Raw genomic sequence first — 57,113 nt, forward strand, 5'->3', positions numbered from 1 at the left:
GTGGTCTCTGACAAGATGGACAAGACCGTGGTCGTCCAGGTCGAGGACCGCGTCAAGCACGCCCTGTACGGCAAGGTGCTGCGCAAGTCCAAGCGTGTGAAGGCCCACGACGAGCAGAACACCTGCGGCGTCGGGGACCTCGTGCGCATCGCCGAGACCCGTCCGCTGTCCGCCACCAAGAACTGGCGGATCGTGGAGATCATCGAGAAGGCCAAGTAAGTCCTCCTCGACAGCGTCAAGGGCCCCCGACCGGTTGCGGTCGGGGGCCCTTGCGCGTGCACGACGGCGCTGCCCGGCGCCGTTCCCGCGTCCACCCGCGCCCCGGCCGCCGGCCTGTCCATCGATTGGCGTTCCCCGCCGGGGCGCGGTAGAGTAGGCCGGTACGCGTGTCGACACACGTGTGCCCACTCTGACTTCGACCCTGCTGAGTCAGAATCCACGTCCGCCCCACGTGCGCTGTGCGCACCGTACCGGGACGGCGGCAAGCCCCACGGTGCGTCCGTGGGCGGCTCCGCGCATTGCACGCCGCGGTTGCTGCGACAACTTGCTCGTTGATTCTGCATTCAGCCACGAATCCGAGCAGGGCAGCACGGCGAACCCGTTCGCCATCCATGTGTGAGCGATCATCGCGTACGAACTCCGCGCACGCCCCGGACCCCTCCTACGGTCACGGGGAACACCGTGGCGTGGAGCGTTCACACGACCACCGTTCCGCAAGGCTCGGCATTCAGCACCATCGGATGAGAACCAGCGCGACGACAGGAGTAAATCAGTGATTCAGCAGGAATCGCGGCTGAGGGTCGCCGACAACACGGGTGCGAAGGAAATTCTCACCATCCGTGTGCTCGGTGGATCCGGACGCCGTTACGCAGGCATTGGCGACATCATCGTCGCCACCGTCAAGGACGCCATCCCCGGCGGCAACGTCAAGAAGGGTGACGTCGTCAAGGCGGTTGTGGTCCGTACCAAGAAGCAGAGGCGCCGTCCCGACGGTTCCTACATCCGTTTCGACGAGAACGCCGCAGTGATCTTGAAGAACGACGGGGACCCCCGCGGCACGCGCATCTTCGGCCCCGTGGGCCGCGAGCTGCGCGACAAGAAGTTCATGAAGATCGTCTCGCTGGCCCCGGAGGTGCTCTGACATGGCGAAATTCAAGATCAAGACCGGCGACCTGGTTCAGGTCATCACCGGTAAGAACAAGGGCGAGCAGGGCAAGGTCCTGCGCGTGATCACCGAGACCTCCCGCGTGGTGGTCGAGGGCGTCAACGTCGCGACCAAGCACAAGCGCGCCAACGCCCAGGGCGAAGCCGGCGGCCTCGTCAAGTCCGAGGCTCCGATCCACATCTCCAACGTGATGCTCGTGGACCCGGAGACCGGCAAGCCGACCCGTGTGGGCTACCGCACCGAGACCGTGGAGCGCAACGGCAAGCAGAAGACCGTCCGCGTTCGCGTGTCCAAGAGCACCGGCAAGGATCTGTGATGAGCGAAACCACCGAAACCAAGTTCACCCCCCGGTTCAAGACCAAGTACCAGGAGACCGTCGTCCCGGCCCTGCAGGAGCAGTTCGGCTACGCGAACGTCATGCAGATGCCGCGCGTGGTCAAGGTCGTGGTCAACATGGGTCTGGGCGAGGCGGCCAAGGACTCCAAACTGGTGGACAACGCCATCAAGGACCTCACCGCCATCACCGGTCAGAAGCCCGTGGTCAACCGGGCCAAGAAGTCCATCGCGCAGTTCAAGCTGCGTGAGGGAATGCCCATCGGCGCGCACGTCACCATGCGTGGCGAGCGGATGTGGGAATTCCTGGACCGTCTCGTCACGCTCGCGCTGCCGCGTATCCGTGACTTCCGTGGTCTGTCCGACCGCCACTTCGACGGCAACGGCAACTACACCTTCGGTCTGACGGAACAGTCCATGTTCCACGAGATCGATCAGGACAAGATCGATCGCGTGCGCGGTATGGACATCACCGTGGTCACCTCCGCCACGACCGACGACGAGGGTCGCGCGCTGCTCAAGGCGCTCGGTTTCCCGTTCAAGACCAACTGATTCCATCGACGTCAGAAGGTCCCTGCGGGCTGCAACCGGCAGGGAAACCCTGACGAGGAAGGGCTGAAGCCCACATGACAATGACAGATCCCGTCGCAGACATGCTGACGCGGCTGCGCAACGCGAACTCGGCCTACCACGACACCGTGAGCATGCCGTACTCCAAGCTCAAGGCTCGGATCGCGGACATCCTCAAGGCCGAGGGCTACATCGCCGACTGGTCCGAAGAACCCGCTCGGGTGGGCAAGACCCTGACCCTGTCGCTGAAGTTCGGTTCCAACCGTGAGCGCTCGATCGCGGGTGTCCGCCGCATCTCCAAGCCGGGCCTGCGCGTGTACGCGAAGTCCACCGAGCTGCCCCGCGTGTTCGGCGGCCTCGGCATCGCGATCCTCTCCACGTCCTCCGGACTGCTGACCGACAAGCAGGCCGGCAAGAAGGGCGTGGGCGGGGAAGTCCTCGCGTACGTCTGGTAACCGGTAGCACAGAAGAAGAAAGGAAGAAGACATGTCACGTATTGGACGTCTCCCGATCTCTGTGCCCGCCGGTGTGGAGGTCTCCGTGGACGGTTCCGTGGTGCAGGTCAAGGGCCCCAAGGGCGAACTGACCCACACCGTGCCCGCGCCCATCACCGTGGTCGTCGAGGACGGCACCGTGCAGGTGTCCCGCCCCAACGACGAGCGCGAATCCCGTTCCTTGCACGGCCTCACGCGCACCCTGATCTCCAACATGATCCAGGGTGTCTCGCAGGGCTACGCCAAGCAGCTGGAGATCGTGGGCACGGGTTACCGTGTCCAGGCCAGGGGTGCCAACCTGGAGTTCGCTCTGGGTTACAGCCACCCGGTGCCCTTCAACGCTCCGGACGGCATCACGCTCTCCGTCGAGGGCGCCAACAAGGTCACCGTTTCCGGTATCGACAAGCAGCAGGTTGGCCAGGTCGCGGCGAAGATCCGCTCCCTGCGTCTGCCCGATCCCTACAAGGGCAAGGGCGTGCGCTACGCCGGCGAGCAGATCCGCCGCAAGGCCGGAAAGGCTGGTAAGTAATCATGGCTCTCGTAATCAAGGGAAAGTCGAAGGCTGCTCAGCGGGCACGGCGTCACCGCCGCGTGCGCAAGCACATCGCCGGAACCGCGCTGCGCCCCCGTCTGGTGGTCACGCGTTCCACCCGCCACATGGTCGCCCAGGTGATCGACGACGACAAGGGTTTCACCCTGGTCTCGGCGTCCACCATGGAAAGCGATCTGCGTGCGTCGTCCGACGACAAGACCGCCAAGGCCAAGCGCATCGGTGAGCTGATCGCCGAGCGTGCCAAGGCTGCGGGGATCGAGACCGTCGTGTTCGACCGCGGCGGCAACAAGTACCACGGCCGCGTGGCCGCGGTGGCCGAGGGTGCCCGTGAAGGAGGTCTGGCGCTGTGAGCGAGCAGAAGAACGAGAAGGAAACTCAGGTGAGCGAAGCCACCAACGGTTCCAACACGACGACCGAGGCGAACACCTCGGAGCGCCAGGGGACCGACGAGAACCGCGGTGGCCGCGGCGGTCGTAACGACCGTGGCGGTCGCAACGAGCGCGGTGGCCGCAACGACCGTGGTGGTCGTGGGGGCCGCGGCGGGCGCGACGACGACAAGGACAAGTTCCTCGAGCGCGTCGTGACCATCAACCGTGTGTCCAAGGTCGTCAAGGGTGGTCGTCGCTTCAGCTTCACCGCTCTCGTGGTCGTCGGTGACGGCAACGGCATGGTCGGCGTGGGCTACGGCAAGGCCAAGGAAGTTCCCGCCGCGATCTCCAAGGGCGTGGAGGAGGCCAAGAAGAACTTCTTCCGGGTCCCCCGCGTGGAGAACCGCACCATCCCGCACCGTGTGCAGGGTGAGGCCGCGGCTGGCGTCGTCATGCTGCGCCCGGCGACCCCGGGTACCGGTGTGATCGCCGGTGGTCCGGTGCGTGCGGTGCTCGAGTGCGCCGGTATCCACGACGTGCTGTCCAAGTCCCTGGGCTCGTCCAACCAGATCAACATCGTGCACGCGACCATCCAGGCGCTGCGTGAGCTCGAGGAGCCCGCCTCCGTGGCGGCCCGCCGTGGCCTGCCCATGGACGAGGTCGTTCCCGCGCCGTTGCTGCGTGACATCCAGAAGGCAGGTGCCTGATGAACGGAAAGCGCATTCAGGCCACCGGCGCGTCCCTGCGCGTGAAGCAGGTCCGCTCCGTGGTCGGTCAGAAGCAGAACATGCGCGACACGCTGCGTTCGCTCGGTCTCAAGCGTCCGGGCCAGGTCGTGGAGCGCAAGGCCGATGCCGCCACCGTGGGCATGATCAACACGGTGTCGCATCTCGTAGAGGTTGAGGAGGCCTGAGCATGGCTGAAAACACCGAGAGCAAGCGCCACGCTCTGAAGGTCCACCACCTGCGTCCCGCCCCCGGCTCGCACCAGGCCAAGACGCGTCTTGGCCGTGGCGAGGCCTCGAAGGGTAAGACCGCGGGCCGTGGTACCAAGGGCACCAAGGCGCGTTACCAGGTCAAGGCCGGTTTCGCGGGCGGTCAGCTGCCGCTGCACATGCGCCTGCCCAAGCTGCGCGGGTTCAAGAACCCGTTCCGCGTGGAGTACCAGGTCGTGAACTTGGACCGCCTGGGCGAGCTGTTCCCCGAGGGTGGCACGGTCACCGTCGCGGACCTGGTCGCCAAGGGTGCGGTGCGCAAGAACCAGCCCGTGAAGGTGCTCGGTAGCGGGGAGATCTCCGTGGCACTGAACATCACCGCGGACAAGTTCTCCGCGTCCGCGTCGGAGAAGATCGCCGCGGCTGGTGGGTCCACGCAGAACGCATGAACCGATCCCAGTGTTCGGTTGTAGGGTGAATCCCTGAACTGGAACGGGCCCCGCGCCGGATTGCCGGCGCGGGGCCCGTTGCGTTACCCCCACGACGACGCCCGGACCGCGTCGCCCGAATCGCTTTACCAGGATGTCGCAAGACCGACCGCCGGGGTCGCGGCGGATCCTTCGCTAGACTTGCCCGGGGTCGGAACCCACCGGGCCACCACGTTTTTGGAGGAGGACCTGTGCTCAGTGCTTTCGCACGGGCGTTTACCACGCCGGAGCTGCGCAACAAGCTGCTGTTCACACTGGGGATCATTGTGATCTACCGGTTGGGGACGTTCATCCCCGCACCGGGTGTGGACTACGGCAACGTGCAGCAGTGTCTCGCCCTGGGCAACACCACGGGTGGCGCGTACGACCTGGTCAACCTGTTCAGCGGTGGGGCCCTGTTGCAGCTGTCCATCTTCGCGCTGGGCGTGATGCCCTACATCACCGCGAGCATCATCGTGCAGTTGCTGCGCGTGGTGATCCCGCGGTTCCAGGAACTGCACGAGGAGGGTGCGCAGGGGCAGACCAAGCTCACGCAGTACACCCGCTACCTCACGATCGGGCTGGCCGCGTTGAACGCGACCACCGTGATCTCCCTGGCGCGTTCGGGCAACCTGCTCGGCAACTGCCCCCTGCCCGTCATTCCGGACGACTCCCTCTTGGTGCTCGTGATCATGATCCTCACGATGACCGCGGGCACCACCGTGATCATGTGGCTCGGTGAGCGCATCACGGACCGCGGCGTGGGTAACGGCATGTCCCTGCTGATCTTCACCTCCATTGCGGCCACGTTCCCGTCCGCGCTCGGTGACATCCTGCGCACCCGCGGTTGGGGCCTGTTCCTGGGCGTGTGTGCCGTGGGACTGGTGGTCATCACATGCGTGGTGTTCGTGGAGCAGTCGCAGCGCCGGATCCCGGTGCAGTACGCCAAGCGCATGGTAGGCCGCCGCACGATCGGCGGGACCAGCACCTACATCCCGCTCAAGGTCAACATGGCCGGCGTGATCCCCATCATCTTCGCGTCCTCCATGCTCATGCTGCCCACGATGATCGCGCAGTTCGCGATGCCCGACGACGGCAGCCCCGTTCCGGGGTGGGTCAACTGGGTCAACACATACCTGGCCCGCGGTGACCACCCGATCTACATGACGGTCTACTTCCTGCTGATCGTGGCCTTCACGTACTTCTACGTGTCCATCACGTTCAACCCCGAAGAGGTCTCCGACAACATGAAGCGCTATGGCGGCTTCATCCCGGGGATCCGCGCGGGCCGTCCCACCGAGAACTACCTGCGCTACGTGCTCTCCCGGATTACGCTGCCCGGTGCGCTGTACCTGGGCATCGTGTCCATGATCCCGCTCGTGGCGCTCGTGCTCTTCGACGCGAACCAGAACTTCCCCTTCGGCGGCCCGTCGCTGCTGATCATGGTGGGCGTGGGTCTGGACACCGTCAAGCAGATCGACGCCCAGTTGCAACAGCGCCACTACGAGGGTCTCCTGCGCACCTGAGCCCGTGCACGGCCACGGCAGGCGGGTCCACCGCCCGGTAGAGTGGGGGAGAACCTGACGTTGACGCAAGGAGAGAACATGACCCGCATGTTGATCATTGGACCGCCGGGCGCGGGCAAGGGCACCCAGGCCGCGCGGATCTGCGAGCGACTAGGCGTTCCCGCGATCTCGACCGGTGACATCTTTCGCGCCAACATCAAGGAACAGACCGAACTCGGCAAGGAAGCCCAGCGCTACACGGACGCCGGGAACCTGGTCCCGGATTCCGTAACCAACAACATGGTGCGTGACCGGTTGTCGCACGACGACGTCCGCGACGGCTTCCTGCTGGACGGGTACCCGCGCACCGTGGCCCAGGTCCGTGAACTGGACCGGATCCTCGAGGCCAACGGGGTCTCCCTGGACGTGGTGCTGCTGCTTACAGCGGACAACGAGGAACTCGTCTCCCGGTTGTTGGGCCGCGCCCAGGACCAGGGCCGCACGGACGACACCGAGGACGTCATCCGGCACCGTCTGGACGTCTACGACGAGCAGACCGCACCGGTCGTGGAGCTGTACGAGGACCGGGGCATCGTCACGCGCGTGGACGGACTCGGCGGCATCGACGAGGTCACCGAGCGCATCCTGGCGGCATTGCCCGCCTGAGCCGCAATCCGCACGAACGGCGCCGCTCGGCCGCGGCCGGGGGCGCGCCGTCGAACACCAGAACGATCACGAGCCCCCAGACCGGCGCGACGCGTCGGTCCGGGGGCTCGCCCGTCAGACGAACATCAACCATCAGGGAGGTCCCGAGCACAGTGTTCGGACGCCGCAAGATCCAATTGAAGTCGGACGCCGAGTTGGCGGCCATGTCCCGGGCGGGCGTGGTCACGTCACTCGCGCTCGACGCCGCGGTCGCGGCCGCCGTCCCCGGGGCCACCACCGCGGACCTCGACCGTGCATTCCGCGAGGTCCTGGACGAGTACGACGCGCAGTCCAACTTCCTGGGCTACTACGGCTACCCGGCCACGGTGTGCACCTCCGTCAACGACGAGGTCGTGCACGGAATCCCCGGGCAGCGCGTCTTGGCGGACGGTGACATCGTATCGATCGACGGCGGTGCGATCGTGGCCGGTTGGCACGGGGACTCCGCGCGCACCGTGCTCGTGGGGACGACCCACGACCCCGCCGACCAGGAACTGTCGGACGTCACGCGTGCGGCCATGTGGCGCGGCATCGCCGCGATGGCCACCGGTACCCACGTGGGGGACATCGGCCGCGCGGTCGAGGACCACGTGCGGGACACCGTGGGCGGGCGTCTCGGGATCCTCGAGGACTACGTGGGCCACGGCATCGGCACCGAGATGCACATGGCCCCGGACGTCCCCAACTACGCGGTCAGCAATCGCGGGCCCAAACTCGTCACGGGCATGGCGCTGGCCATCGAACCGATGCTCGTGCGCGGCGGGATCGAGACCCGCGTGCTCGAGGACGAATGGACGGTCGTGACCACCGACGGCTCGCGCGCGAGCCAGTGGGAGCACACCGTGTGCCGCCACAGCCAGGGCGTGTGGGTGCTCACCGCGGAGGACGGTGGCCGCTCCGAACTCGAACCCTTGGGGGTCCGCCCGGTCCCGATCCCCGCCGCCTGACGGCCTGCCGCCGCAGGTCCGATCGTCACAGCTCGTCCCGCAACGTCCACCCGACCCCTGACACCACAGAACCACCCCGAGAACAGGGAGAGGATTCCCATGACGGCACAACCCGTTGAGATCACCCCGAAACCCAAGACCGGCCAGCTCGTGTTCAAGCCCGCGCGGCGCGGCAAGCCCCCGCTGCACCTCGCGGACTTCGACATGGCCGGCCGCAAGCAGTTCCTGCAGGACGCGGGCTACCCCGCGTTCCGGGCGTCGCAGCTGTCCAAGCACTACTTCGAGCGCTTCGAGGCGGACCCCGTGGCCATGACGGATCTGCCCGCCGCCCAGCGGGACGAGCTCGCGGCCAAGGCCCTGCCGCCGCTGTTGACCACCGTGCGGCAATTGCGCGCGGACCAGGGGATGACCGTCAAGTCCGTCCACCGGTTGTTCGACGGCGCTATGGTCGAGTCGGTACTCATGCGCTACGACAAGCGCGTGACCATGTGCATTTCGTCCCAGGCGGGGTGCGGGATGAACTGCCCGTTCTGTGCGACCGGCCAGTCCGGCCTCACACGCAACCTCTCCGCCGCCGAGATCGCCGATCAAGTGGTCCAGGGTGTGCGGGCGCTGCGCGACGGCGTGGTGGGGGACCCGGAGGACGTGCCCCAGCGGGTGTCCAACATCGTGTTCATGGGCATGGGGGAGGCCCTGGCCAACTACAAGGCCACCATGGGCGCCGTACATCGGATCATCGACCCCTCCCCGGAAGGACTCGGGATCTCCGCGCGCGGGCTCACCATGTCCACCGTGGGTCTGGTTCCCGGGATCCGCAAGTTCACCCTCGAGAAGCTGCCCATCACGCTGGCGCTGTCCCTGCACGCCCCGGACGACGAACTGCGCGACGAACTGATCCCCATCAACACCCGCTGGAAGGTGGACGAGGCGCTCGACGCCGCGCGCGACTACTACGACGCCACCGGCCGGCGCGTGTCGATCGAGTACGCGCTGATCCGTGACATCAACGACCAGGGCTGGCGGGCGGACCTGCTGGGGGAGAAGCTCAACAAGCGTGGTGCCGGGTGGGTACACGTGAACCCCATCCCGCTCAACCCCACCCCCGGCTCCAAGTGGACGGCTTCGCGCCGTGGCGTGGAGCAGAACTTCGTGGAGCGCCTGCGCGCCCACGGCATCCCCACCACGGTGCGGGACACTCGCGGCTCCGACATCGACGGCGCGTGCGGCCAGTTGGCCACGGACGTCTGAGCCGGCGCGCGCTCACCCGCGTCGTGAGGGTGGGCCCAGCGAACGGGCGGCCCGGTGTCGGCCGACGGGACCAGGCTCACGGACTAGCGGGACCACACTCACGGAAGAGCACCACCGCGGTGCGGGGGGGGGGCTGACGGCGGGGCAGCGCGGCGGCGTCGTGGCGCTGCCCTCCGGTTTGCGAAGACGGGCGAAACAGCGTAGTGTCGTGCGTTGGTTGTTTGTGCTCGCAGACCGAGCCGCGCCCACCCATCCCATGACCCCCACTGCGAATCGTAGTGCGGGGTTGTTCGTCTGGGGGGACTACCGGTCCGGGCACCGCCGTCCGGTAGGACAACCGGACCCCTCGAGAAGTTAGCGGAGGATATGGCCAAGAAAGACGGAGTCATCGAGATCGAAGGCACTGTGGTCGAGGCACTGCCCAATGCGTCGTTCCGTGTTGAGCTGACCAACGGTCACAAGGTGCTCGCCCACATCTCTGGCAAGATGCGCCAGCACTACATCCGGATCCTCCCTGAGGACCGCGTCGTGGTGGAGCTCAGCCCCTATGACCTTTCCCGAGGCCGGATCGTCTACCGCTACAAGTAAGACCCAGAACCACCGCGCACGGCCGGTACCCCCGGCCCGGGCGCGGTGTCTCCGGTGCACACGCCATTACTAGTACGCGAAGGAATGCGATGAAGGTCCAACCGAGCGTCAAGCAGATCTGCGACAAGTGCAAGGTGATTCGCCGTAACGGGCGGGTCATGGTGATCTGCGAGAACCCCCGGCACAAGCAGCGCCAGGGCTGACGGGGACGCCCCCACGCAAGTGGATTGACAGAACGGGCACTGCAGCCGGCACCCACGGGTGCGGCAACCCCCGGCACGGAGGCCGGAGACCGGATGTGACGAAACATCCGGGACGCAGTGTTCAAGACCTCCGGACAGTACAAGGAGAACCGCCGATATGGCTCGTCTCGCAGGCGTCGACCTCCCCCGCGAAAAGCGGCTGGAAATCGCGCTGACCTACATCTACGGCGTGGGACGCACGCGCGCTCTCGCAACCCTGGATGCCACCGGCATCTCGGGCGACGTGCGCGTCAAGGATCTCACCGACGCCCAGCTCGTGGAGCTGCGCGACTACATCGAAGGCAACTACAAGGTCGAAGGTGATCTGCGCCGCGAGGTTGCCGCCGACATCCGCCGCAAGGTCGAGATCGGCAGCTACCAGGGACTGCGTCACCGCCGTGGCCTCCCGGTCCACGGCCAGCGCACGAAGACCAACGCTCGCACCCGCAAGGGTCCCAAGCGCACGGTCGCCGGCAAGAAGAAGTAATCGTGGTCGCCACCGCCGCCGGTGGCTGATCTACGTCGAAGATCTTTGTAGGAGAATTCATGGCTCAGAAGACTCGCGCGACGGCTGCTCGCAAGCCGCGTCGCAAGGTTAACAAGAACGTGACGCAGGGTCAGGCCCACATCAAGTCCACGTTCAACAACACCATCGTTTCCATCACCGACCCCTCGGGTGCGGTCCTGTCGTGGGCCTCGGCCGGCGGCATGGGCTTCAAGGGTTCGCGGAAGTCCACCCCGTTCGCCGCGCAGCAGGCCGCCGAGGCCGCTGCCAAGGGCGCGCAGGAGCACGGCATGCGCAAGGTGGACGTGTTCGTCAAGGGCCCCGGTTCGGGCCGCGAGACCGCGATCCGCGCACTGCAGGCCACCGGGTTGGAGGTCGGCTCCATCCAGGACGTCACCCCGTCCGCGCACAACGGCTGCCGGCCCCCCAAGCGCCGCCGCGTCTGACACGTCCCGCGTGGTCGCCCGTGCCCCCTGGGTGCGGGTGACCACGCTTCGACGCGGTGTTTCACGCCTGCTCACCGCGGCACCCACCCATTTTGTTTTCCACCACCTGCGTGCGTCATATGGCGGAGGCACGCTGAAAGGAAACATCAGTGCTCATCGCACAGCGCCCCACCCTCACGGAAGAGGCTGTGGCCGAGAACCGTTCCCGGTTCGTGATCGAACCGCTGGAACCGGGTTTCGGTTACACCCTCGGTAACTCCCTGCGCCGTACGCTCCTGTCCTCCATCCCCGGGGCCTCCGTGACCAGCATCCGCATCGACGGCGTGCTGCACGAGTTCTCCACCGTGGAGGGTGTCAAGGAGGACGTCACCGAGCTCATCCTCAACATCAAGAAGCTCTCCCTGTCCTCCGAGGAGGACGAGCCCGTCACCGCGTGGCTGCGCAAGCAGGGCCCGGGCGAGGTCACCGCGGCGGACATCTCCGCCCCGGCCGGTGTCGAGGTCCACAACCCCGATCTGCACATCGCGACCCTGAATTCCAAGGGCCAGCTCGAGATCGAGCTGACCATTGAGCGCGGGCGCGGTTACGTCTCGGCGTCACAGAACAAGTCGGGTGACGCGGAAGTCGGTCGGATCCCCGTGGATTCCATCTACTCCCCCGTCCTGAAGGTGACCTTCCGCGTGGAGGCCACCCGCGTGGAGCAGCGCACCGACTTCGACAAGCTCATCCTGGACGTCGAGACCAAGGAAGCCATCTCCCCGCGTGACGCGGTGGCTTCGGCGGGCACCACGCTGGTCGAGCTGTTCGGCCTGGCGCGCGAGCTGAACTCGGCCGCCGAGGGCATCGAGATCGGGCCTTCGCCCACGGACGCGGCGGCTGCCGCGGACATGGCGCTGCCCATCGAGGACCTCGAGCTGTCCGTGCGTTCGTACAACTGCCTCAAGCGCGAGGGCATCCACAGCGTGGGTGAACTCGTGGGCCGCTCCGAAGCGGACCTCATGGACATCCGCAACTTCGGTGCCAAGTCCATCGACGAGGTCAAGGAGAAGCTCGGTGAGCTCGGTCTGGCCCTGAAGGATTCCCCTCCGGGTTACGACCTCGCCGCCCACGCGGCGTCGCTCGAGGACGAGGACGAGAACAACAACCCGTTCGACGTCGATCTCGACTGACGCCCACACCACTTTCCGTGCCCCGCGGCCGCTGAGCGGACCGCACGGGCCCGATCATCAGGAGACCTACTATGCCTACCCCTACCAAGGGACCCCGTCTCGGCGCCGGGCCGACCCACCAGCGCATGATCCTCTCGAACCTGTCGCAGCAGCTCTTCGAGCACAAGCGCATCACCACCACCGTGACCAAGGCCAAGCGCCTGCGTCCCGTGGCCGAGCGCCTGATCACGTTCGCCAAGCGCGGTGACCTCGCGGCCCGCCGTCGCGTCATGCGTCAGCTGACCGACAAGTCCGTGGTGCACGAGCTGTTCACCAGCATCGCGCCCGCCATGGAAGGCCGCGACGGCGGGTACACCCGCATCACCAAGATCGGCAACCGCAAGGGCGACAACGCCCCCATGGCCGTGATCGAGCTCGTCATGGAGCCCGTGGCCAAGCGGGAGACCGTGGCCGAGGCCGAGCGCGCCACGACCAAGGCCGCCGCCGAGCCCGCCGCTCCCGTGGACACCCCCGCCGGTTCCACCGCCGAGGACGTCAAGGAGAACGAGATCCCCGCCGAGGAGCAGGCTCCGGCCATCGGCTCCGAGGAGGCCGCCGAGGTCGCCGAGGAGAACCAGGACGCCGAGTTCGCCGGTTCCCACGCGCCGCTCGAGTCCGGTGAGGCCCCCCAGGGCTTCACCGTCAAGGGCAACCGCAACTCCATGAAGTACCACGTGCCCGGTTCGCGCTGGTACTCCGGCACGACCGCCGAGATCTGGTTCGACTCCCCGGCCAATGCCGAGGCAGCCGGCTTCCAGCCCGCCGGCGGTGCCGCCGCCCAGAAGATCTCCGAGTGATCGGGACTTCTGAGTAGCACGACCGTCACGACGCCGCCGCAGGTTCCTGCGGCGGCGTCGTCGTCCTCGGGAGGAACGCACAGATGACGGGGGAGACCCTCAGACTGCGGGTGGAACTGGGCTACGACGGCGCCCCGTTCAAGGGCTGGGCCCGGCAACCCGGGCTGCCGAGCGTGCAGGGCGCGCTCGAGGACGCGCTCGAGCTGATCTTCCGCGCGCCGTGCGCCACGGTCGTGGCCGGGCGCACGGACACGGGTGTGCATGCGCGTCGGCAGACCGTCCACGTGGACGTTCCCGCGCCGTTGTGGGCCCGGTTCGCGTGCTCGCGTCCCCGCGGGCCCCTGGCAAGTGATGCCGACACCGGCGATCTCAGCGCAGGCGGTCCCGCCGACGTGCAGGACGTCGCGGCCCGCAATGCCGCCGCCGCGGGGCTCACGCGCAAGCTCAACGGCGCCCTCAACCGGGTCCTGGGTAAGGACCGTGCGGCCCACGGCTGGGACCCCGCCGTGGGTGCGATCGTGGTGCGCGACGTCGCCGTGGCCCCCGAGGGCTTCGACGCCCGGTTCTCCGCGCTCTCCCGCGGCTACACGTACCGCGTGGCGGACGCCGTGACCGGTCACGACCCCCTGACGCGCACGTTCTCGTGGTGGGTCCCCTGGCACCTCGACGTGCCCGCGATGGACCGGGCCGTGCGCGAACTGCTGGGGCTGCACGACTTCCTGAGCTTCTGCAAACCCCGCGAGGGCGCCACCACGATCCGCGACCTGCAGCGCGCGGGCGTGCACCGCGACGAGAGCGGCATGATCACGATCGTCCTGCAGGCGGATGCCTTCTGCCACCACATGGTGCGCTGCATCGTGGGCGCGGTGGTCCGCGTGGGGGAGGGGCGGTACGACGCCGGGTGGCCGGGTCAGCGGCTGCGCGCCCGGGTCCGGGACGCGAACGTCCTCATGGCACCCGCGTACGGTCTCGTCCTTGATGCCGTGCGCTATCCCGACCAGTCCCAGCTCGCCGAACGCGCCCGGCTCACGCGCGCTCGGCGCCCCGCCCAACACGACGAATAGCGCCCCACGACTGGCGGGGCGGGCGGTGATCCGGTAATATGGAATGCTGTTGTGCGTGTTCTGCTCCGGTTCACGTGTACCCGCATCGGTCGCTCATGTTGCAGAGCGCAGGGCCGTGCGGTGCACCGGGTTGTGGACGCACGGATGCCGCCCGGATCTCACCCGGGCCCCGAAGCACAGCGGAACCATCGGACACGAGCATTCGTGTCATCAGCAGACAAACGAAGGCAGATCAACGTGCGTACGTACACTCCGAAGCCCGGTGACGTCCAGCGTCAGTGGCACGTCATCGACGCCACCGACGTCGTCCTGGGTCGTCTTGCCAGCCAGACCGCAACACTGCTGCGCGGGAAGCACAAGCCGACCTTCGCTCCCCACGTGGACACCGGCGATTTCGTCATCATCATCAACGCGGAAAAGGTCGCCCTCACGGGTGCCAAGCTCGAGAAGAAGCGCGCCTACCGTCACTCCGGCTACCCGGGTGGGCTCAAGTCCACCAGCTACGCCGAGTTGCTCGAGAAGAACCCCACGCGCGCCGTGGAGAAGGCCGTCAAGGGCATGCTGCCCAAGAACAAGCTGGCCGCTCAGCAACTGTCCAAGCTGAAGGTCTACGCCGGTGCGGAGCACCCGCACCAGGCTCAGCAGCCCAAGCCCTACGAATTCACCCAGGTCGCCCAGTAATTCGGGCCAACGAATAACACATAAGGAGAATCGTGGCTCAGAACACTGAAGAGCAGATCACCGAGGACGTGGAGCTGACCAGCTACACCTCCGAGTCCACCGAGCCCGTCGCCGGTGCCGCCCTGTCCGACCGCCCCGCCCTGACCGTTTCCGGCCAGGCCGTGGGCCGCCGCAAGCAGGCCATCGCCCGCGTGCGCGTGGTCCCCGGTTCCGGGCAGTGGAGCGTCAACGGTCGCAGCCTCGAGGAGTACTTCCCCAACAAGCTGCACCAGCAGGAGGTCAACGACCCCTTCCGCCTGCTCGAACTGCAGGGCGCGTACGACGTCATCGCCCGCATCAGCGGCGGTGGCCCCTCCGGCCAGGCCGGTGCGCTGCGCCTCGGCGTGGCCCGCGCGCTCAACGAGATCGACGCCGAGCACAACCGCCCCGCCCTCAAGAAGGCCGGCTTCCTGACCCGTGACGCCCGCGTCATCGAGCGCAAGAAGGCAGGCCTCAAGAAGGCCCGCAAGGCTCCGCAGTACTCCAAGCGCTAAAACGAAGCAGCCCAAGCCTCGGCCGGGCGTTTTCGTGCAGGGTCCCGTTCCTCGGTTTCGGCCGGGGAACGGGACCCTGTTTCGTTGCCCGGGCGTTGCCATGCGGCCACCTGCCGCGGTGACGGACGTAACATGAAGGTGTGGAGCGACGTCGCTCCCGCCGTACCGTCGAGAGAGGGCCCGTATGAGCAAGCAGTCGGAGCAGAAGTCGGGGAACGCCGTCGTCGAGGAGCAGCAGGCCGAGACGGAACAGCGCACAGAGCAGCGGGTGGCGGTGGACGAGGCCCTCAAGAAGGAACAGCACCGGGTCTCCGTGGTGGAGGACTACGCGGCCGAACTCGACGAGATCGCGGAGCTCGGGAAGAGACTCAACGACGCGAGCGGGGCGGAACCGTCCACCGCGTGGAAACTGGGCTACCCGTACGACGAGAAGCTGCCCCGCAAGGACTACGAGCGCACCAAGCGGGCCCTGCAGATCGAACTGCTCAAGCTGCAGTTGTGGATCAAGGAGACCGGCCAGAAGCTGCTCATCATCTTCGAGGGCCGGGACGCCGCGGGCAAGGGCGGGGCGATCAAGCGGTTCACGGAGCACCTGAACCCCCGTGGTGCGCGGGTCGTGGCGCTCGAGAAGCCCACGGACATCGAGCAGACGCAATGGTACTTCCAGCGCTACGTCAAGCACCTGCCGTCCGGTGGGGAGATCGTGCTGATGGACCGCTCGTGGTACAACCGGGCGGGTGTGGAACGGGTCATGGGCTACTGCACGTCCCAGCAGTATTACGAGTTCATGCGTCAGGCGCCGGAGTTCGAACGGATGCTCGTGAACTCGGACACGCACCTGATCAAGTTCTGGTTCTCCGTGACGCGCGCGGAGCAGCTCGCGCGGTTCCAGTCCCGCCGGACGGACCCGGTGCGGCAGTGGAAGCTCTCGCCCACGGACGTGGCATCCCTGGACAAGTGGGACGACTACACGGAGGCCAAGGAGGCCATGTTCTTCTACACGGACACGGGGGACGCCCCGTGGACCGTGATCAAGTCCAATGACAAGAAACGCGCGCGGCTCGAGGCCATGCGCTACGTCCTCACGCAGTTCGACTACCCCAACAAGGACCACTCCGTGGTGGGCACGCCGGACACCAAGATCGTGGGTGGGGCGGCGGATCTCACGGAGGACAGCAACGAGAACCCGGACGGTTTCCCGGTGGTCCGGCCTGGGAAGGGCTGAGTCGAATGCGCAGGGTTTGCGCGGGCGTCGGTCGTAAGATGACTCTCGATGTCTAGAATCTTTGGAACGGACGGCGTTCGCGGTCTCGCGAACGGCCTCCTCACAGCAGAACTTGCCATGGAGCTGTCCCAGGCGGCGGCGATCGTCCTGGGCCACGGCCACGCGGAGGCCGGGAAGCGACCCACCGCCGTCGTGGCACGGGACGGGCGCGCGAGCGGGGAGTTCCTCGGCGCGGCCGTGATCGCGGGTCTCGCGAGCTCCGGCGTGGACGTCTACGACGCCGGGATGCTGCCCACGCCGGCAGCCGCCTACCTGGTGGGGGACATCGACGCCGATTTCGGCGTGATGATCTCCGCGTCCCACAACCCCGCGCCGGACAACGGCATTAAGTTCCTGGCGCACGGGGGCAAGAAACTGCCGGACGCGATCGAGGACACTATCCAGGAGGTCTACGAGGCCAAGGATTTCCGCCGCCCCACGGGTGCGGAAGTGGGCCGCGTGACCCGCTTGTCTGACGCCGAGGACCGCTACATCCTGCACCTGGTCGGTGCCATCCCGCACCGTCTGGACGGGCTGTCGATCGTGCTCGACTGCGCGAACGGCGCGGCGTCCGGCGCCTCACCGGACGCGTTCCGCGACGCCGGTGCCAAGGTGCACGTGATCGGTGCGGAACCGGACGGGCTGAACATCAACGACGGCGTGGGCTCCACCCACCTGGGTCCGCTCAAGCAGGCCGTGCGTGAGCTGGGCGCGGATCTGGGCATCGCACACGACGGCGACGCAGATCGCTGCCTGGCCGTGGACCACACCGGCACGGAGGTGGACGGCGACCAGATCATGTGCATCCTTGCCATGGCCATGAAGGACGCGGGCAGGCTCAACCAGAACACGCTCGTGGCCACGGTCATGAGCAACCTGGGTCTGCAACTGGCCCTGGACGAGGCCGGGATCCAGCTCGTGCGCGCCTCCGTGGGGGACCGCTACGTCCTGGAATCCATGGTGGCCAACGGCTACAACCTGGGTGGCGAACAGTCCGGGCACGTGATCATGGCGGATTACGCGACCACCGGTGACGGCCTGCTCACGGGTCTGATGCTCGCCTCACGGGTGGCTCAGACGGGCATGCCGTTGCAGGAGCTCGCCAAGTCCATGACGCGCATGCCCCAGGTGATGATCAACGTCAAGGGCGTGGACAAGGCGGCGGCCAAAACGAGCGAACCGGTGCTCGACGCCGTCGCCCGCACGGAGGAGCGGCTCGGCAGCGAGGGGCGGGTGCTATTGCGCCCCTCCGGCACCGAACCCGTGGTGCGGGTCATGGTGGAGGCGGCTTCGCAGGACATCGCCCAGCGCGAGGCGGAAGAGCTCGTGTCCGTGGTGGAACAGCACCTCAGCCTGTAGCGTCACCGTACGGACCAACGGCGAGGCCCCGCACCGGAAGTGGTGCGGGGCCTCGCCGTTTCCTGACGTCGAAGGGGTGGTGGGGTCAGCGGATCGTTCCTCCGGTGGTACCGGGCTGCCCCGAGAGGCCGGTCTGCGTGCCGTCCGTGCGCAGCGCGTCGGCGTTGTGCCCGGTGAGCGCGTCGCGGATCTCGGTGAGCAGCACGGTGTTGGGGTCGGCCGGCTCATCGGTGGGCTCGATGCCCAGTCGGCGGTTGCGGCGTTCGATCATCTTGTTCATGGGCAGCACGATGCAGAAGTACACGGCGGCGGCGATGAGCAGGAAGTTCACGATCGCGGTCAGCAACACACCGAACTTGACCTGGTTGCCGTTGAACGTGACGGCGGCGAAATTGTCGAAGTTGGGCGAACCGACGAGTCCCGAGATGGCGGGCATGAGGACGTTCTCGACGAGAGCATTGACGATCTTGGAGAAGGCGGCGCCGATGATCACGGCAACGGCCAGATCCATCACGTTGCCCTTCATGATGAATTCTTTGAAACCACTGAGCATGGCGCTCATCGCACAGTGAGAACGGGCCTGAAAATATCAGTTCTTTCGCAGCAGCACCCTGCGGATCTTGTGATCGTGGTCTTTGGAGAGGATCAGCCGTGCGCGGCCGCGTGTGGGGCGCACGTTCTGCTCCAGGTTAGGTTCGTTGATCCGCCGCCAGATGTCCGTGGCCACGTCCTGTGCCTGCTCGTCCGTGAGGTCCGCGTAGCGGTGGAAGTAGGACTCGGGGTCCGAGAACGCGGAGGAGCGCAGGGCCTGGAAGCGCTCCACGTACCAGCGTTCGATGTCCTGGGTGCGGGCGTCCACGTAGATGCTGAAGTCGAAGAAATCGCTCAGCGCGAGCGCGGTGCGTTTGCCGCTCTCCAGCTTCGCGGGCGCGAGCACGTTCAGGCCTTCCACGATCACGACGTCGGGGCGGGTCACTACCACTTCCTCGTCCGGGAGGATGTCGTAGGTGACGTGGGAGTACTTGGGGGCACGCACCTCGGGGGCGCCGGACTTGATCTCGGAGACGAAGCGCAGCAGCCCGCGCCGGTCGTAGGACTCGGGGAAGCCCTTGCGGTCCATGAGTCCACGCCGTCGTAGTTCGGCGTTGGGGTAGAGGAAACCGTCTGTGGTCACGAGCTGCACGTTCGGGGTGGACGGCCAGCGGGCCAGCATCTCGCGCAGCAAGCGGGCCGTGGTGGACTTACCCGCCGCCACGGACCCGGCGATCCCGATCACGAACGGGGTGCGCGCGTGATGCTCGCCCAGGAACGAGTTGGTGGCGGCATTGAGCTGTGTGGAGGACATGTCGTACAGCGTGAGCAACCGCGAAAGGGGCAGATAGACCTCGCGGACCTCGTCCACGTCCAACCGGTCACCGAGACCGCGCAGGTTCTCGATCTCCTGCGCGGTGAGCGGGACGTCGATCTCGTGCGAAAGCCTGGACCAGGTCTGACGATCCAACTCCACGAAAGGGGAGACGCGGTGGGTTATGGGCTGTGTGCTCATGCTCGGACCAGTGTAGGCCCGGGCCCCCTCCCGCAAGGCATTAGGGCGCGTAGCGTTTCCGGTACAGTATTTTTCATGTGTGGAATTGTGGGATATGTGGGCTCGAACCGTGCTGACGGGCGACAGCACGGTGCGCTCGAGGTGATCCTCGAGGGGCTTCGTCGACTGGAATACCGCGGGTACGACTCCGCGGGCGTCGCAGTGATCGCCGACGGTGCGGTGGAGTACCGCAAGAAGGCCGGGAAGCTGAGCAACCTGATCGGTGAGCTCGAAGCGCACCCCCTGCCGGAATCGAACATCGGGATCGGCCACACCCGCTGGGCCACCCACGGAGGCCCCTCCGACGTCAACGCGCACCCCCACGTGGTCGACGGCGGCAAGCTGGCCATGATCCACAACGGGATCATCGAGAACTTCAGCGAGATCAAGCGCGAACTCAGCGCCCAGGGCGAGAGTTTCACGTCCGAGACGGACACCGAGGTCGCCGCGGTGCTGCTGGCCCGCACGTACAACGCGCAGGGCGCGGACGAGAAGGACCTCACCGTGGCCATGCAGGACACGTGCCGCCGCCTCGAGGGCGCGTTCACGCTGCTGGCCGTGCACGCGGACCACCCGGACCGCGTGGTCGCTGCGCGCCGCAACTCGCCGCTCGTGATCGGGCTGGGCGACGGCGAGAACTTCCTGGGCTCGGACGTCTCCGGTTTCATCGACTGTACCAAGCGGGCCGTGGAGATGGGCCAGGACCAGATCGTGACCATCACCGCGGACGACTACACGATCGTGGACTTCCACGGCAACGCCGCCGAGGGCAAGCCCTTCGACATCGAGTGGGACGCCGCCGCCGCGGAGAAGGACGGCTACCCGTCCTTCATGGAGAAGGAGATCCACGACCAGCCCGCCGCCGTGGGCGACACCCTGCTGGGCCGCCTGGACGAGAACGGCCGGCTCACGCTGGACGAGATCAAGATCGACGAGACCGTGCTGCGCTCGATCGACAAGATCGTGGTGATCGCATGCGGTACCGCAGCATACGCCGGGCAAGTCGCGCGCTACGCGATCGAGCACTGGTGCCGGATCCCCACCGAGGTGGAGCTCGCGCACGAGTTCCGCTACCGCGATCCGATCGTGAACGAGAAGACCCTGGTGGTCGCGGTCTCCCAGTCCGGGGAGACCATGGACACCCTCATGGCCGTGCGTCACGCGCAGGAACAGGGCGCCAAGGTCGTGGCGATCTGCAACACGAACGGTTCTACAATCCCGCGCGAGGCGGACGCCGTGCTCTACACGCACGCGGGTCCCGAGATCGCGGTGGCCTCCACCAAGGCGTTCCTCGCCCAGATCACCGCGGCGTACCTGCTGGGCCTGTACCTGGCCCAGTTGCGCGGCAACAAGTTCAAGGACGAGATCTCCACCATGCTGGCCGAGCTTGAGGCCATGCCCGCCAAGATCCAGCGCGTGCTGGACGAGGTGGAGCCGCAGGTCAAGGAACTCGCGACCGGGATGAAGGACGCCGGATCCGTGCTGTTCCTGGGTCGTCACGTGGGCTTCCCCGTGGCCATGGAGGGCGCCCTGAAGCTCAAGGAGATCGCGTACATCCACGCGGAGGGCTTCGCCGCCGGTGAGCTAAAGCACGGGCCGATCGCGCTGATCGACCAGGGCCAGCCCGTGTTCGTGATCGTCCCCTCGCCCAACGGCCGGGACTCGCTGCACGCCAAGGTGGTCTCCAACATCCAGGAGATCCGCGCTCGCGGTGCCGAGACCATCGTGATCGCTGAGGAGGGCGACGACGCTGTGCGCGAGTTCGCCAACCACGTCTTCTACGTCCCCGAGGCGCCTACGCTACTGCAGCCGTTGCTGGCCACGGTGCCGCTGCAGATCTTCGCGTGCGAACTCGCCGGGGCCAAGGGCTACGACGTGGACCAGCCGCGCAACCTGGCCAAGTCCGTGACCGTGGAGTAATCATCCGGTTCGTCCGTCCGACGGCGGGTGACGCTTCCCACGGGAGCGTCACCCGCCGTCGTCGTACCGGGGCATGCCGCGACGCCCATGGGGGCCGTGCCGCGGCGCCCGTGAGGGGTCGGGCGGCGCCGGTAGGCTGGCGACATGATTGTGGGCACCGGCGTGGACATCGTGGACATCGCCCGTTTCGAACGACAGCTGGAGCGCACGCCGCGATTGCGGGAACGCCTGTTCGTCCCGCACGAACGGGAGCTGCACCCGCGCTCGCTGGCCGCGCGCTTCGCGGTCAAGGAGGCCGCGGCCAAGGCGCTGCTGGCCCCGCCGGGGATGATCTGGCAGGACTGCTGGATCAGCAACGACGCCCACGGCGCTCCCCGTCTGCACACCGCGGGCACCGTGGCCGAGCAGGCGCGGCGCAGGGGCGTGGAAACATGGCACGTAACGATCTCCCACGACGGCGGCATGGCCGTGGCGTTCGTCGTGGCCGAGGGACAGGGAGGACACCGCGATGATTGAGGCGTACTCGGGCGAGAGTATCCGGGCCGCGGAACAGCCGCTGCTGGACGAGGGCTACGGGGACGTGCTGATGCGTCGTGCGGCCCTGGGACTGGCCCGCGGCTGCGAAGCGCAGTTGCGCTTGGCCAACCGGAGAGGGTTGTTGGGTGGCACCACGGCGGTGCTGCTCGTGGGCTCGGGCAACAACGGCGGGGACGGACTGTGGGCGGGCGCGTTCCTGCGCCGCAGCGGCGTGAAGGTCGTGGCCATCCTGACCGGCACGCGCGTGTACGAACAGGGCCTGCGGGCGCTGCTCGCTCGCGGCGGCACCGCGCTGCGGCTCACCGACCAGGACGGCGAGGAGCGCGAACTCTCGGACGCCGTGGCCGCCGCGCACCCGGTGGAGGTGTCCCGCGCGGTCTCCCTCATGGCCGACGCCCACCTGATCGTGGACGCCGTGCTCGGCACCGGTGCGCAGGGCGGGCTGCGGGGTACGGCCGCCGAGCTCGTGCGGGCGTTCACCGAACGGCAGCGGGATCCCGCCGCCGCGCGTGAACGGCGCTTCCCACGGATCGTGGCGTGCGACCTCGTCTCCGGCGTCAGCACGGATACCGGCGAGGCTCCCGAGCCGGTCCTGCATGCCCACGCGACCATCACGTTCGGCGGGGCCAAGACGGGCCACGTGGTGTCCCCGGGGGAGCAGGCCACGGGGGCGCTCACGGTGGTGCCCATCGGGATCGAGGACCGGCTGAGCGACCCCGCCGTGCACCGGCTCGAACCGCGTGACGTGCTCGCCGCGTGGCCGCGTCCCGGTGCGACCGACACTAAGTACACCCGAGGTGTGCTGGGCGTCGTGGCCGGCGCGTCGAGCTATCCGGGCGCGGCGATCATGTGCACCCAGGCGGCGGTCAACGCTGGCGCGGGGATGGTCCGCTTCCTGGGGGATTCGACCACGCGCGGCATGGTGCTCGCGCGCAGTCCGGAGGTCGTGTGCTCGGACGACCAGCCGTGGGACGTCCACGTCCAGGCGTGGCTCGCGGGCCCCGGCGTGGTGGGGGACGAGTCCCAGGCCGCGCGCGTGCAGGCAATCATCGAGGCCCAGGAGCCGGCTGTGCTGGACGCAGGTGCGCTCGACGCCGCCGCGCGATCCGTGGTCGACGCCGCTCTGGGCCCCCATAAGATACTCACGCCCCACGCGGGGGAGCTGTCCCAGGTCTTCGAGTGGCTCCACGGTTTCGGGGTGTGCGATTCCACGGTGGAGCGCTCCGAGATCGAGGCCAACCCCGTGCACTGGGCCGGTGAAGCCGCGCGCCTCACGGGCGCCACGGTGCTGCTCAAGGGCGCGTCCACCGTGATCGCGTCCCCTGTGGGACGGAACGGGGACGCATGCGAGGACGGGAACGCTTCCGGGTGCGACGAATGCCTGTGCCTGAGCATCGGCCACGCGAGCCCCTGGCTGGCCACGGCGGGTTCGGGGGACACCCTCGCCGGGATCCTGGGCACGGTCGTGGCCCACGTGGCCGAGCACCCGGACGCGCTCGCGGTCCTGGGCGACTGGGCCCGCGGGGACGGTCGCTGGGCGGCCGCCGCGGCCCTCGGGGCCGGTCTGCACGCGGTGGCCTCACGGGCGGATGGGGAGGGCCCCGTCCCGCCGTCGGTGCTCGCGGAGAACGTGCGCGCGGTGCTGACCCGTCCGTGAGCCGCGACCCGAACGACTATTGTTAGTGGCTGGCTGTGAGCGGGGATCCGCTCACAGCCCCACGACACGCTGAGGAGAAGTACATGGAAGTTTGGCCAGGACAACCGTACCCGTTGGGCGCCACGTTCGACGGCACGGGGACCAATTTCGCGCTCTTCTCCGAGGTCGCGGACCGTGTGGAACTGTGCCTGTTCGAGGAGGATGGCACCGAGACGCGCGTGGAGGTCACCGCCGTGGACAGCTACGTGTGGCACTGCTACCTCCCCCAGGTGCAGCCCGGTCAGCGCTACGGGTACCGGGTGCACGGGCCGTGGGATCCGTCCCACGGGTTGCGGTGCAACCCGGACAAGTTACTCCTGGACCCCTACGCCAAGGCCGTGGAGGGCGGGATCGACTGGGACGAGTCCCTGTTCTCCTACAACTTCGGCGACGAGGACTCCGAGAACCACCAGGACTCCGCGGAACACATGATGAAGGGCGTGGTGATCAACCCGTTCTTCGACTGGGAGGGTGACCGCACCCCGCGCACCCCGTACCACAAGTCCGTGATCTACGAGGCCCACGTCAAGGGCCTCACCATGCAGCACCCGGAGGTCCCGGAGGAACAGCGCGGCACATACGCCGGTGTGTCCCACCCCGCGGTCATCGAACACCTGCAGAAGCTGGGTGTCACCGCGATCGAACTGATGCCCGTGCACCAGTTCGTCCAGGACTCCACGCTGCTCGAGAAGGGGCTGCGCAACTACTGGGGGTACAACACCATCGCGTTCTTCGCGCCCCACAACGAGTACAGCGCGGCCTCCCACCTGGGCAGCCAGGTCCAGGAGTTCAAGGCCATGGTGCGCGCATTGCACCAAGCGGACATCGAGGTCATCCTGGACGTGGTGTACAACCACACGGCCGAGGGCAACCACCTGGGCCCCACGCTCTCCATGAAGGGCATCGACAACACCGCGTACTACCGCACCGTGGACGACGACCAGAAGTTCTACATGGACTACACGGGTACCGGTAACTCCCTCAACGTGCGCCACCCGCATTCGCTGCAGCTGATCATGGACTCGCTGCGCTACTGGGTCACAGAGATGCACGTGGACGGTTTCCGCTTCGACCTCGCGGCCACGCTGGCCCGTGAGTTCTATGACGTGGACAAGCTCTCCACGTTCTTCGAACTCGTCCAGCAGGACCCGATCGTCTCGCAGGTCAAACTGATCGCCGAGCCCTGGGACATCGGTCCCGGTGGCTACCAGGTGGGCAACTTCCCGCCGCAGTGGACCGAGTGGAACGGCAAGTACCGGGACACCGTGCGTGATTTCTGGCGCGGTGAGCCCTCGACCCTGGGGGAGTTCGCGTCCCGTGTCACCGGCTCCGCTGACCTCTACGAGAACAGCGGCCGGCGCCCCTTCGCCTCGGTGAACTTCGTGACCGCCCACGACGGCTTCACACTGCGGGACCTCGTGTCCTACAACGAGAAGCACAACGAGGAGAACGGCGAGGATAACAACGACGGCGAGTCCCACAACCGCTCGTGGAACTGCGGTGAGGAGGGGCCCACGGACGATCCCGAGGTACTCGCGATGCGTGCGCGTCAGCAGCGCAACTTCATCGCCACGCTCATGCTGTCCCAGGGCACGCCCATGCTGTTGCACGGTGACGAGGCGGGGCGCACCCAGAAGGGCAACAACAACACGTACTGCCAGGACAACGAGCTCACGTGGATCAACTGGGAGAAGGTGGACACCCCGCTCGTGGAGTTCACCTCGGTGATGACCCACCTTCGCCACGAACACCCCACGTTCCGCCGCTCGCAGTTCTTCGACGGGCGTCCCGTGGACATGGGCGAGCGCGCCGAGGGCGATCCCATGCCGGATATCGCGTGGCTCAACACGGACGGCACGCCCATGGTGCCCGCCGACTGGGACGAGCCCCTGGCTCGTGCCGTGGGCATGTGGCTCAACGGTCAGGGCATCGCGGGGGTGGACATGCGCGGTCGCCGGATCACGGACGTGAACTTCATCGTGTACTTCAACTCCAACCCCGAGCCCGTGGACATCACACTGCCGCCGGCCAGCTACGGCATGAAGTGGGAGGAGATCGTGGACACCGCCGGCGAGCACGCGGACGGTGCCGTGCGTGAGCACTCCTCCACGTTGCGGATGGCGGGCAAGTCCACGGTGCTGTTGCGCGCGTGGGAGGCCCCCGAGGAAGAGCCGGACGCCTCCGTGGCGGCGTCCGTCGCGGCAGCGGTGTACGCGGCGTCGTCCGACGACGCCTGAGCGCCCCGCGGTGCGTGACCGGGCAGATCGCCCGCAGCCCGCGCCGCGCTGAACACGACTGCGGACGCGTCACCCCACACGGGTGGCGCGTCCGCCGTTTACGTCACGGTGCTCGTTGAGCGCGGAGTGACTGGCCCGAGCGCGCGCATTCGGCAAGACTGTAAGGGTGCTGACACCCACTTCAACGTACCGGTTGCAAATCACTACCCAGCAGGACCTGCATCGCGCGGCGGAACTGGTCCCCTACATCAAGCGTCTGGGGGCGGGGTGGGTATACCTCTCGCCCATCCTGCGGGCCACGAGCGGCTCGGACCACGGGTACGACGTCGTGGATCCCACCGAGGTGGATCCCGAACGCGGGGGATCGGAGGGGCTGAAGGCACTGTCCGATGCCGCGCACGAGGCCGGACTGGGCGTCGTCGTGGACATCGTGCCCAACCACCAGGGCGTGGCCGCCCCGCAGGAGAACCCGTGGTGGTGGTCGCTGCTCGAGAAGGGGCAGGACAGCCCCTACGCGGACGCGTTCGACGTGGACTGGCAGGCCGGCGGCGGCAAGATCTTGATCCCGGTGCTCGGCGACGGTGACGAGGACCTCTCCGCGCTCACCGTCCAGGATGGGACGCTGCGCTACTACGACAACGTCTACCCCCTGGCCGAGGGCACGTACCGCGAGGGCGACGATCCCGCCGAGGTGCACGGGCGGCAGCACTACGAACTGATCAACTGGCGCCGCGGTGACTCCGAGCTGAACTACCGCCGGTTCTTCACCGTGGCCACGCTCGCCGGGGTGCGGGTCGAGGACGCCCGTGTCTTCGAGGAGTCCCACGCGGAGGTCGCGCGCTGGTTCCGCGAGGGACTCGTGGACGGGCTGCGCATCGATCACCCGGATGGGGTGCGGGACCCGCAGGACTACCTCGGGAAGCTGGCCGGGCTCACGGACGGCGCGTGGACCGTCGTCGAGAAGATCTTGGAACCGGGGGAGTACCTGCCCGAACAGTGGCGCACGGCCGGGACCACGGGCTACGACTCGTTGGGCTGGATCGACCGGGTGCTCACGGACGCGCGCGGGCACTACGAGCTCGCCTCATTGGACACCAAGCTGCGCGGTGGTCAGCCCGTGCGCTGGGACCCGCTGATCCACGAGACCAAGCGCCGGATGGCGGACGCTGGCCTGGCCGCGGAGGTGCACCGCCTGGTGCGCGAACTGCCGGCCGACTTCCCGCACGGGGCCGCGGCGTCGTACGACGGTCTCGCCGAGATCCTCGCCAACTTCCCGGTGTACCGCACGTACCTGCCCGAGGGTGCGCAGTACCTGCGCGACGCGGTCGCCGCCGCGCGGCGGTGGCGCCCCGAGCTCGCGGACGTGCTCGACGACCTCGCGCGTGAACTCGGCGGGGACGTGAACGGCACCCTGAGCGGAGTGGCGCAGCGTTTCCAGCAGACCTCGGGCATGGTCATGGCCAAGGGCGTGGAAGACACCGCGTTCTACCGATACCCCAAGCTCTCATCCCTCACCGAGGTGGGCGGTGACCCCTCGGTCTTCTCGCTCACGCCCGAGCAGTTCCACGCGGAGGCGGCGCGGCGGCAGCGTGAATCGCCCTCGACCATGAACGCACTGACCACCCACGACACCAAGCGCTCGGCATCGGTGCGTGCGCGGATCACGGTGCTCTCGGAGCAGCCCAGGGCCTGGTCCGAGACCGTGGCCACGCTCGTCAATCGCGCCAAGGACGCGCAGATCGAGCTGGCGGACGGACCCGCCGTGAACCTCGTCCTGCAGGCCGTGGTGGGTGCGTGGCCGCTCGAGCGCAATCGTGCCGTGGACTACGCGATGAAGGCCGTGCGCGAGGCGTCCGTGTCCACCGCGTGGGTGGACGGGGACGAGCACTTCGAGGCGGAGCTGACCCGGTTCATCGACTTCCTCTTCAGCAACCCGCGCGCCCGCGGCATCGTGGAGGGATGCGTGGAGCGCGTGAGCGCACCGGGGTTCAGCAACGCCCTGGCGGCCACCGCGCTGCAGCTGACCCTGCCGGGCGTCCCGGACGTCTACCAGGGGCAGGAGTTGTGGGAACCGTCGCTCGTGGACCCCGACAACCGTCGGCCCGTGGACTTCGCGGCGCGCGAGCAGATGTTGGCACGGCTCGACGCCGCTCGGCCGGGTTCCGCGGACGCCACCCCGCCCGTGGACGGCACGGGGGCGGCGCGCATGCTGTTGACCTCGCGCGCCCTGCGGCTGCGCGGCGAGCACCCCGAGCTGTTCACGGAGTACATACCGCTGGAGTTCCGGGGCGCGCTCGCCGAGCACGCCCTGGGCTTCGACCGCGGCGGCGTGGCCACCGTGGTCACCCGCTTCCCCGCGACCCTCGCCCCCGAGGGCGGCTTCACGGACGAGACCGTGGTCCTCGCGCCGGGGACGTGGCAGGACGTCCTCACGCACCGCGAGTACACCACGGACCAGGACGGCGCCGTGCGCCTGGCCGACCTCCTCTTCACCTACCCCGTGGCGATCCTGCGCCGGAAGGACGGCTGAGACATGACCCAGGACCATCGTTTCGACGTGTGGGCACCCCACGCCCGCAAGGTCACCGTCCGCATCGACGGTGTGGACCACCCCATGCAGGGCCTGGCCGATCGCCCCGGCTGGTGGACGCTGCCCGACGACGCCGACGTCCCCCGGGGCACCGTGCGCTACGGCTACCTGCTGACCAAGGTCTTCGACGAGGGCACGGACAAGGAACGCACTTCGGTGTCCGAGGTGCTTCCAGACCCGCGCTCACGCCGCCAGCCGCAAGGTGTGCACGATTTGTCCTGCACGTTCGACCCGGACGCCTTCGAATGGCACGACGCCGCGTGGCGGCCGCGTCCGCTGCGGGACTCGGTGCTCTATGAACTGCACCCCGGGACGTTCACCCCGGAGGGCACGCTCGATGCGGCGATCGGCAAGTTGGACCACCTCGTGGACCTCGGCGTGGACGCCGTGGAACTGTTGCCCGTCAATGGGTTCAACGGGGACCACAACTGGGGCTACGACGGCGTCGCCTGGTACACCGTGGATGAGTCCTACGGTGGGCCCGAGGCCTATCAGCGGTTCGTGGACGCGTGCCACACCAAGGGCATCGCCGTGATCCAGGACGTGGTCTACAACCACCTGGGACCCAGCGGGAACTACCTGCCGCTCTTCGCGGAGTACTTCAAGCCCGGGGCCTCCAGCTGGGGGGACCTGATCAACCTGGACGGGTGGGGTTCGGACGGGGTGCGCGAGTACATCCTGGACAACATCACCATGTGGCTGCGCGAGTACCACGTGGACGGGTTCCGCCTGGATGCCGTGCATGCGCTCGCCGATTCCCGCGCCACGCACATCCTGGAGCAGATCGCCCAGCGCATCGCGGCGGAGTCCGAGCGCACGGGCAAGGAGCTCGTGGCCATCGCGGAATCCGACCTCAACGATCCCCGCATGATCGCGGGTACGGAGGGGCACGGTCTGGGCATGGACGCGCAGTGGCTCGACGACGTCCACCACGCCGCGCACGTGGCGTTCACCGGGGAGACCCACGGGTACTACGGGGACTTCGCATCCCTGCACGCCCTGGAGAAGACCATGCACACGGCGTACTTCCACAACGGGACGTACTCCACGTTCCGTGGCCGCTCGCACGGCCGCGAGATCGATCCTGCCGAGCAGCGGCCGTGGCAGTTCGTGACGTTCCTGCAGAACCACGACCAGGTGGGCAACCGCGCGGCCGGGGACCGGATGAACCACGGCATGAGTGTGGACCGGGCGATCGCGGCCGCCACGTGGCTGCTCACCCAGCCCTACACGCCCATGCTGTTCATGGGCGAGGAGTTCGGGGCCAGCACGCCGTGGCAGTTCTTCACGGCCCACCCCGAACCCGAACTGGGGGAGGCCGTGGCCACGGGCCGCAAGGCGGAATTCGCCGCGATGGCCTGGGATCACGCGACCGTCCCGGATCCCCAGGACCCGCAGACGTTCGAACGTTCCAAGCTCGACTGGGGCGAGGTGCACGAGGGTGAGCACCAGCGCATCCTGGACGCCTACCGAGAGCTGATCGCGCTGCGCCACGACACCCCGGAGCTCACCGATCAGAACTGGGCCACCGTGGCCACCCAGGCGAGCGACTCCGAGCAGTGGTTCGTGCTCAAGCGGATGAGCGAGCCGGAGTCCGAACACGGCGTGGTCGTGGCCGTGAACCTCTCGGACTCCGAACGCGAGCTGCCGCTCATGGGCGGTGACGCCCCGCGGGTGCTCTTCGCGAGTGGCACGGACCCTGACATGACGACGACGCCGGGCGCGGTGCGGCTCGCGCCGGAGACGGCGGTGGTGCTGCGCGTGTAGCTATGCGTGTGGCGTCGTTCTGCGCGGCGTCGGTGTGTGCGGCGGGATTCCATGGGGGCCCGCGCGGGCCCCGCCGCGGCGCCGTCGTGCGGGCTGCTGCACCGGGCCCGAGACGTGACCGTTACCTGCTTCGAGTCAGCCCCACCCGCAAGGTGGCACACTGGACCCCATGCTGACTTTTGGTGAGAACACCGTGTGGACCGCGGCCGAGGACCGCTACGAGACCATGCCGTACCGGCGGGTGGGCAACTCCGGGCTGAAGCTGCCCGCGCTGTCCCTGGGGTTGTGGCATAACTTCGGCGATGACACCCCGCTCGCGACCATGCGGGCCACGCTGCGCCGGGCGTTCGACCTGGGGATCACGCACTTCGACCTGGCCAACAACTACGGCCCGCCCGCGGGCTCCGCGGAGCTGAACTTCGGACGCATCCTGCGGGAGGACTTCGCACGGTACCGCCAGGAACTCGTGATCTCCACGAAGGCGGGGTGGCAGATGTGGCCCGGCCCGTACGGCGGTGTGGGCGGTTCGCGCAAGTACCTGCTCGATTCCATCGACCAGTCGCTCGAACGCATGGGTCTGGACCGCGTGGACATCTTCTACCACCACCGCCCGGACCCGGAGACGCCCCTCGAGGAGACGATGGGCGCGCTGGACCACATCGTGCGCTCGGGCCGCGCGAGCTACGTGGGGATCTCGTCCTACAGCGCGGACCTCACGCTTGCCGCGCAGGGGATCATGCGGGAGCTGGGCACGCCGCTGCTCATCCATCAGCCCTCGTACTCGATGCTCAACCGCTGGATCGAACAGCCGGACGAGCGCGCGGACGGGAAGAACCTGCTGGGCGCCCTCACGGAAGCGGGCATGGGCTCCATCAGCTTCTCCCCGTTGGCCCAGGGCATGCTCACCGACAAGTACCTGAACGGCGTCCCCGAGGACTCCCGTGCGGCTGCCGGGAAGTCACTCAACCCGGACTGGTTGAGCGAGAACACCCTGGAGCAGATCCGGGAACTGAACGCGATGGCCCGGGAGCGCGGGCAGACGCTGGCCCAGATGGCGATCGCGTGGGTGCTGCGTCCGCAGGCCGAAGGTCAGGTCACGACGGCGCTCGTGGGCGCGTCTTCGCCCGAGCAGATCGCCGATTCCGCCCGCGCCGTGCAGAACTTGGACTTCTCCGACGATGAACTGCAGCGGATCGACGAGCTGGTCTCGGACGCGGACATCAACATCTGGGGGGCGGCCACCGAGTCCAAGCACGTATGACCGCGGCGCAGTACGCCGCGCTGCTGGGACTGTGGATCGCGGGGATCATCTCCCCGGGTCCGGACGTCCTGGTGATTCTGCGCAATGCGTTCCTCACCACACGTGGCAAGGCCATGCTCACGGCGGCGGGGGTGATGGTCGGCAACCTCATGTGGATCACGCTCTCGCTCACGGGCGTGACGCTGGTGATCAACAGCAATCATGTGCTCAAACTTGTGATCCAGATCGCCGGTGCCCTGTTCCTGGCGCGCATGGGCTACGGATCCCTGCGCGCCGGGCTGGCCACGCGCGCGCTGAATCGCGGTGGAACGGGTCACGCGGAGACCTCGGATCCCGAGGCACGAGCGGGCCTCGCCGCGCGGGTCTGCACCGACGGGCAGGACGGCCCCGGCGGTTCGGCCGGATTCAGCGGACCAGTGGACCCCGACGTCGCCGCGAGCCCCGCCGCATCCGCGGGCACAATCGGGGGTCCCGCGTTCTCGAAGGCCGGAGGTCTGCTCGGGACCCGCAACCTCACATCGGGCAAGGCCCTGCTCCAGGGGACGATCACCAACCTGGCCAATGCCAAGGCGATCGTCTTCTTCATCGCCCTGTTCGCGACCGTGGTTCCCGCGGACATCCTGTGGTGGGAGGGACTGATCGCCCTGGCGCTGCTCATGGCCGTGGGCTTGGCGTGGTTCCTGGCCGTCGCGTGGTTCGGTTCCGTCCCCGCCTTGGCGCGGCGGTTCCAAACACGCTCAGCCGAGGTCGAGATTGTGGCCGGGGTCGTGTTCTTGCTGGTCGCGGTGTTGTTGCTCGTGGAGGTCGTCCTGGCCGGGTGACCGTGCAGCGCGAGGGCGGCAGCGGCGCCGTCGTCATCGCGGTGCCCGGGTGAGGCACGTCCGAGCGCGTGGCTAGACTGTGGAGTCGGTTGCGTGCGGCGTGGCACGGCGGGATGCGGTGCCCACGCACGAACGCGCGAGGTGCGCGTGGCCGTCATCACCCGAGCTGAGGAGAACCGTGTCCGAAAATCCCATCCGAGTGGCCATTGCCGGTGTGGGCAACTGCGCCACATCGCTCATCCAGGGCGTCCACTTCTACCGGGACGCAGACCCCTCCGAGACCGTGCCCGGGCTCATGCACGTGCGCTTCGGTGACTACCACGTGGGGGACGTGCAGTTCGTGGCCGCGTTCGACGTGGACGCGGCCAAGGTGGGCTTGGACCTCTCCCAGGCGATCCTGGCCTCCGAGAACAACACCATGGAGATCGCAAAGGTCCCCAACCTGGACGTGAACGTGCAGCGCGGACCCACCCTGGACGGGCTGGGCCAGTACTACCGCGAGACCATCACGGAATCGGACGCCGAGCCCGTGGACGTCGCGCAGGTGCTGCGCGAGCGCGAGGTGGACGTGCTCGTCTCCTACCTGCCGGTGGGTTCCGAGGAGGCCGACCGCTACTACGCGCAGGCCGCGATCGACGCCGGTGTGGCGTTCGTCAATGCCCTGCCCGTGTTCATTGCCGGGACCGACGAGTGGGCGCAGAAGTTCACGGACGCCGGCGTGCCGATCGTGGGCGATGACATCAAGTCCCAAGTGGGCGCGACCATCACCCACCGCGTGCTGGCCAAGCTGCTCGAGGACCGCGGCTACGTCCTGGACCGCACGTACCAGCTCAACGTGGGCGGGAACATGGACTTCAAGAACATGCTCGAGCGCTCGCGGCTCGAGTCCAAGAAGATCTCCAAGACCCAGGCCGTGACGTCCAACGTGCCGCACGAGATGCGGGCCAAGGACGTGCACATCGGACCCTCGGACTACGTGGGGTGGCTTGACGACCGCAAGTTCGCCTTCGTCCGCCTCGAGGGCCACGGCTTCGGCAACGCCCCGATCTCGCTCGAGTACAAGCTCGAGGTGTGGGACTCGCCCAACTCCGCCGGTGTGATCATCGACGCGATCCGCGCTGCGAAGATTGGCCTGGACCGCGGCATCGGGGGACCGCTGACCTCGGCGTCCTCCTACTTCATGAAGTCCCCGCCCGAGCAGTTCGACGACGACACCGCCCGCGAGAACGTGGAGAAGTTCATCCGCGGCGAGGTCGAGCGCTGATCGTCCCGTAGCACCGCACGACGACGCCGCGAGGGCCGCCCGGCACGTACCGGGCGGCCCTCGGTCGCGTCCGGGGGCGCGCGTCCTGCCGCTGGCCCGGGCCCGCGGGTGCGGCGGCCCGGGTCCCTGGGGGCGGGCGTACGGCCCGGCCCTCGCGCGGTTCAGCGGAAGACCGCCGAGCCCTCGGCGGACGCGCGCGCCAGGTCCGCGACCGCCCGGACCCGCCGGGGCATGGTCACATCCCGCGGCCAGGCCAGCACCACCGATTCCCGTTCGCTCCCCGGGGACACCGGGCGGCACACCACGGGTAGTCCCTCCCGACTCAGCTCCGCCCCCACGCCCAGGAACGTACCCCGCCGCTCTGGACACCTCCCACCCGCACGTCGTGGTGTGTTCCACGTACGGGGACGGCGAACTGCCCACGTCCGCGCGGGCCTTCGCGACGGCAGTGGCCGAAGGAGCCGCGGATCTGAGCGGCGTGCGCTACGCGGCGTTCGGCCTTGGGGACCGCACGTACGGGGAGACGTTCGCGCGCGGCGTCGTCGTGCTGGACGAGACCCTCGCGGCAGCGGGCGCGTCCCGGTTCGGGGACGCGGGTCGGCACGACGCCGCCGAGGGCCGACCGCCCGCGCGGCAGGCGTGCGAGTGGCTGGACGGGATCGCCGACCTCAGCCGCGTTCCTGCCCCGCGAGCCCCGCACGGGAAATGATGTAGTCCACCACGGGGTCGTAGAGGTGCGGGGGGACGTTGTCGTCCAGCGGGACCACGACCTCCACCTGCCCCTGGGCCTCAGCGACGAAGATCCCGGGGTCGTTGCAGTCACCCATCGCGATGGTGGACAGCCCCGCCCGCGAGCCCGCGTACCCGGCCATCCCGTGATCGGCGATCACGAGGTCCGGCGCCTCGCGGCCCTGGTCCCGCAGGTGATCGAGGACCAGCTGCATGGGCTCGGGGAAGTGGGTGTGGCGCAGGCCGCCGTACTGCTCGACCATCACGACGTCCTCGATCTGGCGGACGTCCCCGTCCTCGAACGGCAGGGCCTCGTCGAAGCGCAGCACGCGCGCCCCGGACTTGCGTGCCACCCGCGCGAGCCGGGCGTACACGGGCGCGAGACCGGAGGGATGGCCGGTCGCGAACAACAACCGCTTGCGGCCCTGCACCGCACGGCTGAACAGCTCGGCGTAGCGGTCGAGTCCGGCCACGCACAGCTGCGCGGAAATGGAGTCCTGGCCCTCGGCGTACTCGGGGTCGTCGTTGATCCCCACGCGGTCGCGCATGAGCTCGAAGACGGAGTCGAAATCCCAGTCCCTGATGCGCTCGACACCCATGTGCTGGTGCTGGTCTCCGTCCAGGAAACCCTGGATGTTGCGGAGGTTGGCTTCACGGGGGGTCGCGACGGCCCCGGTGATCCGGGAGCGGTCCAGGTATCGGGCAAGGGAATCACGGCTCAGGTACGCGGTGGTCACACGGGAAAGTTTAGGCGTCGTGCTCGCGCGCCGCACAGGCGAGGTAGGCCGCAGCGTGCTGCGCGGCGACGTCGTCCCACGTCAGTTCGCGCGCTCGCAGCCGAGCGGCGTGTGACATTGCTCGCCACGCGCCCGGGTCCCGGGCCGCGCGGTACAGTGCGTCCGCCCAGCTCGCGGGCTCGCGGTCCGGGACGAGCCGGCCGGTCTCACCGTCGCGCACGGCGTAGCGCAATCCGTCCACGTCCGTGGCCAGGATGGGCGTCCCGCACGCCTGGGCCTCGACCGCCACGAGCCCGAACGTCTCCGACGACGACGCCACGGCCACCGCGTCCACCCGGCCCATGAGTCGGGCGAGGTCCTCGCGGGGCAGGGAGCCGCGGAATTCGACGGCGCTCGCCACGCCCCCCGCGTCCGCCAGCTCGCGTAGGTGGGCCAGGAAGCCGGGGGAGCCCACACCGGCCAGGATCAAGCGAACGGGAACGTCAGGGTGACTGCGGTGCAACTCTCCGAGCGCGCGGACCAGGATCTGCTGTCCCTTGAGGGGCTGCATGCGTCCCGCGGACAGGACGGTGAAGGGCCCGTTCCGTAACTCGTCCCGTTCGTCCGGGACCGGCGGGTGGAAGACCTCGGGGTCCACCCCGGGCGGGATGACGACCACGCTCGCCGGATCCGCGCCGTACAGCTCCACGACCTGCCGCTGTTCCGCGGGGGTGTTCACCACGGTGCGGCAGGCGTGGGCGATCAGTTCTCGTTCGGCGGCCTCCCGCTCGGCCGGTTCGGGGGACTCGTCCGATCCGGCGCGCAGGTTCTTGGCGGCGGCGGAGGTGTGCAGGGTCAGGACGAGGGGAGCCCGGAGGAAGCTGGCCACGTGGAGCCCGGCCACGCCGGAGAGCCAGTAGTGGGCGTGCACGACGGGCGCGGCGTCGTCGGCGTAATGCTGTGCGAGGGCCTCGCCGAAGGCACGAGCGAACCGGGGCAGGCCCTCCTTGGGGACCTCTGCGGCGCCCGCGAGCGCCACGGTGAGCAGCCGCACGGCCGGGGCGAGGTCCGTCGTGCGAATGCCGGGGGAATGGGACGGATCGCGATCGAGGGTGGCCATGTCCACGGCCCACCCCGCGTGGGCGAGCGCGTGGGCTAGGTGCCACACGTACACGTTCATGCCACCGGCGTCCCCGGTCCCGGGCTGGTCCACGGGGGACGTGTGCATGCTCAGCAGCAGGACACGGGGCCGATCGGGAGAGGACACGCGACCAGCCTACTGGGGCGGCGTACCGGGACCGCCCGCCCGGGAACGAGTGCGCGTGACTCGGGCGGGGCCGGGCGTGCCGGCGGCGCAGGGCACAATGGAATGGTGAGTGCGATGACAGACCGACAGCCCCGGCAACCCATCGAACGCAGCGCGGTGGTGGACCTCTCCGCCGTGCAACACAACGTGCGGCGCCTCGCGGAACTCGCCCGGGGGCGCACGCTGATCGCCGTGGTCAAGGCAGATGCGTACGGCCACGGGGCGGTTCCGGTGGCGCGCGCGGTGCTCGCCGCCGGCGCCCATATGCTCGGCACGGCGCACGCCTCCGAGGCGGTGGCCCTGCGCGACGCGGGCATCACCGCCCCCGTGCTCGCGTGGCTGCACACCCCTGCCACGGACTTCGAACAGGCGCTGCGACGCGACGTCCGCCTGGGTCTCAACGGGTGGGAGCTCGACGCCGTTCTGGCCGCCGCCCGCGACACGGGCACCCCGGCCACGGTGCACCTGAAGCTCGATTCCGGGCTCGGCCGCAACGGTGCCACGGTGGAGGAGTGGCCCGGGTTCGTCGAGCGCGTGGTGGCCGCTCAGAACGCCGGTCTGCTGAGCGTGGAAGGGATCTTCACGCATCTCGCCGTCGCGGACGAACCGCAGCGCGAGGCCGAGACCGTTGCGCAATTGCACGCACTCAGCGATGCGGTGCGGATCGGGCGCGACGCGGGCCTGGACCCCACCCTGATCCACGCGGCCAACACCCCCGGATTATTCGGGGCACAGGACATGGCGGACCCCGATCTCATGCTCCGCGACGCCGTGCGGGTGGGGCTGGGCCTGTACGGGCTGAGCCCGTTCGCGGATCGCACCCCCGAGGACTTCGGCCTGCGCCCGGCCATGACCCTGCGGACCCGTGTGGCCAACGTCAAAGCCGTGCCCGCGGGCCACGGGGTCTCGTACGGTTTCGCGTACCGCACCACCGGGCCCACGCACCTTGCGCTGATCCCGCTGGGCTACGCCGACGGCGTTCCCCGGGTAGCCACGGGCGCCCCCGTGCGGATCGGGGACCGGGTGTACCCCGTGGTGGGGCGGATCGCGATGGACCAGTGCGTCGTGGACCTGTCGCGGGGCGGGGAGCCCGCGGCGTCGTCGTCCGGATCGGAACCGCCCGGAGTGGACTCGTCCGCGGCGGAACCGCCCGTGCGCGTGGGGGACGAGGCCGTGCTGTTCGGGGCGGGGGAGGACCCGTCCGCCACGCGGTGGGCGGATGCCGCGGGGACGATCAACTACGAGATCGTCACGAGGATCTCGCCGCGCGTACCCCGGGAGTACGTGAACGCTCCCGATGCCGACGGCGTCGGAACAGCCGGGAGCGCGGCGGACAGTGCCGCCTGGACCGTGACTCGGCATCCCGACACCGCTCATGACACCCGGGTGCTCGCCGAGCGGGTGGCCGAGCACCTGCGGGCCGGGGACCTGGTCATGCTCAACGGTGACCTCGGCGCCGGAAAGACCACGTTCACCCAGGGGCTCGGCCGGGGCCTCGGGGTGCGCGACGGGATCATTTCCCCCACGTTCGTGTTGAGCCGCGTGCACCCCAACGATCCGGACGGGCCCCACCCGGGCGGACCCGATCTCGTGCACGTGGACGCCTATCGCTTGGACTCCGCGGCGGACGTGGACGACATCGACCTCGAGGACACCGTGGACACGTGCGTGACCGTCGTGGAGTGGGGGACCGGCAAGGTGGAACACCTCAGCGATTCCCGGTTGGTGATCGACATCGTCCGGGCACGGGGTACGCAGGACGGGCCCGGCTCGGCGGATCCGGTGTCGGACGCGACGGGTGCGGAGTCCACCGTGGGGACCACGGACGGTGAGGACCCCGCGGATCTCAGTGGGGCGGTGCTCTCCGGCGGATCAGGTTCCGACGGAGAGGGCGATTCCCCCTCCGCGGCGGACGTGATCCGCGCCCTCAACGACGAGTGGAAATCCGCGGAGCAACTCAGCGATGAACCGCGCGCGGTGATCGTGCGCGGCTACGGACCCCGTTGGGCGGACCCCCTCCAGTTGTGACCTCGCCACGCAGTGCCGGGGCGAGGGGCGGCCGGAGCCCGGAGTGATGGCGGCGGGCGGTCGCCGGGGCCCGGAGCGGTCGCGGGGCCGGGCTTAGACTGTTCGGGTGCTTGTGCTGAGTCTGGATTCCTCGTCGATTGCGTCCGTGGCACTGTCCCGGGACGGTGAGGTCTTGAGCAGGTTCGACACCGTCGACACCCGATCCCACGCCGAGGCCCTGGCTCCCGCCGTGCACGACCTCATGGCGGAGGCGGGCCTTACCGGCACCGACCTGGACGCCGTTCTCGTGGGCACCGGTCCCGGACCGTTCACGGGTCTGCGCGCGGGACTTGTGACCGGTCGCACTTTGGGCTTTGCCTGGGCCTTGCCTGTCCATGGGGTGTGTTCCCTGGACGCGGCGGCGTTCCACGTGGCCCCGGAGGCGCTCGCCGCGGGTCATGCGGAGTTCGTGGTGGTCACCGATGCGCGCCGCAAGGAGCTCTACCGCCGCGACTACCGGGTGCACGAGGACGAGCTCGGACCCGTGATCACCCCGCTGGGCGATCCCCGGGTTGGCCCCCCGGAGGACGTTCCCGCGCTGCCGTGCTACGGCTCCGGTGCGGGGCTCTACCCCGATCGGTTGTCGCACGCGGTCCCGGGATTCTCGGACCTGCACCCCTCCGCCGCGGATCTCGCCCGGGCGGCGTGGGCGATCACGAGCCGCGGTCAGGAACTGAGCACCGACACGTCCCCCCTGTACCTGCGCGATTCCGACGCCAAGGTGCCCGCATCCCCCAAGCGGGCCACCCGGTGACGGGCCACCCCATGACGGGAGGGCACGCGGCTGCGGTGGGAGCGGCGTCGTCGTTACCGGCGGGCTACGCGCTGCGCCCCATGCAACCTGGGGACCTCGAGGACGTGTACGCGCTGGAGGCTGTCCTGTTCCCCGAGGACGCCTGGCCCCGGCACATGTTCCACGAGGAACTGACCCACCCCACACGGCAGTACTGGGTGCTCACCCGGGACCGGGAGATCGTGGGCTACGCGGGGATGATGAGCATCCCGCCGGTCGCGGATGTGCAGACCATCGCGGTCGCGAAGGACCACGAGGGCAAGGGCCTGGGCAGTGCCCTGCTGCGCGTGCTGCACGAGGCCGCGATTCGCAGCGGCGCCACCGAGATGATGCTCGAGGTGCGGGCGGACAATCCGCGGGCACAAGAGCTGTACCGCCACTTCGGCTATCACCACATCCACACCCGGGCGCACTACTACGGGCCCGGCCACGACGCGCTGATCATGCGCTGCGAACTGGTTCCCGCGAAGGAGCCCACCCGCAGCGCGGACGGAAGGACCATTCATGAACACCGCTGAACCGCTCGTCATGGGCATCGAGTCCTCGTGCGACGAGACGGGTATCGGGATCGTGCGGGGCACCGAGCTGCTCACCAACACGGTGTCCTCGTCCATGGCCGAACACGTGCGCTTCGGCGGGGTGATCCCCGAGATCGCCTCGCGCGCGCACCTCGAGGCGTTCGTCCCCGCGGTGCGTGCTGCGCTCGACGACGCCGGTGTGACCCTGGACCAGCTCGACGCGATCGCCGTGACCTCCGGGCCCGGGCTCGCCGGGGCGCTCATGGTAGGGGTCGCGGCGGCCAAGGCACTCGCGGTGGCCACGGGCAAACCCCTGTACGCGATCAACCACCTCGTGGCCCACGTGGGGGTGGGTCTGCTCGACGACCGCGGTGAGCTGCCCGACGGCCTGGGCGCGCTGCTCGTCTCCGGGGGCCACACCGAGATCCTGGCCGTCCCCGACATCACGAGCGACGTGCGGCTACTGGGCGCCACGATCGACGACGCCGCCGGCGAGGCCTACGACAAGGTCGCCCGCCTGCTCGGCCTCTCCTACCCCGGTGGGCCAGCGATCGACAAGGCCGCGAAGGACGGCGACCCGACGGCTTTCGCGTTCCCCCGGGGGCTGACGGCGGGCAAGTACATGGGGTCGGCCGAGAATCCCGGTCCGCACCGTTACGACATGTCCTTCTCCGGCTTGAAGACGGCCGTGGCTCGCGTGGTCGAAGCGTTCGACGCCGCCGATCAACCCGTCCCCGTGGCGGACGTGGCCGCAAGCTTCCAGGAGTCGGTCGTGGACGTGATCGCGCGCAAGACCGTGCTGGCGTGCACCGAACACGGGATCACCACGCTTCTCATGGGCGGGGGCGTGGCCGCCAATTCCCGGTTGCGGGAGGTCGTGACCGCGCGGTGCGGTGAGCACGGGATTCCCGTGGTGATCCCGCCGCTGTCCCTGTGCACCGACAACGGGGCGATGGTCGCGGCCCTGGGCTCCCGACTGGTGGCGCAGGGCCGTCAGCCCACCGGGATCTCGTTCACCGCGGACCCCGGCCTGCCGGTGTCCACGGTGTCGATGCCGGCGGCGTAGTCCTGCCGGGCCGTATCCGGATCAGCGTTCCGAGCGGTTGCGCTCCACGATGTCCATGACCACGGCGCGCAGGTCCCCGCCGTTCTCCCGGGCCACGCGCCGTTGGCGCTGATAGCCCAGGGCCCCGCTCATCATGGTCTCCACGTGCGCGAGCTCGCGGGCGCAGCCGAGCTCGTCCGCGAGGGGTTCCAGATCGGTGAGCAGATCCGCAAGGTCCTCCGTGACCAGGCGCTCGCGGTTGCGGGTGTCCCGGATCACGACGGCCTCGAGACCGTAGCGCGCGGCGCGCCACTTGTTCTCCTGGTGGTGCCACGGGGGCATCACGGGGATCGTCCCGCCGTCGTTGAGGGAACGGGAGAAGGACTCCACCAGGCACTGCGTCAGTGCGGCGATCGCCCCCACCTCCCGCAGGGTCGAGGGACCGTCGCACACGCGCATCTCCACGGTCCCGAAGCGGGGGACGGGGCGGATGTCCCAGCGGTTCTCGGAGATCTCCTCGATCACGCCGGTCTCGATGAGGTCGTTGACGTAGGACTCGTACTCGCCCCACGTGTCGAAGTGGAAGGGCAGCCCCGCCGTGGACAGCTGCTGGAAGATCAGTGCCCGGTGGGACGCGTACCCCGTGTCCTGGCCGCACCAGTACGGCGAGTTCGCGGACAGCGCGAGCAGGTGGGGGTAGTAGTTGAGCAGGCCCTCCAGGACGGGCAGGGCCTTGTCCCGGTGGTCGATGCCCACGTGCACGTGGGCCCCGAAGATCACCATCTGCCGCCCCCAGTACTGCGCGCGGTCCAGGACCTTGAAGTAGCGTTCCTTGTCCACCACGGGCTGGTCCGCCCACTGGGAGAACGGGTGGGTCCCCGCGCCGAAGATCTCGAGGGACCGAGGATCCGTGATTTCCCGGATCCGGTCCTGGGTGTCCGCGAGCTGGTCCACGGCCTCGCCCACGGTGTCGCACACACCGGTCACCATCTCCACGGTGTTCTGCAGGAACTCGCCCGTGACATGGGGGTGGTCCCCCTCCTCACCGAACTGCGGGTGCTGCGCCACGAGGGCATCGAGGACCTCCTGGCCGCGCGGGGCGAGCTCGCCGCTCTCGCGCTCGACCAGGGCGACCTCCCACTCCACACCCAGGGTGGAACGTTCGGAGCTGTGGAAATCAATCTGCACGGCGTGGTCCTCTCATGGGTGCACCGGGATCGGCGGTCGTGACCTGAACCGGGACGTCGTTGCCGACCACCGGGGTGTCGCGCGCGGTCCGAACACAGGGGTATCAGTGTACGAGGTTTACGGCGAGCACCACGCGCCGTTCCTTCCCCGCCTGCTCGAGTCGCGTCATGACCAGGGTCGCTCGCTGCGAACCCCGGGGTGCAAGTTGCTTACGCAGTTGCTCGGGGGTCACGTCCGTGCCGCGTTTCTTGATCTCCAGGGTCCCCACGTCCTGCTCCCGCACCCACTTCTTGAGGGTCTTCACGGTGTGGGGCAGCACCTCGCGCACCTCGTACGCGGTGGCGAGCGGGGTGTGCACGAGCGTGTCCGAGCTCAGGTACGCGATCGCGGGATGGATCAGCCGCGCTCCGATGCGCTGCGCGAGATCGGTCACGAGCCCCGCGCGGATCACTGCGCCGTCGGGCTCGTAGAAGTACTGCCCCACCGCGCCCAGCAGATCCCCTTCCGCCGCGGGCGACTCCCACGTCGCGGAGGTCAGTTCGGCCGCCGACGACGCCGCGGCACCGTCCCGGGATGCGTCACCGCTCCGGCCGTCCCCGGCACCCGGCGCGTCGTCACCCGGCACGAGCGTGTCGTCGGCGGCGCTGGGAAGGCGGGGTGCGCCGTCGTGTCCGAGGACCAGGGCGGCGCGCGCGACGTCCGGGCGGCGCACGGCGTTAAACCACAATGCGACCTCCACGACGTCACCGTGCTGTGAGATCCATTGGGCCTCCGCGGCGCGCGGGACGTACTCGTGGGGGATGCCGGGACCGAGCTTGGCGCCCACGGCGAGCCCCCGATCCGCGAGGTCCGTGACGAAGGACAGGGGAGGGGAGAAGGCCTCCGGGTCGAACAACCGCCGCGTGCGGCCGTGACCCGAGACCCGGCGCGCGGGGTCCAGCCACACGCCCTGCGCGGGACAGGACTCAAGGGCGTCCAGGTCCAAGGACTGCGCGTCCGCGCACACGACGCGAGCGCGCGGCCATCCCGTGAGGTTGACGGTCGCCACGGCCGCGGTGACCGGGTCCCGCTCGACCGCGGTGACCGTGCGCTCGAGCGCGGCCAGGGCCAGCGAGTCCGCGCCGATCCCACATCCCAGGTCCACCACGTGCTCGATCCCCGCTTGCGCGAACCGCTGGGCGTGCAGGGCGGCCACCGACCACCGGGTGGCCTGCTCCACACCGTCTCGCGTGAAGACCATATGACGGGCGAAGTCCCCGAACTTGGCGTGGGCCTTGGCGCGCAACCGGGACTGGGTGAGGACCGCGGCCACGAGCTCCGGGTCATGGCCCTGTGCTCGCAGGGACTGGGAGAGCGAGAGCGTGGCGTCCGGGTCGTAGGGGCCCAGCGAATCCAGCAGCCGCATCCCCCGCGGGGTCAGCAGCTGGGCGAGGCTGCGGGTCTCGGCGTCGTCGGGGGCGGTGGAGGCGTTCACGCGTCCATCACATCACGGCGCGGGGAAGCCGCGGCGAACGCGCGGGCCGCGACGCCCGTCACAGAACCATTTACATTACGATCCGCATCCCTAATTAGGTTAGGCTCACCTAGTGGCTGGCCGCCCGTAACAGACGACCCCGCGAGATTGCGAGAAGATCCATGTCCATGAACCGATTGATCCCCGGTGTGGCGCTGAGTGCCGTGGCGGCACTGGCCCTCGTGGGATGCGGTGCCAACGCCCAGAACGCCTCCGACACCCAGGCGTCCTCGGCAACCGTGACCGTCACGGACAACAAGGGCGAGCAGACCGTTCCCGCACCGCCGCAGTCCGTGGTGGCCACCGACAACCGGGTGTTCGAGACGCTCGCGGACTGGGGCGTACAGCTCAAGGCCGCCCCCAAGCAGCTGATCCCGAACGGCATCTCCTATGCGAACGACGATGCCGTGGTGGACCTGGGTTCGCACCGCGAACCGAATCTCGAGGCGATCGCCGGGGTGGACCCGGACCTCGTGATCAACGGGCAGCGCTTCACGCAGTACTACGACGACATCAAAAAGCTCGTCCCGGACGCCGCCATGCTGGAACTGGATCCGCGCGACGATCAGCCGCTGGACGAGGAACTCAAGCGCCAGACCACGGCCCTGGGCGAGGTCTTCGGCAAGCAGGAGGAAGCCCGCCGACTCACCGACGGGCTCGACCAGGCCGCCCAGCGCGCCAAGGACGCCTACGACGGCCAGTCCACGATGGGCGTGATCGTCTCCGGTGGTGACATCGGGTACGTGGCACCGAGCAAGGGACGTACGATCGGCCCGCTGTTCGACATGGTGGGGCTGCAGCCCGCGCTGAAGGTCGAGGGCTCCGACAACCACCAGGGGGACGACATCTCCGTGGAGGCCATCGCCCAGTCCCGCCCGGAACTGCTCATCGTGCTGGACCGTGACGCGGGCGTGAAGACCTCCGAGGGTGCAAGCCCGGCGTCCGAGGTGATCGAGAAGTCCGAGGCCCTCAAGGACGTTCCCGCGGTGAAGAACGGCAACGTGGTCTACCTGCCCGCGGACACCTACACGAACGAGGGGATCCAGACCTACACCGAGATCCTCGACGACATTGCGGAGAAACTGGGAGGCCGGAGCAACTGATCCCTCCCACCCCGCACGACCACCGACGCCCCGCGGGAGCCTCCCGCGGGGCTTCGGCATGATCCAGGAAGCACACGTGATGGTCTCCACTGCACAACGTCCGACCCGCACGGGGGTGGCCCGGGACTGGAAGTTCTGGCTCGCCCTGCTGGTGGTCCTGGGACTGCTCTGGCTGTCCCTGGTCACGGGGGTCGCGGACCTTTCGGACGCCCAGGGTGAGCAGTTCCTGGGTCTGACCCGGATTCCCCGCACGGTGGCACTGGTCCTGGCCGGTGCCGCGATGGCCATGTCCGGGCTGGTCATGCAGTTGCTCACCCAGAACCGGTTCGTGGAACCCACGACCACGGGCACCACCGAGTGGGCCGGGCTGGGGTTGTTGCTCATGATGATCCTGGCCCCGGACGCCGGGTTGAGCGCGCGGATGATCGGCGCGATCGTGGCCGCGTTCGTGGGGACCATGGTGTTCTTCGCGTTCCTGCGCCGGGTTACGCTGCGTTCCTCCCTGATCGTGCCGATCGTGGGGATCATGCTCGGGGCCGTGGTGGGGTCGATCTCCACCTACCTGGCGCTCGTCACGGACCGGTTGCAGAACCTGGGCGTGTGGTTCGCCGGCAGTTTCACGTCCGTGCTGCGCGGCCAGTACGAGACCCTCTGGGTCGTGGCACTCGTGGCGGTGCTCGTGGTCATCACCGCGGACCGGCTCACCGTGGCGGGACTCGGCGAGGACATCGCGACCAACGTGGGATTGAACTACAACCGGATCATCCTGATCGGCACCGGACTCGTGGCCGCGGCCACCGGCGTGGTCACGGTGGTCGTGGGCAACCTGCCGTTCCTGGGGTTGATCGTGCCCAACGTGGTGTCCCTGTTCCGGGGCGACGACCTGCGCTCCAACCTGCCCTGGGTGTGCCTGCTCGGGATCGGCCTGGTCACGGTGTGCGACCTGATCGGGCGCACGATCATCGCGCCGTTCGAGGTCCCCGTGTCCCTGATCCTGGGCATCGTGGGCGCTGCGGTGTTCATCGCCCTGTTGCTGCGAAGCCGGCGCCATGTCTGAGGTGACCGCGCTGCGCCACGACCGGGCGCGCACTGGATCGGGGGCCTTCGTCTCCCCGGCCCACCGCCGCCGCTACTGGATCACCGCGCTGTCCCTGCTCGCGGCGGGACTCGTGTTCTGCGCGGGCATCCTCACGTGGGACAACCCCCTGCCGTTCGGCACCCCGGGGTTCTGGCGGATCGCCGAGTCCCGGGCCACGAGCGTGGTGGTGATCCTGATCGTGGCGGTGAGCCAAGCCATGGCCACGGTCGCGTTCCAGACCGCTGCGAACAACCGGATCATCACGCCGTCGATCATGGGTTTCGAGTCCCTGTACGTGCTCATCCAGACCTCGGCGGTGTACTTCCTGGGTGCGGTGGGGGTCAGTGCGGTGCAGGGGCTGCCGCAGTACGCCCTGCAGGTGAGCCTCATGATCGTGTTCGCGCTGGGGCTCTACGGTTGGTTGCTCTCGGGCAAGTACGCCAACGTGCAGGTGATGCTGCTGATCGGCATCGTCCTGGGCGGCGGGCTCGGCGCGGTGTCCACCTTCATGCAGCGCTTGCTCTCACCGAGCGAGTTCGACGTGCTCAGCGCCCGCTTATTCGGCTCGGTGGCCAACGCGGATCCCGGGTACTTCCCGCTGGCCGTGCCGCTGTGCGTGGTGGCCACGGTGGCCCTGTACGCGCACTCCCGCACGCTCAACGTCATGGCCATGGGGCGGGACGTGGCCACGAACCTGGGCATGGACCACCGCCGGGGGCTGCTGCTCACCCTGTTCTGGGTGTCCATCCTGATGGCGGTCTCCACGTCCCTGATCGGGCCCATGACGTTCCTGGGGTTCCTCGTGGCGATCCTGGCGTACCAGCTCGCGGACACCCACGACCACCGCTATGTGTTCCCCATGGCCGCGCTGATCGGTTTCGCGGTGCTGTCCGGGGCCTATTTCGTCCTGAAGAACGTCTTCTACGCGGAGGGCGCTGTGTCCATCATCATCGAGCTGGTGGGTGGCAGTGTCTTCCTCTTCGTGATCCTGAGGAGGGGCAGACTGTGATCCAGTTGACCGGACTGGTCAAGGAGTACGGCACGGACATGGCGATCGGGCCGGTGGATCTGCAGATCCCCGCCGGTGGCGTGACCGCGCTCGTGGGGCCCAACGGCGCGGGGAAGTCCACGCTGTTGACCATGATGGGTCACCTGTTGGGTCCCGAGGCCGGCACCGTGGAGATCGGCGGTCACGACGTGAGCAGGACGCCGCCGCGCGAACTCGCCAAGGTGGTCTCCACGCTGCGCCAGGAGAACCACTTCACCGCGCGGCTCACCGTGCGCCAGCTCGTGGCGCTGGGTCGCTTCCCCTACACGCGTGGGCGGATCACCCGGGACGACGAGCGGATCATCTCCGAGTCGATAGACTTCTTCGACCTGGGACCCCTGCAGAACCGCTACCTGGACCAGCTCTCGGGCGGTCAGCGCCAGCGCGCCTACGTGGCCATGGTGCTGTGCCAGGACACCGAGTACCTCCTGCTGGACGAGCCCCTGAACAACCTGGACATGCGCCACTCTGTGCACATGATGCATCACTTGCGCCGCGTCGCGGACGAGCTCGGACGCACCGTGCTGATCGTGCTGCACGACATCAACTTCGCGAGCCACTACTCGGACTGGATCTGCGCCGTGAAGGACGGTCGCGTGGTGGAGTTCGGCCCACCCGAGCAGATCATGACGGACGAGACCCTCACGCGCGTGTTCGACACCCCGGTCACGTGCCACGACGGTCCCCACGGACGGCTCGCGGTCTACTACTGACGCGGCACGCAGGGCTCTCCGGCCACTCCTGACGCGGCTCGGACGGCTCGCCGGCCACTACTGACGCGGCCGCGGGGAGGCTGGGGACAGCGGCGTCGTACCCGCGGATTGCGCCCAGAGGCGAGCGTGGCGGGCGCGCCTTGACCGCGTGCGGCCCGTCTCCCTACAGTGATGATTAGCACTCTCATGGTGAGGGTGCTAAAGGCCAGGCGCTCAATCGGCACCGCGACGACGGTTGGCACGCCAACTGGCCTGTGGCGGACGCGGTCATGGGACCCCATGACACGGCGCGTTCGCACACCGTCTCACACGCCTAGAAGAAAGGGAGAGATCGTGTCGGTCTCCATCAAGCCTCTCGAGGATCGCATCGTGGTTCAGCCGCTGGCCGCTGAACAGACCACCGCTTCCGGTCTGGTCATCCCGGACACCGCCAAGGAGAAGCCGCAGGAAGGCACCGTCCTGGCCGTGGGCCCGGGCCGCGTGGACGACAAGGGCAACCGCATCCCCGTGGACGTCAAGGAGGGTGACGTGGTCATCTTCTCCAAGTACGGCGGGACCGAGGTCAAGTACAACGGCGAGGAGTACCTGGTGCTCCCCGCGCGCGACGTGCTGGCCGTCATCGAGAAGTAATCCCCGCAACGACTTTTGTGCGCGGTGCCCGGACGTTCGCCCGAGAACGGGCCACGCGGGCACCGCGCCGTCATTTCCACACCCTTCTCGTTTCGTAAGGAGCACACATGCCCAAGCAGTTGGTGTTCAACGACGCCGCTCGCAAAGCGCTCGAATCCGGTGTCAACCGACTGGCCGACACCGTCAAGGTCACGCTGGGCCCCCGCGGGCGCAACGTGGTCCTGGACAAGAAGTGGGGCGCACCCACCATCACCAACGACGGCGTGACCATCGCCCGTGAGGTGGAGCTCGAGGATCCGTACGAGAACCTCGGCGCCCAGCTGGCCAAGGAAGTGGCCACCAAGACCAACGACGTCGCCGGTGACGGCACCACCACGGCGACCGTCCTCGCGCAGGCCATCGTCAAGGAGGGTCTGCGCAACGTGGCCGCCGGAGCGGCCCCGGGCGACATCAAGCGCGGCGTGGAAGCGGCCGTGGCCACCGTGGCCCAGCGTCTGCTCGACAACGCCCGCCCCGTGGAGGGCAAGGACGTGGCCCACGTGGCCGCGATCTCCGCGCAGTCCATGGAGATCGGCGAACTGATCGCCCGCGCCTTCGAGACCGTGGGCACGGACGGTGTGATCACCATCGAGGACGGTTCCTCCACCGAGGTGGAGCTGGACGTCACCGAGGGCATGCAGTTCGACAAGGGCTACCTGTCCCCGTCCTTCGTCACGGACCCGGAGCGCCAGGAAGCCGTCCTGGACGACACCTTCGTGCTGCTGTTCCAGGGCAAGATCTCCTCGGTCCAGGACCTCATGCCCGTGCTCGAGAAGGTGCTGCAGGCCAAGAAGCCGCTGACCATCATCGCCGAGGACGTCGAGGGCGAGGCCCTGTCCACCCTGGTGGTCAACAAGCTGCGCGGCACGCTCGACGTCGTGGCCCTGAAGGCCCCCGGTTTCGGTGACCGCCGCAAGGCGATCATGCAGGACCTGGCCGTGCTCACGGATGCGACCGTGATCACCCCCGAGCTCGGCATCTCGCTCGAGGGCGTGGACGTGTCCCAGCTGGGCAACGCCCGCCGGATCACCGTGACCAAGAACCAGACCACGCTCGTGGACGGTGCGGGCTCCTCGGAGGCCGTGGCCGAGCGTGTGGCGGAGATCAAGGCGGAGATCGCCCGCACGGACTCCGAGTGGGACCGTGAGAAACTCCAGGAGCGCCTCGCGCGCCTGGCCGGTGGCATCTCGGTGATCAAGGTCGGTGCCGCGACCGAGGTCGAGCAGAAGGAACGCAAGCACCGCATCGAGGACGCCGTGTCCTCGACCCGCGCGGCCCTCGAGGAGGGCATCGTGGCCGGCGGCGGTTCCGCGCTGGTCCACGCCTCCAAGGCGCTCGACGGCACGGACCTCGGTCTGACCGGGGACGCGGCTACGGCCGTGACCATCGTGCGGCGCGCCCTGACCCAGCCCCTGCGCTGGATCGCGGAGAACGCGGGCCAGGACGGCAACGTCGTCGCGGCGCGTGTGGCGGACCTCGAGCCCGGCAACGGCTACAACGCCCTGACGGACGAGTACGAGGACCTGCTCGCCGCGGGCATCATCGACCCCGTCAAGGTCACCCGTTCCGCTCTGCAGAACGCGGCGTCCATCGCGGCGCTCGTGCTCACCACGGAGACGCTCGTGGCCGAGCACAAGGGCGAGGACGCCTGACGCGTCCCACCCCGCCCACCTCGGTGGGTGGCCGGGAATCGGCGGTCCACTCCTCCCGGGAGTGGGCCGCCTTTTCTCACGTCGTGTCGCGTAAAGACCCGCACCGCGAACGGTTCGCATCCTGCCGCGGCGCCCCCTTGGCTGAATCAATGCGGCGCCCCCTTGGCTGAATCAATGCCGTCCGCCCCGAAGCGCTCCTCGCACGATCCCGGGTCGAGCGCTGCCGGTTCCGTGACCGGCGCCGCGGTCGCCTCCGCGGACGACGGCGCCCACCCCCGTATCGGACCGGCGACACCGCAGGACGCGCGCCCCGCCGATGCCGCCGCCCGGGTGGCCCGGTACTGGCTGCACACGTTCAAACGCTTGTTACCCCTGGCTACGCTCACAATCTTGCTGACCCTCGCCGCGCTGTGGGCGTTCTTCCCGACCATGCAGATCGCCCAGTTCCGTTCGCAGGGTGTGGCATCCGTGATGTACGTGGAGAACTGGGCGCTCGCTGCCGAACAAGTGGATTACTACGCGGCGGACCACTCGACCGAGTCCCCGTTCCAGCACTTCTGGTCCCTGTCGGTGCAGGGGCAGGTCTTCCTCGTGTGGCCGCTGATCTTCGCCCTCGCGTGGTGGTGGCGACGCCGCACCGCCCGCAGCTGCGTACCCGTCCTCGCGGGCTGCTTCGGTCTCGTCTTCGCCACGCCCCTGGCATTCTCCGTGGTCACGACGGTGTCCCGACAGGGGTTCGCGTACTTCGATACCTGTGCTCGACTGTGGGAGTTCGCGCTGGGTTCCCTGCTGGCCCTGGCTGTCCCGTACCTGCGCGTGGGTCGGGGCCTGGGACTGCTGCTGGGTTGGGTCGGGTTCGTGAGCATGGTCCTGGTGGGCATCCTCGTGGACGTGCAGGGCGCGTTCCCGGGTTGGATCGCGTTGTGGTCGTTGCTGTCGGCGGCGGCGATCATCGTGGCCGGACAGTCCGGTTCCAGCATCGGTTTCGACCGGTTCCTCTCGTGGGGCCCCATAGTACGACTCGGGGATGCGGCGTACGCGCTCTACCTGGTCCACTGGCCGCTGCTGATTACCTACCTGGTGCTCCGTGACCGCCCGGACGCCGGAGCCCTCGCGGGAACCGCCCTCGTGCTGGCCTCGATTGCGCTCGCCCTCCTTCTCACGCGCTGGTTCGAAGAACCCCTGAAGCGGTGGTCGTGACCGGAGGCCCGGTCGTGGCGAGCCGGACTCGTGATCGCGGTGTGCATGGGGCTCGTGACGGTGACCGCCGGCGCGTGGGAACGGGCGGAGCTGCAACGCAACCATCGACTGGGGGAGAACGCGTCCGCGAACAACCCTGGCGCCGTCGCCCTGCTGCCGGGCTACGAGTTCCACGGCGACCCGACCGCGCCCGCGCTGCCGCGCCCCGAGGAACTGCCCCACAGCGCCGCAAACCTGGGCGGGGGCTGTCCCGAGGACGTCGAGCTGCCCAAGCAGTTCCGGCAGTTCTGCCGCGAGCCCGTGGCCATGGAGGACCCCGCCCGCACCGTGCTGATGATCGGCAACAGCCACATGCAGCACTGGGTCCCCGTGCTCGAACCGCTGGCCCCGCGAACGGGTGGCGCGTGCTCGCCTTCATCCAGCATGGGTGCTCCTACACGGCGGCCGCGGAACTCGAGGACGCCGAGGCGTGCGCGACCTGGTTCGAGGGCAGCGACGAGATGCTCGCCGCCGCGGACCCGGACCTCGTGTTCCTGCAGGGCACCTTCAGCGAGCCGGACGGGGAGACGTGGAAAGACCCGCGTGCGCGCCCCCGTGGCGGACGGCACCCAGGTGGTGGGCATCCGGGACACCCCACGGTTCCACGACGCCTCGGCCGAGTGCGCCGCGCTGCGCAGCCTCGAGTCCTCGGAGTGCGAGATCGTGGCCCCCATGCTCGACACCCCCGATCCCTAGCGGGACCTGGGCTCCAAACTGGAGGGTTTCGCGCCCGTGGACATGACCGACGTCGTGTGTCCCGACGGCGCGTGCCGGCCCGCCGTGGGCAACATGATCGTGTACTTCGACGACGACCACCTCACCGGGATGTATGCAGCCTCAGCCTCCCACAGCTTCGCCCAGCGGGTGTCGGACGCCCTGCAGCAGGACGGGATCACGGGGATCGCGTTACCCGAGTAACCCTTTGTCAGACGGGGGAGGTCTACTATGGCCTGCGTGCTTCCCCCCGATCGAACCCCCACTCTCTCGCCCGCCCCCTGTTCACCCACCACGGCCCCCGCCCCGTGGTCGGACGTCTCCTCCGCCGGGGCGCCGACCGACTCCGCGTCCCCGGGATCCTCCGATTCCGCGGCCCGGGTGGCCCGGTTCTCGGGGTTCCGCCCGGAGGTGCAGGGGTTGCGGGCGATCGCGGTGCTGCTCGTGGTCGTCTATCACGTATTCATGGGCCGGGTGTCCGGTGGTGTGGACGTCTTCCTGTTCATCTCCGCGTTCTTCATGACCCTCTCGTTCGTCCGCAAGCTCGAGGGCGGGCGTCCCCTGGCGCTGGGCCGCTACTGGCTCCACACCTTCAAGCGGCTGCTGCCGCTGGCGACCGTGGTCATTCTGGCCACGCTGTTCCTCGTGTGGTGGCTGTACCCCGCACAGGACGTGGCGGACTTCCGTTTTCAGGGCGTGGCCTCGATCCTGTACTTCGAGAACTGGACGCTCGCTTTCAACGCGGTGGACTACTACGCGGCGGACCACTCCTCGGCCTCGCCGTTCCAGCACTTCTGGTCCCTCTCGGTCCAGGGGCAGGTCTTCCTGCTGTGGCCGCTGATCTTCGGCCTGGCGTGGCTGGACAAGCGCCGGACGGGCCACAGCAGCGTCCCCGTTCTGGCCGCATGCTTCGGGCTGGTGTTCGCGGCCTCGCTGGCCTTCTCGGTGCTCTCCACGGCCACGCACCAGGAGTTCGCGTACTTCGACACCAGGGCCCGGCTGTGGGAGTTCGCCCTGGGGTCCCTGGTGGCGCTCGCCATTCCCTATGTGAAGCTTCCCCGTGCGGTGCGGCTGGTCCTGGGGTGGGGCGGACTCGTGAGCATGGTGTCGGTGGGGATCCTCGTGGACGTGCAGGGCGCGTTCCCGGGCTGGATTGCTTTGTGGCCACTGCTCTCCGCCGCGGCGATCATCGTTGCGGGACAGTCCGGTTCGGCCCTCGGGCTCGACCGTTTCCTGTCCTGGGCCCCGGTAATGAAGCTGGGCGACGCCGCCTACGCCCTGTACCTCGTGCACTGGCCCCTGCTGGTCACCTATCTGGTGGTCCGGGACCGGCCGGTGGCCGGGCCACGCTCCGGCGTGGTGATCGTGGTCGTGTCCGTTCTGCTGGCACTGCTCCTGACGAAGATCGTGGAGAACCCGCTCAAACGTTGGAAGTGGCCGGAGTCGAAGAACTGGCGGCTCGCGCTGGTCATCGCTGTCTGCTTGGGGCTGGTGGTTGTTCCTGCGCGGACATGGAGCGGGGTCGAAGCCAAAAAACAGGCACAGATCGAGAGCCAGGCCTTCCGCAACAATCCGGGTGCCACAGTGCTCACGCTCGATGATCTGGAGGAAGGGGATCCGAATGCTCCCTTGCTGCCAGTGATCGAGGGGGCCTATCCCAGGCCGTCCCTGGGGGGATCGTGCCCGGAGGAGATGGGTCTCAGAAAACAGAATCAAATGTGGTGCGGAGTCACAGTCGAGAGTCCTACCGCGTCAAATACGGTTCTGGTCGTGGGCAACAGCCATGCCTTGCAGTGGATTCCGGCTCTTCAGAACGTGGCGGAGGACCAGGACTGGAACATGACCAGCTACGTGCGGGGCAACTGCCTCATCGGTGTGGAGGAGCCGCAGGTTCGAGACGCAGCGGAGTGTGAGTCCTGGCTCGAGGACCTCGACAAGGTGATGGATTCCGTGGAGCCGGATATTGTCGTGATCAACGGCACCCGTAGTACCGAGGAGGGTGGCGAGACTATGTCCTCACAGACCGTTGAACGGATGCACTACTTCACGGATCGCGGGTCTCAGGTCGTGGCCATCCGGGACAATCCTCGCTTTGACTACGCTCCGGGGGTTTGTCTGGAGGGCGATGCGGAGAGGGCTGCCGACTGTATGCCCCCGAAGACATCGATCGTGGGTCAGCCCGATCCCCTAGGAGAAGTCGCAGCGAGGGAGCCTGCGATCACTGAGGTGGACATGAACGATCTCATTTGCCCCGATGGAACGTGCTCCCCTGTCATCGGCAACCTCATCGTGTACTGGGACAATAACCACATCACACCGAACTACATTCGAAGCATGAGCTCGATGCTCCTGGAGCGTGTAACAGCGGGACTCGCGGAGGACGGTTTCTAAGGTCCCGAGGAGCACCTTCCACGAGGAGGAGTTACCACCTCGCCGTGGCTTGACGCTGTCGGCATGAAAGCACGAGGGACGACGCTTTTCTGGGTCCGCTCGTGGTCTCCGGACTCTGCTCGCGTCGGTGTGGCCCGCGGCGAACGGGCGGGGAGCGCGTCGGAGCCGCGCCGTAGACTGGTGGGGACATTCTCGCGTGAAAGGGATTATTCGTGTCTGAACCCGTGCCCACGGCCCTCATGGACGACCCGTTCGGCTTCACCGGACTGACCTACGACGACGTGCTGTTGCTTCCCGGCAACACGGACGTGATCCCGTCGGAGGCCTCCACCAGGACTCGCTTGTCCCGCAGGATCACGCTGGAGGCTCCCGTGCTCTCCGCCGCGATGGACACCGTCACGGAATCGGCCATGGCCATCTCCATGGCCCGCCAGGGCGGGCTCGGCGTGATCCACCGCAACCTGTCCATCCAGGACCAGGCGGATCACGTGGACCGCGTCAAGCGCAGCGAGTCCGGGATGATCACCAACCCGGTCACGGTATCCCCGGAGGCCACGCTCGCGGAACTGGACCGGTTGTGCGGCTACTACAAGGTCTCCGGTCTGCCCGTGGTGGACGAGTCCCAGAAGCTGCTCGGGATCATCACCAACCGGGACACCCGCTACCTGCCCGAGAGCGATTTCGAGACCCGGCTCGTGAGGGACGTGATGACCCCCATGCCGCTCGTCACGGGCAACGTGGGGATGAGCCGGGACGAGGCCCACAAGCTGCTGGCCACGCACAAGATCGAGAAGCTGCCCCTGGTGGACGAGCAGGACCGGCTGACCGGGCTGATCACCGTCAAGGACTTCACCAAGGCGGAGCAGTACCCCCTGGCCACCAAGGACGACGAGGGCCGGCTGCGCGTGGGCGCGGCCGTGGGCTTCTTCGGCGACGGCTTCGAGCGCGCCATGACGCTCGTGGACGCGGGCGTGGACGCCCTGTTCATCGACACCGCCAACGGTCACTCCCAGGGCGTGCTGGACATGATCGCCCGGCTCAAGAAGGACTCCGCCGCCGCCCACGTGGACATCATCGGCGGGCAGGCCGCGACCCGCGCGGGCGCCCAGGCGATCGTGGATGCCGGCGCGGACGCCGTGAAGGTGGGCGTGGGCCCGGGTTCCATCTGCACAACCCGCGTGATCGCGGGCGTGGGCGTCCCGCAGATCACCGCGATCAACGAGGCCGCCCAGGTCACCATCCCCGCGGGCGTGCCGCTGATCGCCGACGGCGGGCTGCAGTTCTCTGGGGACATCGGCAAGGCCCTCGTGGCCGGTGCGGACTCCGTGATGCTCGGCTCCCTGCTGGCCGGTTGCGACGAGTCCCCCGGAGAACTCGTGTTCGTGGGCGGCAAGCAGTTCAAGGCGTACCGCGGCATGGGCTCGCTCGGGGCCATGCAGTCGCGCGGCAAGAACACGTCCTACTCCAAGGACCGCTACTTTCAGGCGGACGTGGCCGACGACGAGAAGCTCATCCCCGAGGGCATCGAGGGCCAGGTGCCCTATCGCGGGCCGCTCGCGTCCGTGCTGCACCAGTTGGACGGTGGGCTGCGCCAGACCATGTTCTACGTGGGCGCGCACAGCATCGAGGAGCTCAAGCACAAGGGGCGGTTCGTGCGGATCACGCCGGCCGGGCTCAAGGAGTCCCACCCGCACGACATCACCATGACGGTGGAAGCCCCCAACTACAAGCGCTGATCGCGCCAGCCCCCGCGCTCTCCGCGCGGTGAAAGGATCCCTCGTGAGTTACGACATCGAAATCGGGCGCTCCAAGCGGGCACGCCGCACGTTCAGCCTGGACGAGATCGCCCTGGTGCCCTCCCGACGCACGCGCGATCCGCAGGACGTGAGCACCTCGTGGCAGATCGACGCCTACAACTTCGACATCCCCGTGGTGGGTGCGCCCATGGACTCCGTGATGTCCCCGGCCACAGCGATCGCCCTGGGCCGCTGCGGCGGTCTGGGCGTGCTGGACCTCGAGGGCCTGTGGACCCGCTACGAGGACCCGCAGCCCGTCCTGGACGAGATCGCGGACCTCAGCTCTGAAAACCTGCCGCAGGCCACGCGGCGGATGCAGGAGCTGTACTTCGCCCCGATCCAGCCCGAGTTGATCAAGGCCCGGTTGGCCGAGATCCGCGAGTCCGGGGTGATCGTCTCCGGCTCCCTGTCCCCGCAGCGCGTCGTGGAGCACTACCGCACCGTGCTCGAGGCGGGCGTGGACCTGTTCGTGATCCGCGGCACCACGGTCTCCGCCGAGCACGTCTCGCGCACCCAGGAGCCCCTGGACCTCAAGAAGTTCATCTATGACCTGGACGTTCCCGTGATCGTGGGCGGCGCCGCGGGCTACACCCCGGCCCTGCACCTCATGCGCACGGGTGCGGCGGGCGTGCTCGTGGGCTTCGGGGGCGGCGCGTCCCTGCGCACCGAATCCATCCTGGGCATCCACGCGGCCATGGCCTCGGCCATCTCCGACGTCGCCGCGGCCCGCCGCGACTACCTCGACGAGTCGGGCGGTCGGTACGTCCACGTGATCGCCGACGGCGGTCTGGGCACCTCGGGTGACATCGTCAAGGCCATCGCCATGGGCGCCGACGCCGTGATGCTCGGGACCCTGCTGGCCCGCGCGGAGGAGGCCCCGGGTCAGGGCTGGCTGTGGGGTCCCGAGGCCCACAACCCGCACTCACCGCGCGGTGTGCGCACCCACGTGGGGACCGTGGGTCCTCTGGGCGAGCTGCTCAACGGGCCCTCGCGCCATGTGGACGGCTCCTCTAACGTGATCGGTGCCCTGCGCCGGGCCATGTCCACCACCGGCTACTCCGAGCTCAAGGAGTTCCAGCGCGCGGACGTGGTGATCCGCAGCTGATCCCCCCCGTGCCGGGCCGCGGGTGCGCCCGCGCTTCCGGCTCGGGAACCGGTGGCCGTTACGGACCCGTGACCCG

58 protein-coding genes (1 of these 58 only partly in view) are annotated in these 57,113 nt (G+C 68.4%); 51 read left to right on the forward strand and 7 right to left on the reverse strand.

Annotated elements, in window-relative coordinates; translation table 11 throughout:
• The 25 genes from rpsQ to glmM all read left to right on the forward strand — a co-directional run.
• On the forward strand, positions 1 to 219 hold the 3' portion of the coding sequence (gene rpsQ, locus HBK84_RS03410; RefSeq protein ID WP_035959699.1) for a 30S ribosomal protein S17. 69 nt of this gene lie to the left of the window's left edge; only the last 219 of its 288 coding nucleotides appear in the window; its start codon lies beyond the left edge, outside the window; its stop codon occupies positions 217 to 219.
• A gap of 553 nt (positions 220 to 772) precedes the next feature.
• Entirely contained in the window at positions 773 to 1,141 is a 369-nt protein-coding gene (gene rplN / locus HBK84_RS03415; RefSeq protein ID WP_035959693.1) for a 50S ribosomal protein L14, read from the forward strand.
• A 1-nt stretch (position 1,142) separates the two neighbouring features.
• Positions 1,143 to 1,481, forward strand: coding sequence for a 50S ribosomal protein L24 (gene rplX, locus HBK84_RS03420; RefSeq protein ID WP_167318192.1), 339 nt, complete (start codon positions 1,143 to 1,145; stop codon positions 1,479 to 1,481).
• Positions 1,481 to 2,050: a 50S ribosomal protein L5 gene (gene rplE, locus HBK84_RS03425; RefSeq protein WP_085106411.1), complete on the forward strand. Its 570-nt coding sequence runs from the start codon at positions 1,481 to 1,483 to the stop codon at positions 2,048 to 2,050. The genes rplX and rplE overlap by 1 nt, the downstream gene beginning before the upstream one ends.
• A 74-nt stretch (positions 2,051 to 2,124) precedes the next feature.
• Positions 2,125 to 2,523 carry a 30S ribosomal protein S8 gene (rpsH, locus tag HBK84_RS03430; protein WP_035959672.1) on the forward strand — a complete coding sequence of 133 codons (399 nt, stop codon included), beginning with the start codon at positions 2,125 to 2,127 and terminating at the stop codon, positions 2,521 to 2,523.
• A gap of 31 nt (positions 2,524 to 2,554) precedes the next feature.
• Entirely contained in the window at positions 2,555 to 3,091 is a 537-nt protein-coding gene (gene rplF / locus HBK84_RS03435) for a 50S ribosomal protein L6 (RefSeq protein ID WP_064845209.1), read from the forward strand.
• Between the two features lie 2 nt (positions 3,092 to 3,093).
• On the forward strand, positions 3,094 to 3,465 hold the full coding sequence (gene rplR / locus HBK84_RS03440) for a 50S ribosomal protein L18 (RefSeq protein WP_035959658.1): 372 nt from the start codon (positions 3,094 to 3,096) through the stop codon (positions 3,463 to 3,465).
• The gene (rpsE, locus tag HBK84_RS03445) at positions 3,462 to 4,190 is read left to right on the forward strand and encodes a 30S ribosomal protein S5 (RefSeq protein WP_064845208.1); all 729 of its coding nucleotides are present in this window, start codon (positions 3,462 to 3,464) and stop codon (positions 4,188 to 4,190) included. Before rplR ends, rpsE begins: the two co-directional genes overlap by 4 nt.
• Positions 4,190 to 4,396 carry a 50S ribosomal protein L30 gene (gene rpmD / locus HBK84_RS03450; RefSeq protein WP_035959642.1) on the forward strand — a complete coding sequence of 69 codons (207 nt, stop codon included), beginning with the start codon at positions 4,190 to 4,192 and terminating at the stop codon, positions 4,394 to 4,396. The genes rpsE and rpmD overlap by 1 nt, the downstream gene beginning before the upstream one ends.
• Positions 4,397 to 4,398: 2 nt before the next feature.
• Positions 4,399 to 4,866 (forward strand): 50S ribosomal protein L15, encoded by a 468-nt coding sequence (rplO, locus tag HBK84_RS03455; protein WP_064845207.1) that lies wholly within the window; start codon positions 4,399 to 4,401, stop codon positions 4,864 to 4,866.
• Between the two features lie 230 nt (positions 4,867 to 5,096).
• On the forward strand, positions 5,097 to 6,410 hold the full coding sequence (secY, locus tag HBK84_RS03460) for a preprotein translocase subunit SecY (protein ID WP_064847281.1): 1,314 nt from the start codon (positions 5,097 to 5,099) through the stop codon (positions 6,408 to 6,410).
• Positions 6,411 to 6,488: 78 nt separating this feature from the next.
• A complete protein-coding gene (locus HBK84_RS03465; RefSeq protein ID WP_064847280.1) occupies positions 6,489 to 7,055 on the forward strand; it encodes an adenylate kinase in 567 nt (188 codons plus the stop codon).
• Between the two features lie 152 nt (positions 7,056 to 7,207).
• The gene (map, locus tag HBK84_RS03470) at positions 7,208 to 8,041 is read left to right on the forward strand and encodes a type I methionyl aminopeptidase (protein WP_082943453.1); all 834 of its coding nucleotides are present in this window, start codon (positions 7,208 to 7,210) and stop codon (positions 8,039 to 8,041) included.
• 99 nt (positions 8,042 to 8,140) lie between these two features.
• Positions 8,141 to 9,289: a 23S rRNA (adenine(2503)-C(2))-methyltransferase RlmN gene (gene rlmN / locus HBK84_RS03475; RefSeq protein WP_167318193.1), complete on the forward strand. Its 1,149-nt coding sequence runs from the start codon at positions 8,141 to 8,143 to the stop codon at positions 9,287 to 9,289.
• A 366-nt stretch (positions 9,290 to 9,655) separates the two neighbouring features.
• Positions 9,656 to 9,877, forward strand: a complete 222-nt coding sequence (infA, locus tag HBK84_RS03480) for a translation initiation factor IF-1 (protein WP_012397711.1) — start codon at positions 9,656 to 9,658, stop codon at positions 9,875 to 9,877.
• Positions 9,878 to 9,966: 89 nt separating this feature from the next.
• Positions 9,967 to 10,080 (forward strand): 50S ribosomal protein L36, encoded by a 114-nt coding sequence (gene rpmJ / locus HBK84_RS03485; RefSeq protein WP_012397712.1) that lies wholly within the window; start codon positions 9,967 to 9,969, stop codon positions 10,078 to 10,080.
• Positions 10,081 to 10,237: 157 nt separating this feature from the next.
• Positions 10,238 to 10,606, forward strand: coding sequence for a 30S ribosomal protein S13 (rpsM, locus tag HBK84_RS03490; RefSeq protein ID WP_035959599.1), 369 nt, complete (start codon positions 10,238 to 10,240; stop codon positions 10,604 to 10,606).
• Between the two features lie 59 nt (positions 10,607 to 10,665).
• On the forward strand, positions 10,666 to 11,070 hold the full coding sequence (gene rpsK / locus HBK84_RS03495) for a 30S ribosomal protein S11 (RefSeq protein ID WP_012397714.1): 405 nt from the start codon (positions 10,666 to 10,668) through the stop codon (positions 11,068 to 11,070).
• A gap of 149 nt (positions 11,071 to 11,219) precedes the next feature.
• Positions 11,220 to 12,239, forward strand: coding sequence for a DNA-directed RNA polymerase subunit alpha (locus tag HBK84_RS03500; RefSeq protein WP_064847278.1), 1,020 nt, complete (start codon positions 11,220 to 11,222; stop codon positions 12,237 to 12,239).
• Between the two features lie 71 nt (positions 12,240 to 12,310).
• On the forward strand, positions 12,311 to 13,075 hold the full coding sequence (gene rplQ / locus HBK84_RS03505) for a 50S ribosomal protein L17 (protein ID WP_167318194.1): 765 nt from the start codon (positions 12,311 to 12,313) through the stop codon (positions 13,073 to 13,075).
• Between the two features lie 83 nt (positions 13,076 to 13,158).
• A complete protein-coding gene (locus HBK84_RS03510) occupies positions 13,159 to 14,139 on the forward strand; it encodes a tRNA pseudouridine(38-40) synthase TruA (protein WP_167318195.1) in 981 nt (326 codons plus the stop codon).
• Positions 14,140 to 14,376: 237 nt separating this feature from the next.
• On the forward strand, positions 14,377 to 14,820 hold the full coding sequence (gene rplM / locus HBK84_RS03515) for a 50S ribosomal protein L13 (protein WP_035959569.1): 444 nt from the start codon (positions 14,377 to 14,379) through the stop codon (positions 14,818 to 14,820).
• Positions 14,821 to 14,852: 32 nt separating this feature from the next.
• Positions 14,853 to 15,353, forward strand: a complete 501-nt coding sequence (gene rpsI, locus HBK84_RS03520) for a 30S ribosomal protein S9 (protein WP_064847346.1) — start codon at positions 14,853 to 14,855, stop codon at positions 15,351 to 15,353.
• 184 nt (positions 15,354 to 15,537) lie between these two features.
• Positions 15,538 to 16,578 (forward strand): polyphosphate kinase 2, encoded by a 1,041-nt coding sequence (gene ppk2 / locus HBK84_RS03525; protein WP_085106413.1) that lies wholly within the window; start codon positions 15,538 to 15,540, stop codon positions 16,576 to 16,578.
• Positions 16,579 to 16,626: 48 nt separating this feature from the next.
• Positions 16,627 to 17,976 (forward strand): phosphoglucosamine mutase, encoded by a 1,350-nt coding sequence (glmM, locus tag HBK84_RS03530; protein ID WP_085106414.1) that lies wholly within the window; start codon positions 16,627 to 16,629, stop codon positions 17,974 to 17,976.
• An 85-nt stretch (positions 17,977 to 18,061) separates the two neighbouring features.
• On the opposite strand, the gene mscL is transcribed toward glmM, so the two are convergent.
• Positions 18,062 to 18,529, reverse strand: a complete 468-nt coding sequence (gene mscL / locus HBK84_RS03535) for a large conductance mechanosensitive channel protein MscL (protein WP_085106415.1) — start codon at positions 18,527 to 18,529, stop codon at positions 18,062 to 18,064.
• 36 nt (positions 18,530 to 18,565) lie between these two features.
• Positions 18,566 to 19,522, reverse strand: coding sequence for a type I pantothenate kinase (coaA, locus tag HBK84_RS03540; protein ID WP_084117926.1), 957 nt, complete (start codon positions 19,520 to 19,522; stop codon positions 18,566 to 18,568).
• Between the two features lie 75 nt (positions 19,523 to 19,597).
• On the opposite strand from coaA, the gene glmS reads away from it, so the two are divergent.
• The 9 genes from glmS (at position 19,598) to HBK84_RS03585 (ending at position 33,654) form a co-directional block, all read left to right on the forward strand.
• Positions 19,598 to 21,481 (forward strand): glutamine--fructose-6-phosphate transaminase (isomerizing), encoded by a 1,884-nt coding sequence (gene glmS / locus HBK84_RS03545; RefSeq protein WP_085106416.1) that lies wholly within the window; start codon positions 19,598 to 19,600, stop codon positions 21,479 to 21,481.
• A gap of 144 nt (positions 21,482 to 21,625) precedes the next feature.
• Entirely contained in the window at positions 21,626 to 21,997 is a 372-nt protein-coding gene (locus HBK84_RS03550) for a holo-ACP synthase (protein ID WP_035959524.1), read from the forward strand.
• Entirely contained in the window at positions 21,990 to 23,675 is a 1,686-nt protein-coding gene (locus tag HBK84_RS03555) for a bifunctional ADP-dependent NAD(P)H-hydrate dehydratase/NAD(P)H-hydrate epimerase (RefSeq protein ID WP_167318196.1), read from the forward strand. The genes HBK84_RS03550 and HBK84_RS03555 overlap by 8 nt, the downstream gene beginning before the upstream one ends.
• 83 nt (positions 23,676 to 23,758) lie before the next feature.
• Positions 23,759 to 25,951 (forward strand): glycogen debranching protein GlgX, encoded by a 2,193-nt coding sequence (gene glgX / locus HBK84_RS03560; RefSeq protein ID WP_167318197.1) that lies wholly within the window; start codon positions 23,759 to 23,761, stop codon positions 25,949 to 25,951.
• Between the two features lie 166 nt (positions 25,952 to 26,117).
• Positions 26,118 to 28,481 (forward strand): malto-oligosyltrehalose synthase, encoded by a 2,364-nt coding sequence (gene treY / locus HBK84_RS03565; protein WP_144998338.1) that lies wholly within the window; start codon positions 26,118 to 26,120, stop codon positions 28,479 to 28,481.
• A gap of 3 nt (positions 28,482 to 28,484) precedes the next feature.
• Positions 28,485 to 30,308: a malto-oligosyltrehalose trehalohydrolase gene (treZ, locus tag HBK84_RS03570; protein ID WP_167318198.1), complete on the forward strand. Its 1,824-nt coding sequence runs from the start codon at positions 28,485 to 28,487 to the stop codon at positions 30,306 to 30,308.
• Between the two features lie 169 nt (positions 30,309 to 30,477).
• On the forward strand, positions 30,478 to 31,569 hold the full coding sequence (mgrA, locus tag HBK84_RS03575; RefSeq protein ID WP_167318199.1) for an L-glyceraldehyde 3-phosphate reductase: 1,092 nt from the start codon (positions 30,478 to 30,480) through the stop codon (positions 31,567 to 31,569).
• A complete protein-coding gene (locus HBK84_RS03580; RefSeq protein WP_167318200.1) occupies positions 31,566 to 32,390 on the forward strand; it encodes a LysE family translocator in 825 nt (274 codons plus the stop codon). Before mgrA ends, HBK84_RS03580 begins: the two co-directional genes overlap by 4 nt.
• Before the next feature lie 178 nt (positions 32,391 to 32,568).
• Positions 32,569 to 33,654 (forward strand): inositol-3-phosphate synthase, encoded by a 1,086-nt coding sequence (locus HBK84_RS03585; RefSeq protein ID WP_064847334.1) that lies wholly within the window; start codon positions 32,569 to 32,571, stop codon positions 33,652 to 33,654.
• A 161-nt stretch (positions 33,655 to 33,815) separates the two neighbouring features.
• Here the strand turns inward: HBK84_RS03585 and HBK84_RS12800 are convergent, their stop codons facing one another.
• Entirely contained in the window at positions 33,816 to 33,992 is a 177-nt protein-coding gene (locus HBK84_RS12800) for a hypothetical protein (RefSeq protein WP_240919084.1), read from the reverse strand.
• Positions 33,993 to 34,015: 23 nt separating this feature from the next.
• On the opposite strand from HBK84_RS12800, the gene HBK84_RS12805 reads away from it, so the two are divergent.
• The gene (locus tag HBK84_RS12805) at positions 34,016 to 34,363 is read left to right on the forward strand and encodes a flavodoxin domain-containing protein (protein ID WP_370520629.1); all 348 of its coding nucleotides are present in this window, start codon (positions 34,016 to 34,018) and stop codon (positions 34,361 to 34,363) included.
• Here the strand turns inward: HBK84_RS12805 and HBK84_RS03595 are convergent.
• Both HBK84_RS03595 and HBK84_RS03600 read right to left on the reverse strand, forming a co-directional pair.
• Positions 34,323 to 35,120, reverse strand: coding sequence for a phosphatase (locus HBK84_RS03595; RefSeq protein WP_131332487.1), 798 nt, complete (start codon positions 35,118 to 35,120; stop codon positions 34,323 to 34,325). The genes HBK84_RS12805 and HBK84_RS03595 overlap by 41 nt on opposite strands.
• A gap of 10 nt (positions 35,121 to 35,130) precedes the next feature.
• Complete coding sequence (locus HBK84_RS03600) at positions 35,131 to 36,366, reverse strand: glycosyltransferase (protein WP_240919086.1); 1,236 nt, start codon at positions 36,364 to 36,366, stop codon at positions 35,131 to 35,133.
• Between the two features lie 114 nt (positions 36,367 to 36,480).
• On the opposite strand from HBK84_RS03600, the gene alr reads away from it, so the two are divergent.
• From alr to tsaD, 4 genes are all read left to right on the forward strand, one after another.
• The gene (gene alr, locus HBK84_RS03605) at positions 36,481 to 38,433 is read left to right on the forward strand and encodes an alanine racemase (protein ID WP_167318201.1); all 1,953 of its coding nucleotides are present in this window, start codon (positions 36,481 to 36,483) and stop codon (positions 38,431 to 38,433) included.
• 106 nt (positions 38,434 to 38,539) lie between these two features.
• A complete protein-coding gene (gene tsaB / locus HBK84_RS03610; RefSeq protein WP_035959476.1) occupies positions 38,540 to 39,226 on the forward strand; it encodes a tRNA (adenosine(37)-N6)-threonylcarbamoyltransferase complex dimerization subunit type 1 TsaB in 687 nt (228 codons plus the stop codon).
• A gap of 11 nt (positions 39,227 to 39,237) precedes the next feature.
• Positions 39,238 to 39,783 (forward strand): ribosomal protein S18-alanine N-acetyltransferase, encoded by a 546-nt coding sequence (rimI, locus tag HBK84_RS03615; RefSeq protein WP_064847356.1) that lies wholly within the window; start codon positions 39,238 to 39,240, stop codon positions 39,781 to 39,783.
• Positions 39,770 to 40,849 carry a tRNA (adenosine(37)-N6)-threonylcarbamoyltransferase complex transferase subunit TsaD gene (gene tsaD, locus HBK84_RS03620; protein ID WP_098054353.1) on the forward strand — a complete coding sequence of 360 codons (1,080 nt, stop codon included), beginning with the start codon at positions 39,770 to 39,772 and terminating at the stop codon, positions 40,847 to 40,849. Before rimI ends, tsaD begins: the two co-directional genes overlap by 14 nt.
• Before the next feature lie 21 nt (positions 40,850 to 40,870).
• Here the strand turns inward: tsaD and HBK84_RS03625 are convergent, their stop codons facing one another.
• On the reverse strand, positions 40,871 to 42,016 hold the full coding sequence (locus tag HBK84_RS03625) for a glutamate--cysteine ligase (RefSeq protein WP_167318202.1): 1,146 nt from the start codon (positions 42,014 to 42,016) through the stop codon (positions 40,871 to 40,873).
• Between the two features lie 103 nt (positions 42,017 to 42,119).
• Positions 42,120 to 43,490: a class I SAM-dependent methyltransferase gene (locus tag HBK84_RS03630; protein WP_240919087.1), complete on the reverse strand. Its 1,371-nt coding sequence runs from the start codon at positions 43,488 to 43,490 to the stop codon at positions 42,120 to 42,122.
• Positions 43,491 to 43,651: 161 nt separating this feature from the next.
• On the opposite strand from HBK84_RS03630, the gene HBK84_RS03635 reads away from it, so the two are divergent.
• The 12 genes from HBK84_RS03635 (at position 43,652) to HBK84_RS03690 (ending at position 57,037) form a co-directional block, all read left to right on the forward strand.
• Positions 43,652 to 44,632, forward strand: coding sequence for a siderophore ABC transporter substrate-binding protein (locus tag HBK84_RS03635; protein WP_167318203.1), 981 nt, complete (start codon positions 43,652 to 43,654; stop codon positions 44,630 to 44,632).
• Positions 44,633 to 44,711: 79 nt separating this feature from the next.
• Positions 44,712 to 45,689, forward strand: coding sequence for an ABC transporter permease (locus tag HBK84_RS03640; protein ID WP_085106481.1), 978 nt, complete (start codon positions 44,712 to 44,714; stop codon positions 45,687 to 45,689).
• Positions 45,682 to 46,719 (forward strand): iron chelate uptake ABC transporter family permease subunit, encoded by a 1,038-nt coding sequence (locus tag HBK84_RS03645; RefSeq protein WP_167318204.1) that lies wholly within the window; start codon positions 45,682 to 45,684, stop codon positions 46,717 to 46,719. The genes HBK84_RS03640 and HBK84_RS03645 overlap by 8 nt, the downstream gene beginning before the upstream one ends.
• Positions 46,716 to 47,471 (forward strand): ABC transporter ATP-binding protein, encoded by a 756-nt coding sequence (locus HBK84_RS03650; protein WP_035959444.1) that lies wholly within the window; start codon positions 46,716 to 46,718, stop codon positions 47,469 to 47,471. Before HBK84_RS03645 ends, HBK84_RS03650 begins: the two co-directional genes overlap by 4 nt.
• 333 nt (positions 47,472 to 47,804) lie before the next feature.
• A complete protein-coding gene (gene groES, locus HBK84_RS03655) occupies positions 47,805 to 48,101 on the forward strand; it encodes a co-chaperone GroES (protein WP_035959438.1) in 297 nt (98 codons plus the stop codon).
• A 107-nt stretch (positions 48,102 to 48,208) separates the two neighbouring features.
• Positions 48,209 to 49,792 (forward strand): chaperonin GroEL, encoded by a 1,584-nt coding sequence (gene groL / locus HBK84_RS03660; protein ID WP_035959431.1) that lies wholly within the window; start codon positions 48,209 to 48,211, stop codon positions 49,790 to 49,792.
• 174 nt (positions 49,793 to 49,966) lie between these two features.
• A complete protein-coding gene (locus HBK84_RS03665; RefSeq protein ID WP_167318205.1) occupies positions 49,967 to 50,992 on the forward strand; it encodes an acyltransferase in 1,026 nt (341 codons plus the stop codon).
• Between the two features lie 54 nt (positions 50,993 to 51,046).
• Positions 51,047 to 51,727, forward strand: coding sequence for a hypothetical protein (locus tag HBK84_RS03670; RefSeq protein ID WP_144998361.1), 681 nt, complete (start codon positions 51,047 to 51,049; stop codon positions 51,725 to 51,727).
• Positions 51,728 to 51,769: 42 nt separating this feature from the next.
• The gene (locus tag HBK84_RS03675; RefSeq protein WP_239322051.1) at positions 51,770 to 51,949 is read left to right on the forward strand and encodes a hypothetical protein; all 180 of its coding nucleotides are present in this window, start codon (positions 51,770 to 51,772) and stop codon (positions 51,947 to 51,949) included.
• Between the two features lie 36 nt (positions 51,950 to 51,985).
• On the forward strand, positions 51,986 to 54,136 hold the full coding sequence (locus HBK84_RS03680) for an acyltransferase family protein (protein WP_240919088.1): 2,151 nt from the start codon (positions 51,986 to 51,988) through the stop codon (positions 54,134 to 54,136).
• A gap of 239 nt (positions 54,137 to 54,375) precedes the next feature.
• Positions 54,376 to 55,872 (forward strand): IMP dehydrogenase, encoded by a 1,497-nt coding sequence (guaB, locus tag HBK84_RS03685; protein ID WP_167319116.1) that lies wholly within the window; start codon positions 54,376 to 54,378, stop codon positions 55,870 to 55,872.
• Positions 55,873 to 55,915: 43 nt separating this feature from the next.
• Positions 55,916 to 57,037: a GuaB3 family IMP dehydrogenase-related protein gene (locus HBK84_RS03690; RefSeq protein WP_167318207.1), complete on the forward strand. Its 1,122-nt coding sequence runs from the start codon at positions 55,916 to 55,918 to the stop codon at positions 57,035 to 57,037.
• The last annotated feature ends 76 nt before the right edge of the window (positions 57,038 to 57,113 follow it).

Origin of the sequence: Kocuria sp. KD4 (assembly GCF_011769905.1) — a bacterium.
Lineage (GTDB): Bacteria > Actinomycetota > Actinomycetes > Actinomycetales > Micrococcaceae > Kocuria > Kocuria marina.

Excerpts from the sequence above, each read along its gene's own strand:
- rpsH (WP_035959672.1), top strand. The coding sequence starts at position 2,125 with ATGACAATGACAGATCCCGTCGCAGACATGCTGACGCGGCTGCGCAAC.
- ppk2 (WP_085106413.1), top strand. The coding sequence starts at position 15,538 with ATGAGCAAGCAGTCGGAGCAGAAGTCGGGGAACGCCGTCGTCGAGGAG.
- rplQ (WP_167318194.1), top strand. The coding sequence starts at position 12,311 with ATGCCTACCCCTACCAAGGGACCCCGTCTCGGCGCCGGGCCGACCCAC.
- HBK84_RS03510 (WP_167318195.1), top strand. The coding sequence starts at position 13,159 with ATGACGGGGGAGACCCTCAGACTGCGGGTGGAACTGGGCTACGACGGC.
- alr (WP_167318201.1), top strand. The coding sequence starts at position 36,481 with ATGACAGACCGACAGCCCCGGCAACCCATCGAACGCAGCGCGGTGGTG.
- rplX (WP_167318192.1), top strand. The coding sequence starts at position 1,143 with ATGGCGAAATTCAAGATCAAGACCGGCGACCTGGTTCAGGTCATCACC.
- treZ (WP_167318198.1), top strand. The coding sequence starts at position 28,485 with ATGACCCAGGACCATCGTTTCGACGTGTGGGCACCCCACGCCCGCAAG.
- rpsM (WP_035959599.1), top strand. The coding sequence starts at position 10,238 with ATGGCTCGTCTCGCAGGCGTCGACCTCCCCCGCGAAAAGCGGCTGGAA.
- HBK84_RS03635 (WP_167318203.1), top strand. The coding sequence starts at position 43,652 with ATGTCCATGAACCGATTGATCCCCGGTGTGGCGCTGAGTGCCGTGGCG.
- rpmJ (WP_012397712.1), top strand. The coding sequence starts at position 9,967 with ATGAAGGTCCAACCGAGCGTCAAGCAGATCTGCGACAAGTGCAAGGTG.
- HBK84_RS03465 (WP_064847280.1), top strand. The coding sequence starts at position 6,489 with ATGACCCGCATGTTGATCATTGGACCGCCGGGCGCGGGCAAGGGCACC.
- rpsK (WP_012397714.1), top strand. The coding sequence starts at position 10,666 with ATGGCTCAGAAGACTCGCGCGACGGCTGCTCGCAAGCCGCGTCGCAAG.
- infA (WP_012397711.1), top strand. The coding sequence starts at position 9,656 with ATGGCCAAGAAAGACGGAGTCATCGAGATCGAAGGCACTGTGGTCGAG.
- guaB (WP_167319116.1), top strand. The coding sequence starts at position 54,376 with ATGGACGACCCGTTCGGCTTCACCGGACTGACCTACGACGACGTGCTG.
- glmM (WP_085106414.1), top strand. The coding sequence starts at position 16,627 with ATGTCTAGAATCTTTGGAACGGACGGCGTTCGCGGTCTCGCGAACGGC.
- mgrA (WP_167318199.1), top strand. The coding sequence starts at position 30,478 with ATGCTGACTTTTGGTGAGAACACCGTGTGGACCGCGGCCGAGGACCGC.
- rplF (WP_064845209.1), top strand. The coding sequence starts at position 2,555 with ATGTCACGTATTGGACGTCTCCCGATCTCTGTGCCCGCCGGTGTGGAG.
- groL (WP_035959431.1), top strand. The coding sequence starts at position 48,209 with ATGCCCAAGCAGTTGGTGTTCAACGACGCCGCTCGCAAAGCGCTCGAA.
- HBK84_RS03580 (WP_167318200.1), top strand. The coding sequence starts at position 31,566 with ATGACCGCGGCGCAGTACGCCGCGCTGCTGGGACTGTGGATCGCGGGG.
- HBK84_RS03550 (WP_035959524.1), top strand. The coding sequence starts at position 21,626 with ATGATTGTGGGCACCGGCGTGGACATCGTGGACATCGCCCGTTTCGAA.
- HBK84_RS03640 (WP_085106481.1), top strand. The coding sequence starts at position 44,712 with ATGGTCTCCACTGCACAACGTCCGACCCGCACGGGGGTGGCCCGGGAC.
- HBK84_RS03665 (WP_167318205.1), top strand. The coding sequence starts at position 49,967 with ATGCCGTCCGCCCCGAAGCGCTCCTCGCACGATCCCGGGTCGAGCGCT.
- mscL (WP_085106415.1), bottom strand. The coding sequence starts at position 18,529 with ATGCTCAGTGGTTTCAAAGAATTCATCATGAAGGGCAACGTGATGGAT.
- tsaD (WP_098054353.1), top strand. The coding sequence starts at position 39,770 with ATGAACACCGCTGAACCGCTCGTCATGGGCATCGAGTCCTCGTGCGAC.
- rpmD (WP_035959642.1), top strand. The coding sequence starts at position 4,190 with ATGAACGGAAAGCGCATTCAGGCCACCGGCGCGTCCCTGCGCGTGAAG.
- rplO (WP_064845207.1), top strand. The coding sequence starts at position 4,399 with ATGGCTGAAAACACCGAGAGCAAGCGCCACGCTCTGAAGGTCCACCAC.
- glgX (WP_167318197.1), top strand. The coding sequence starts at position 23,759 with ATGGAAGTTTGGCCAGGACAACCGTACCCGTTGGGCGCCACGTTCGAC.
- rlmN (WP_167318193.1), top strand. The coding sequence starts at position 8,141 with ATGACGGCACAACCCGTTGAGATCACCCCGAAACCCAAGACCGGCCAG.
- HBK84_RS03555 (WP_167318196.1), top strand. The coding sequence starts at position 21,990 with ATGATTGAGGCGTACTCGGGCGAGAGTATCCGGGCCGCGGAACAGCCG.
- HBK84_RS03645 (WP_167318204.1), top strand. The coding sequence starts at position 45,682 with ATGTCTGAGGTGACCGCGCTGCGCCACGACCGGGCGCGCACTGGATCG.
- glmS (WP_085106416.1), top strand. The coding sequence starts at position 19,598 with ATGTGTGGAATTGTGGGATATGTGGGCTCGAACCGTGCTGACGGGCGA.
- HBK84_RS03675 (WP_239322051.1), top strand. The coding sequence starts at position 51,770 with ATGACCGACGTCGTGTGTCCCGACGGCGCGTGCCGGCCCGCCGTGGGC.
- rplE (WP_085106411.1), top strand. The coding sequence starts at position 1,481 with ATGAGCGAAACCACCGAAACCAAGTTCACCCCCCGGTTCAAGACCAAG.
- rplR (WP_035959658.1), top strand. The coding sequence starts at position 3,094 with ATGGCTCTCGTAATCAAGGGAAAGTCGAAGGCTGCTCAGCGGGCACGG.
- coaA (WP_084117926.1), bottom strand. The coding sequence starts at position 19,522 with ATGAGCACACAGCCCATAACCCACCGCGTCTCCCCTTTCGTGGAGTTG.
- rimI (WP_064847356.1), top strand. The coding sequence starts at position 39,238 with ATGACGGGAGGGCACGCGGCTGCGGTGGGAGCGGCGTCGTCGTTACCG.